The sequence below is a fragment of the Streptomyces sp. NPDC005863 genome, from assembly GCF_042871345.1.
In the GTDB taxonomy this organism is placed as follows: Bacteria; Actinomycetota; Actinomycetes; order Streptomycetales; family Streptomycetaceae; genus Streptomyces.
The window spans coordinates 115,344-172,747 of record NZ_JBIAII010000002.1; the positions used below are offsets into that span (position 1 = coordinate 115,344).

The 57,404-nt window shown below is 72.8% G+C and carries 46 protein-coding genes (2 of these 46 cut by a window edge); 21 read left to right on the top strand and 25 right to left on the bottom strand.

Annotated elements, in window-relative coordinates; genetic code table 11:
• The 4 genes from ACFYO9_RS06840 to ACFYO9_RS06855 form a co-directional block, all read right to left on the bottom strand.
• Positions 1–1,038 carry the 5' portion of a chitinase gene (locus ACFYO9_RS06840; RefSeq protein WP_358774445.1) on the bottom strand. 486 nt of this gene lie to the left of the window's left edge, so the window shows 1,038 of its 1,524 coding nt (coding positions 1–1,038); its start codon is at positions 1,036–1,038; its stop codon lies beyond the left edge, outside the window.
• A gap of 372 nt (positions 1,039–1,410) precedes the next feature.
• Entirely contained in the window at positions 1,411–2,886 is a 1,476-nt protein-coding gene (locus tag ACFYO9_RS06845) for a beta-propeller fold lactonase family protein (protein ID WP_358774443.1), read from the bottom strand.
• A gap of 226 nt (positions 2,887–3,112) precedes the next feature.
• On the bottom strand, positions 3,113–4,924 hold the full coding sequence (locus ACFYO9_RS06850) for an RICIN domain-containing protein (protein ID WP_358774442.1): 1,812 nt from the start codon (positions 4,922–4,924) through the stop codon (positions 3,113–3,115).
• A 138-nt stretch (positions 4,925–5,062) separates the two neighbouring features.
• Positions 5,063–7,231 (bottom strand): hypothetical protein, encoded by a 2,169-nt coding sequence (locus tag ACFYO9_RS06855; protein WP_358774440.1) that lies wholly within the window; start codon positions 7,229–7,231, stop codon positions 5,063–5,065.
• Positions 7,232–7,544: 313 nt separating this feature from the next.
• Here ACFYO9_RS06855 and ACFYO9_RS06860 point away from each other — a divergent pair, with 313 nt between their 5' ends.
• Positions 7,545–8,813, top strand: coding sequence for an ROK family protein (locus ACFYO9_RS06860; RefSeq protein ID WP_358774438.1), 1,269 nt, complete (start codon positions 7,545–7,547; stop codon positions 8,811–8,813).
• 73 nt (positions 8,814–8,886) lie between these two features.
• Here ACFYO9_RS06860 and xdhC read toward each other — a convergent pair whose 3' ends face one another.
• Genes xdhC through ACFYO9_RS06875 form a run of 3 tightly spaced genes read right to left on the bottom strand, consistent with a single transcriptional unit; the run spans position 8,887 to position 13,677 of the window.
• Entirely contained in the window at positions 8,887–9,696 is an 810-nt protein-coding gene (gene xdhC / locus ACFYO9_RS06865) for a xanthine dehydrogenase accessory protein XdhC (protein WP_355809824.1), read from the bottom strand.
• A 1-nt stretch (position 9,697) separates the two neighbouring features.
• Positions 9,698–12,148, bottom strand: coding sequence for a xanthine dehydrogenase molybdopterin binding subunit (gene xdhB, locus ACFYO9_RS06870; RefSeq protein WP_358774436.1), 2,451 nt, complete (start codon positions 12,146–12,148; stop codon positions 9,698–9,700).
• Entirely contained in the window at positions 12,145–13,677 is a 1,533-nt protein-coding gene (locus ACFYO9_RS06875) for an FAD binding domain-containing protein (RefSeq protein WP_358774435.1), read from the bottom strand. Before ACFYO9_RS06875 ends, xdhB begins: the two co-directional genes overlap by 4 nt.
• Positions 13,678–14,272: 595 nt before the next feature.
• Here ACFYO9_RS06875 and ACFYO9_RS06880 point away from each other — a divergent pair.
• A complete protein-coding gene (locus tag ACFYO9_RS06880) occupies positions 14,273–14,752 on the top strand; it encodes a hypothetical protein (RefSeq protein WP_358774433.1) in 480 nt (159 codons plus the stop codon).
• 1 nt (position 14,753) lies between these two features.
• Here the strand turns inward: ACFYO9_RS06880 and ACFYO9_RS06885 are convergent, their stop codons facing one another.
• From ACFYO9_RS06885 to ACFYO9_RS06905, 5 genes are all read right to left on the bottom strand, one after another.
• Positions 14,754–15,890 (bottom strand): endonuclease/exonuclease/phosphatase family protein, encoded by a 1,137-nt coding sequence (locus ACFYO9_RS06885; RefSeq protein ID WP_358774430.1) that lies wholly within the window; start codon positions 15,888–15,890, stop codon positions 14,754–14,756.
• An 89-nt stretch (positions 15,891–15,979) separates the two neighbouring features.
• Complete coding sequence (locus tag ACFYO9_RS06890; protein ID WP_358774551.1) at positions 15,980–16,576, bottom strand: M15 family metallopeptidase; 597 nt, start codon at positions 16,574–16,576, stop codon at positions 15,980–15,982.
• A gap of 344 nt (positions 16,577–16,920) precedes the next feature.
• Complete coding sequence (locus ACFYO9_RS06895; RefSeq protein ID WP_358708423.1) at positions 16,921–17,868, bottom strand: endo-beta-N-acetylglucosaminidase H; 948 nt, start codon at positions 17,866–17,868, stop codon at positions 16,921–16,923.
• A 171-nt stretch (positions 17,869–18,039) separates the two neighbouring features.
• Positions 18,040–18,492 (bottom strand): hypothetical protein, encoded by a 453-nt coding sequence (locus ACFYO9_RS06900; protein WP_358774429.1) that lies wholly within the window; start codon positions 18,490–18,492, stop codon positions 18,040–18,042.
• A 169-nt stretch (positions 18,493–18,661) separates the two neighbouring features.
• Positions 18,662–20,155 (bottom strand): hypothetical protein, encoded by a 1,494-nt coding sequence (locus ACFYO9_RS06905; protein ID WP_358774427.1) that lies wholly within the window; start codon positions 20,153–20,155, stop codon positions 18,662–18,664.
• A 314-nt stretch (positions 20,156–20,469) separates the two neighbouring features.
• Between ACFYO9_RS06905 and ACFYO9_RS06910 the strand changes: the two genes are divergently transcribed.
• Positions 20,470–21,072 carry a hypothetical protein gene (locus ACFYO9_RS06910; RefSeq protein ID WP_358774426.1) on the top strand — a complete coding sequence of 201 codons (603 nt, stop codon included), beginning with the start codon at positions 20,470–20,472 and terminating at the stop codon, positions 21,070–21,072.
• 81 nt (positions 21,073–21,153) lie between these two features.
• Here ACFYO9_RS06910 and ACFYO9_RS06915 read toward each other — a convergent pair whose 3' ends face one another.
• Both ACFYO9_RS06915 and eno read right to left on the bottom strand, forming a co-directional pair.
• Positions 21,154–23,139, bottom strand: a complete 1,986-nt coding sequence (locus tag ACFYO9_RS06915; protein ID WP_358774424.1) for an acyl-CoA dehydrogenase — start codon at positions 23,137–23,139, stop codon at positions 21,154–21,156.
• A 122-nt stretch (positions 23,140–23,261) separates the two neighbouring features.
• Entirely contained in the window at positions 23,262–24,599 is a 1,338-nt protein-coding gene (gene eno, locus ACFYO9_RS06920) for a phosphopyruvate hydratase (RefSeq protein WP_358774422.1), read from the bottom strand.
• Positions 24,600–24,810: 211 nt separating this feature from the next.
• On the opposite strand from eno, the gene ACFYO9_RS06925 reads away from it, so the two are divergent.
• From ACFYO9_RS06925 to ACFYO9_RS06935, 3 genes are all read left to right on the top strand, one after another.
• On the top strand, positions 24,811–25,233 hold the full coding sequence (locus ACFYO9_RS06925; protein WP_358774421.1) for a MarR family transcriptional regulator: 423 nt from the start codon (positions 24,811–24,813) through the stop codon (positions 25,231–25,233).
• A 62-nt stretch (positions 25,234–25,295) separates the two neighbouring features.
• The gene (locus ACFYO9_RS06930) at positions 25,296–25,643 is read left to right on the top strand and encodes a tetratricopeptide repeat protein (RefSeq protein WP_355809827.1); all 348 of its coding nucleotides are present in this window, start codon (positions 25,296–25,298) and stop codon (positions 25,641–25,643) included.
• 146 nt (positions 25,644–25,789) lie between these two features.
• Positions 25,790–26,353, top strand: a complete 564-nt coding sequence (locus ACFYO9_RS06935; protein ID WP_358774549.1) for a dihydrofolate reductase family protein — start codon at positions 25,790–25,792, stop codon at positions 26,351–26,353.
• Positions 26,354–26,405: 52 nt separating this feature from the next.
• Here the strand turns inward: ACFYO9_RS06935 and crcB (ACFYO9_RS06940) are convergent, their stop codons facing one another.
• The 4 genes from crcB (ACFYO9_RS06940) to ACFYO9_RS06955 all read right to left on the bottom strand — a co-directional run bounded on the left by crcB (ACFYO9_RS06940) (position 26,406) and on the right by ACFYO9_RS06955 (position 29,158).
• Complete coding sequence (gene crcB, locus ACFYO9_RS06940) at positions 26,406–26,780, bottom strand: fluoride efflux transporter CrcB (protein WP_358774419.1); 375 nt, start codon at positions 26,778–26,780, stop codon at positions 26,406–26,408.
• Positions 26,777–27,262, bottom strand: coding sequence for a fluoride efflux transporter CrcB (crcB, locus tag ACFYO9_RS06945; protein ID WP_358774417.1), 486 nt, complete (start codon positions 27,260–27,262; stop codon positions 26,777–26,779). Before crcB (ACFYO9_RS06945) ends, crcB (ACFYO9_RS06940) begins: the two co-directional genes overlap by 4 nt.
• A gap of 9 nt (positions 27,263–27,271) precedes the next feature.
• Positions 27,272–28,366, bottom strand: coding sequence for a M20 family metallopeptidase (locus ACFYO9_RS06950; RefSeq protein WP_355807204.1), 1,095 nt, complete (start codon positions 28,364–28,366; stop codon positions 27,272–27,274).
• Between the two features lie 63 nt (positions 28,367–28,429).
• Positions 28,430–29,158, bottom strand: coding sequence for a PAS domain-containing protein (locus tag ACFYO9_RS06955; RefSeq protein WP_355806712.1), 729 nt, complete (start codon positions 29,156–29,158; stop codon positions 28,430–28,432).
• 226 nt (positions 29,159–29,384) lie between these two features.
• Between ACFYO9_RS06955 and ACFYO9_RS06960 the strand changes: the two genes are divergently transcribed.
• On the top strand, positions 29,385–32,618 hold the full coding sequence (locus ACFYO9_RS06960; RefSeq protein WP_358774415.1) for a cytochrome P450: 3,234 nt from the start codon (positions 29,385–29,387) through the stop codon (positions 32,616–32,618).
• Positions 32,619–32,636: 18 nt separating this feature from the next.
• Here the strand turns inward: ACFYO9_RS06960 and ACFYO9_RS06965 are convergent, their stop codons facing one another.
• Entirely contained in the window at positions 32,637–34,061 is a 1,425-nt protein-coding gene (locus tag ACFYO9_RS06965; protein ID WP_358774413.1) for an NAD(P)/FAD-dependent oxidoreductase, read from the bottom strand.
• A gap of 165 nt (positions 34,062–34,226) precedes the next feature.
• On the opposite strand from ACFYO9_RS06965, the gene trxA reads away from it, so the two are divergent.
• Positions 34,227–34,625 carry a thioredoxin gene (gene trxA / locus ACFYO9_RS06970; RefSeq protein WP_355806706.1) on the top strand — a complete coding sequence of 133 codons (399 nt, stop codon included), beginning with the start codon at positions 34,227–34,229 and terminating at the stop codon, positions 34,623–34,625.
• A gap of 22 nt (positions 34,626–34,647) precedes the next feature.
• On the opposite strand, the gene ACFYO9_RS06975 is transcribed toward trxA, so the two are convergent.
• Positions 34,648–35,682 (bottom strand): LacI family DNA-binding transcriptional regulator, encoded by a 1,035-nt coding sequence (locus ACFYO9_RS06975; RefSeq protein ID WP_358774412.1) that lies wholly within the window; start codon positions 35,680–35,682, stop codon positions 34,648–34,650.
• Between the two features lie 136 nt (positions 35,683–35,818).
• Here ACFYO9_RS06975 and ACFYO9_RS06980 point away from each other — a divergent pair, with 136 nt between their 5' ends.
• Positions 35,819–37,249 (top strand): amidase, encoded by a 1,431-nt coding sequence (locus ACFYO9_RS06980; RefSeq protein ID WP_358774410.1) that lies wholly within the window; start codon positions 35,819–35,821, stop codon positions 37,247–37,249.
• Between the two features lie 52 nt (positions 37,250–37,301).
• Here ACFYO9_RS06980 and ACFYO9_RS06985 read toward each other — a convergent pair whose 3' ends face one another.
• Positions 37,302–38,384, bottom strand: coding sequence for a glycosyl hydrolase family 18 protein (locus ACFYO9_RS06985; RefSeq protein WP_358774408.1), 1,083 nt, complete (start codon positions 38,382–38,384; stop codon positions 37,302–37,304).
• 71 nt (positions 38,385–38,455) lie between these two features.
• On the opposite strand from ACFYO9_RS06985, the gene ACFYO9_RS06990 reads away from it, so the two are divergent.
• The 5 genes from ACFYO9_RS06990 (at position 38,456) to egtD (ending at position 43,478) form a co-directional block, all read left to right on the top strand.
• Positions 38,456–38,914: a type II toxin-antitoxin system PemK/MazF family toxin gene (locus ACFYO9_RS06990; protein ID WP_355806699.1), complete on the top strand. Its 459-nt coding sequence runs from the start codon at positions 38,456–38,458 to the stop codon at positions 38,912–38,914.
• 133 nt (positions 38,915–39,047) lie between these two features.
• Entirely contained in the window at positions 39,048–40,424 is a 1,377-nt protein-coding gene (gene egtA, locus ACFYO9_RS06995) for an ergothioneine biosynthesis glutamate--cysteine ligase EgtA (protein WP_358774406.1), read from the top strand.
• Entirely contained in the window at positions 40,421–41,764 is a 1,344-nt protein-coding gene (egtB, locus tag ACFYO9_RS07000; RefSeq protein WP_358774405.1) for an ergothioneine biosynthesis protein EgtB, read from the top strand. The genes egtA and egtB overlap by 4 nt, the downstream gene beginning before the upstream one ends.
• Entirely contained in the window at positions 41,764–42,519 is a 756-nt protein-coding gene (gene egtC, locus ACFYO9_RS07005; protein ID WP_358774403.1) for an ergothioneine biosynthesis protein EgtC, read from the top strand. The genes egtB and egtC overlap by 1 nt, the downstream gene beginning before the upstream one ends.
• Entirely contained in the window at positions 42,516–43,478 is a 963-nt protein-coding gene (gene egtD, locus ACFYO9_RS07010; protein ID WP_358774401.1) for an L-histidine N(alpha)-methyltransferase, read from the top strand. The genes egtC and egtD overlap by 4 nt, the downstream gene beginning before the upstream one ends.
• A gap of 99 nt (positions 43,479–43,577) precedes the next feature.
• On the opposite strand, the gene ACFYO9_RS07015 is transcribed toward egtD, so the two are convergent.
• Positions 43,578–44,858 (bottom strand): extracellular solute-binding protein, encoded by a 1,281-nt coding sequence (locus ACFYO9_RS07015; protein ID WP_388666056.1) that lies wholly within the window; start codon positions 44,856–44,858, stop codon positions 43,578–43,580.
• Positions 44,859–45,121: 263 nt separating this feature from the next.
• Between ACFYO9_RS07015 and ACFYO9_RS07020 the strand changes: the two genes are divergently transcribed.
• The gene (locus ACFYO9_RS07020) at positions 45,122–45,340 is read left to right on the top strand and encodes a dodecin (RefSeq protein ID WP_358774399.1); all 219 of its coding nucleotides are present in this window, start codon (positions 45,122–45,124) and stop codon (positions 45,338–45,340) included.
• Between the two features lie 28 nt (positions 45,341–45,368).
• Here ACFYO9_RS07020 and ACFYO9_RS07025 read toward each other — a convergent pair whose 3' ends face one another.
• Positions 45,369–45,857 carry a hypothetical protein gene (locus ACFYO9_RS07025; protein WP_355806689.1) on the bottom strand — a complete coding sequence of 163 codons (489 nt, stop codon included), beginning with the start codon at positions 45,855–45,857 and terminating at the stop codon, positions 45,369–45,371.
• Positions 45,858–45,899: 42 nt separating this feature from the next.
• Here ACFYO9_RS07025 and ACFYO9_RS07030 point away from each other — a divergent pair, with 42 nt between their 5' ends.
• Positions 45,900–46,925, top strand: coding sequence for an LLM class flavin-dependent oxidoreductase (locus tag ACFYO9_RS07030; RefSeq protein WP_355806688.1), 1,026 nt, complete (start codon positions 45,900–45,902; stop codon positions 46,923–46,925).
• A 37-nt stretch (positions 46,926–46,962) separates the two neighbouring features.
• Here the strand turns inward: ACFYO9_RS07030 and ACFYO9_RS07035 are convergent, their stop codons facing one another.
• On the bottom strand, positions 46,963–47,280 hold the full coding sequence (locus ACFYO9_RS07035; RefSeq protein ID WP_355806687.1) for a hypothetical protein: 318 nt from the start codon (positions 47,278–47,280) through the stop codon (positions 46,963–46,965).
• Between the two features lie 266 nt (positions 47,281–47,546).
• On the opposite strand from ACFYO9_RS07035, the gene ACFYO9_RS07040 reads away from it, so the two are divergent.
• Entirely contained in the window at positions 47,547–49,904 is a 2,358-nt protein-coding gene (locus ACFYO9_RS07040) for an excinuclease ABC subunit UvrA (protein WP_358774397.1), read from the top strand.
• 72 nt (positions 49,905–49,976) lie between these two features.
• Here the strand turns inward: ACFYO9_RS07040 and ACFYO9_RS07045 are convergent, their stop codons facing one another.
• Entirely contained in the window at positions 49,977–53,747 is a 3,771-nt protein-coding gene (locus ACFYO9_RS07045; RefSeq protein ID WP_388666059.1) for a BTAD domain-containing putative transcriptional regulator, read from the bottom strand.
• Positions 53,748–53,927: 180 nt separating this feature from the next.
• Here ACFYO9_RS07045 and ACFYO9_RS07050 point away from each other — a divergent pair, with 180 nt between their 5' ends.
• The 4 genes from ACFYO9_RS07050 to ACFYO9_RS07065 form a co-directional block, all read left to right on the top strand.
• Positions 53,928–54,302 carry a hypothetical protein gene (locus ACFYO9_RS07050; RefSeq protein WP_358774394.1) on the top strand — a complete coding sequence of 125 codons (375 nt, stop codon included), beginning with the start codon at positions 53,928–53,930 and terminating at the stop codon, positions 54,300–54,302.
• 227 nt (positions 54,303–54,529) lie between these two features.
• Positions 54,530–55,498, top strand: a complete 969-nt coding sequence (locus tag ACFYO9_RS07055) for a sugar ABC transporter substrate-binding protein (RefSeq protein WP_358774392.1) — start codon at positions 54,530–54,532, stop codon at positions 55,496–55,498.
• An 8-nt stretch (positions 55,499–55,506) separates the two neighbouring features.
• Entirely contained in the window at positions 55,507–57,066 is a 1,560-nt protein-coding gene (locus ACFYO9_RS07060) for a sugar ABC transporter ATP-binding protein (protein WP_358774390.1), read from the top strand.
• Positions 57,063–57,404, top strand: partial view of an ABC transporter permease gene (locus ACFYO9_RS07065; protein ID WP_358774388.1) — the 5' portion only. It continues 675 nt past the right edge of the window; the window shows 342 of its 1,017 coding nt (coding positions 1–342); it begins with the start codon at positions 57,063–57,065; its stop codon lies beyond the right edge, outside the window. Before ACFYO9_RS07060 ends, ACFYO9_RS07065 begins: the two co-directional genes overlap by 4 nt.

A 57,404-nucleotide genomic window follows, 5' to 3' on the forward strand; every position in this document is an offset into this window, starting at 1 on the left:
GCCGCTGGTGAACGGCGCGAAGATGCGGGAGAAGTCCCAGGTGTTCTGCTCGATGCCGGAGCAGTTGTCCGCCGCGGCGCCGCCGGGGCAGCCGCCGTTGTCGCGCTGGAGCGCCCAGAAGGAGATCATGTTGATCCCCTTCGCACCCGCCCAGTCGTACACCTCGCGGGCGTCGGCGAGCGTGAACGTCTCGGCCGGGCCGAAGTCGTCGACGCCGGGCATCTCGGTGACGCCGATCATGCCCCACAGCTGGGCCGCGCTCTTGCCCGGGTAGAGCTTGGCGAGCTGGTCGTAGAGGCCCTGGGCGGCGGTCTTGGTGTCCTCGGCCATGTCGTGCGAGGCGTTGTCGTAGTAGTCGAACGTCATGAGGTTGACGACGTCGATCCGCGCGCCGTTGGCCACCGCGTTCTTGAGCACGGCGAGACCGCTGGCCGCCGGGCCGCGGGTCGTCGTCGGCAGGGTGTACGAGACCTCCAGCTTGCGGCCGCTCGCGGCGGCCCAGTCCTGGACCTTCTTGATGGCCTTGTTCCGCCGGTCGATGCCGGCCGCGTTGTCCAGGGCGTCGACCTCGATGTCCATGTCGAGCCGCGGGATGTCGTAGGTCGTGACGACCTTCTCGTAGACGGCCGCGATCTGGTCGACGTCCGTACAGCTGTCGGCGATCTCGGTTCCCGTGGTGTCCGCCGTGTAGCCGCCGAAGGACGGGATGACGTCCCCGCCGCGCCCCTGGATCGTCTTGATGTCGGCGCCGAAGGACGCGGGGGCGACGGGCAGCGAGGTGTCGCCGTTCCAGTAGGCGGTGCAGGAGCCCTTCGTCGCGGTCTGGAGGAACGCCATCGTCAGGTGCTTGGCCCCGGACTGGGCGCTGAGGGCGGCGGGGCTCTCGCCCGTCCACGACTCGAAGTACGGGGCGAAGACGTGGGCGGGGAGCGGGGTCGCGGCCTGGGCGGGGGCGCCGGAGACCGCGGTGAGACCGAGAGCGGCCACTGCGGTGGCCACCGCAGTGAGAGTGGCACGGAGGGAGCGCATACGTCTCATGGCCATCCAAGAGGTGAGGCGGCGTCAACTCAGCTGTGACGCACGGGAGGTGCTTACGGAATAGCCCTGTGATCAGATGCATGTCAATGGTCTGAATCAAGTAAGGACTAGACCAATTCGAGGCGCTCTCCCGGTCCCGGACAGCGGTGCGTCGCGGTCCCTGCCGTGGGGGTGCTGGTCAGCCCGGCATCCCGGACCCCGGCACCGTTCGGGGTGGTCGGGGCGCGTCGGCGTACCACCTGACCACGATTTCACGCACTCAGGCCCGGCCGGGGGCTGCCCCAGCCGGGCCTGTGGTGCGGTCAGTCGGGCGGATTCACCGCCTGGACGGACGAGACGGACGAGACGGAAGTGACGGACGAGGCTGACGGGTCAGGGGCAGGTGACGAGGATGATGGAGACGGCCGTGCAGGTCACGGACGCAGAGTCGTTGGCGGTGCTGGGGTCCGTCGGGGCGGAGGCGGTGCGCTGGCCGGTGACCTTGACCGGGCCGAGGGTCAGCAGCGACAGCGGGACGCGGAACGTCTTGTTGGCGCTCGCGTTGTCGGCGATCGCTCCGTAGGTGCACGTCACCGTCGAGCCGGACACAGTGCACCCGGAGGCGAGGTTGGTGGCGGTGGCGCCCCGCGGGAGCTTCGCGGTGAGGGTGGCCGAACTGACCGCGGCAGGGCCGGTGTTGTGGGCCGTGAGGGTGTAGGACACGTACGGCACCAGGAGGCTGAGGTGCGGCTGGGCGGTGAGGTTGACGTCGATGTCCGCCTTCACCACCGGGGACGGCGTGCCGGTGAAGGCGACGCCGTATGGGCCGGTGAACCCGTCGATCGTGGCCGTGACGGCGTTGGTCCCGGCGTCGATCACCGAGACGGTGCCGCTGCCCACGTTGGACGCGTAGACGGCGGTGCCGGACGGGTCGACCCGGACTCCCGCCGGACCGTCGCCGACGGGAACGGTCGCCGTCACCGCGTTGGTCGCCGTGTTGATCACCTTGACGTCGTCGCTGCCCGTGTCGGCCACGTAGGCCCGGGCACCGGCGGGGTCGAACGTGACGGCGTTCGGCGCGGTACCGACCGGGATGGTGGCGTTGACCGCCTTCGTCGCCGTGTCGAGGACCGACACCGTGGTGCCGCCGTTGTTGGTGACGTAGGCGAAGGCCCCGGAGGGGCTGACCGCCACACCGGAGGGGGCCAACCCCACCGGGACGGTGTCGGTCACCGTGTTCGTCGCGGTGTCGATCACCGAGACCGTGTTCTCGTTGTTGTTGGTCACGTACGCGGTGGCGCCCGACGGGGCCATGGCCACGCCGTTCGGGCCGTTGCCCACCGGGATGCTGGCGCTGACCGTGTTCGTCGCCGTGTCGATCACCGACACCGTGGTCCCGCCGCTGTTGGCGACGTACGCGCGGCCGCCGGACGGGGTGAACGCGACGTTGAGGGGGTTGCTGCCGACCGGGATGGTCGCGGTGACGGCGTTGGTGTCCGTGTCGATCGCCGAGACGGTGGCCTCGTCGAAGTTGGTGACGTAGGCGCGCGCGCCGGCCGGATCGACCGCCACGCCGACGGGGCTGTTGCCGACGGTGATGCTGCCGGTGACGGTGTTCGTGCTCGGGTCGACCACCGAGACGGTGTCACCGTTGAAGTTGGCCACGTACGCGGAGGGGCCGGAGGCGGCCTGCGCGGGTGCGGGGAGCGCCACCACGCCGGCCAGCGCCAGGGCGCCACCGGCGGCCAGGGAGATCAGCCGCCGCCTCCGTACGGCACGGGACGATCCACCGGTTCCGGAGTGGCCGGAGGGTACGGAGGGTACGGAGGGTACGGAGGGTACGGAGGGTCTGGAGAGTGCACGGATCAAAGGACTTCCCCCTTCAGCGGTTCCGCACCCTGACGGCGGTCCCGACAGACCGGACCCGAGAACCGGCAGGTGTGCGGTGGTGCGGGCCCCGCCCGATGACCGGCGGCGCCGACGCCCGGCGGCGTCCTCGGCATCATCCCGCTCGCTCCACGACTCAGGTGCCGAACGGCCGTTGTTGTCCGGATACGGCCAACAGGTGGCCGTCCGGCACCTTGACACAGCCCGGTCAGTTCACGGGTCCCAGGCGCAGGGTCTGCTCGGCCGCCGTCCTGCCTCCGCCGACGTTTCCGCCGGACGTGTCGGTCCAGGCCCGGGTCGGCGTGGTCTCGGCGGCCCTGCCCTCGACGCCGGAGAGGCCCATGACCAGTCCGCTGTACCGGTTGACCAGGCGCACGGTGCCCGTGGCCCGTCCGTCGGCGTTCCGGCCGGGGACGACGAACCACTGCTGGCCGACGGTGGGGCCGGACTTGGGCGCCGCGGTCACGGTCGGCTCGGCGCCCCAGGCGCGGCCCGCGTCGGTGGTGGAGTCGACGCCCAGGAGCCGTCCGGTGGCAGCGTTGGTGATCCGGTACGAGCCGTCGGCGTTGGAGGCGAAGACCCAGCGCCCCCGGGCGGAGTTCCCGCCGGCCGGCCGTGAGGTGGTGCCGTTGCCGCGGGCGGACTGGACGAGGGCGCGGCCCGTACCGTTGCTGATGGTGTAGGCGGTGCCCGTGGTGACGGGCGCGGCCGGGACGCTGGTGTCGACGGTGGTCTCGTAGTACTCGCCGTCAGCGCCGCCCGAGCAGGAGAACGAGCAGTAGCTGCGGAACTTCCGTCCGACGATGGTGGATCCGGTCTTGTTCACCGAGTCGAGCATCCACCGGTACCAGGATCCCGAGCGGTACGCGCCGGTGTCGCTCATCAGCTTCCACTTCTGGGTGGCGAGGTCGTCGGTGACGTAGAAGCGCTGCGGTTCGGAGCTGTCCTGAACGATCGCCTCGGGCTGGCCGATGTACTTGCCGAGGTGGGCGTCGTACGCGATGTTCATGGTCAACAGGTCGGACTTGGCCGGGAGTTCACCGGCAGCCTGCTGTTCCTGTACGGAGCCGTCGTTGGCCGGGTCGTAGTCGTGCTCCACGGGGGTGTAGCCGGTGGGGTGGCCGGCGTCGACCGGTTCCATGTTGCTCTCCAGGCCGCCGATCCCTGGCTGCGACCAGGCGCCGTCGTACCACTTCTTCCAGGAGCCGGGTGCCAGCTTGGCGGACATCGGGGCGCGGGCCACGTGGGCCCGGCTGCCGTCCGTCCATCCGCCCGGGACGCCGCCCTTGGGGATGACACGGGAGTTGTAGTAGACGTAGAAGTAGCCCGACGCGGTGTCCACGAACAGCCGCGGGTCGCCGTTGCCGTAGTGGTAAGTGTCGTGCGGGAACGCCTTGTTGTCGCCCCGCTCGGTGCTGTAGGGCGAGGTCAGGACGTGGTCCTTGATCTTCCAGGTCTTGCCCCGGTCCTGGGAGACGGCGTAGTCGATCGCGTCGTAGTGCAGGCCGTCACCGAAGGGCTGCGGGGTGAACTCGTTGTGGACCAGGCCGTACCAGTGGCCGGTGTCCGGGTCGACCCAGACGCCCATGAGGTCGCAGTAGTTCTTCCGCGCGTAGTGCGAGGTGTCGGCGGCCGCGGTGGCCTCGCGCCCGGTGGGGCTGTTGTCGCACCGCCAGGTGGTGTCGTTGTTGCGGTCGGCGGAGTTCGCGGGGTCGACCGCGTCACTGAGCGCGCCGTCCCTGGTGGCGGTGTCGAAGTCCTTGCCGGAGTAGAACGTCCACTTGCGGGGGTCCTGCGCGCCGTACAGGGCGTGGGCGGACTGGTAGTGGAACGACCCGTCCCGGTCGATGAAGGTGGCGGCGGGCGTGTCGTCGGGGTGGGTCCACGGTCCCTTCTGCCCGACGGTGATCTTGTACGTGGGGTCGTCGGACGCGGCGGGCGCGGGGGCCGCCACAGCGAACAGGACGGCGGCGCCCGCCGCGACGGCGGCGAGCGTTCTTGCTCGGGAACGGAGTGACACGGGTACTCCTCTCGGTCCGGACGTCGCGGCGGACGGAGGTGTCCGCGCGACGGTGGTTCGCTCCGCGCCTGCGCGTCGCGACGTCACGGCGTCACGACGTCACGGCGCGAAGTCGTTGCGCGGGGTCGTTGCGCGCAGTCACCACGCGAAGACCGCCCAACCGCGGTGCGGCAGCGGGGCGTTGAGCTCCGACACGGCTGCGGTGGTTTCGGCGGGGGCCTCGCTTGTCGTCGTTTCGACCTCGGCCGGCTCGGCGAGCGGAGCGAGCAGCGTGGCCCGTACGTGTACGTGGTGACCTTCCCCGGCCCCGTGAGGCGGACGAGTCGGGCCAGGGAGGTGGATGCGGGGGCGCGCCGGGTCGGCGCTGCCGTTGGCCACCGCGAGCCGGTGACCGCCGTCCGCGGCCCCCGTCACGTACGGGATCAGGTGCGGGGCCCCGCTCACCAGCGGGAGTTGGGGCCGCTCGCCCTCCAGGAAACGGATCGTCGCGTGCAGCAGCCGTCGGCTCTCGTCGCCGCGCGCCAGGTCGGCCGGTGCCGTCGCGGGCAGGGTCGCGACGCGGCCGCCCAGCGCGTTGACGAAGTGGCAGCGCCCCGCGCCCCACGTACGACCGTCGGGCGTCCGGATCCGGGTGAGGACGCGGGCACCGGCCAGGGGCACGACGCGGGCCAGCGCCGGCTGGACGTCCACGCTCAGGAACGCGCCCCCGCCGCCCGCTTCATCGTCACCACCGCCCTCCCCCTCCGCGCCCTCCGCGCCCTCCGCGCCATCCGCGCCGAGAATCTGTTCCATCGCGTACGGGCCCGGGAGCGCCGGATCGTCACGGCCGAGCACCTCGGTCACCCGTACGCCCATCAGGTCTGCGAAGCCGCGCCGGGTCAGGGCGTGCACGGCCACGCCGTCCAACAACAGCCCGCCGCGCAGGAATGCGCGTATCTCGTCGTCGTCGAAGGCGTGGACCTGACGCCCGAACACGGCCTGTACGGGAGCCGGCCGCTCGGTGACCGGCACACCGTGACCGAGAAGGAAGTCCGCGGTCCGCGCGGGGTCGGCCACCAGGCCGTCCAGGCCGCCCAGCCCGTCCGCCTCCGCGGGCAGCCGGGCCGCCGTGTCCTGCCGCCAGGGCAGACCCACCCCGAGCGGGGCCGCGTCGTCCGCGACGTGGCGTGCGGCCGGGCACTCCCGGGCCAGCCAGTCCAGGGCCGGCCTGGACCGGCGCAGCAGCTGGTCGATGTCCGGGAAGTTCTCGGCGTGCTCGGCGTGCGTGGGGTGGAGGTTGAGCAACAGCGCGCCCGCGCCGACGAGTTGCGCGGTGACCATCTCCGACCAGGTCTGGGTGTCCGACTTCGACCAGGAGGTGTGCGGCCAGTTCTCGATCTCCGGCTCGCAGGCCACGTGGCCGGGGCGGAGCGCGCGCTGCGCCTGGAGGGACCAGAGCCCGGAGGCGAGGGTGCGGGCGGGCGTGTCGGAGTACGGGGCGAAGTGCGGGCGGTGGGTGACCTCGCCCCCGATGGACAGCGCGCCGAACAGCCCCTCCCAGTCGCGCCCCTCCACGGAGTGCCGGGCGGGCAGGGAACTCATGAGACCCAGCCGCGAGCGGCCGCCCGAGCGCTCCCGCACCACGTCGGCCAGGCCCTCGGCGACTTCGAGTTGGGCCGTGTGCCACACCTGTTGCAGTTGGGCGCGCCACGGGTGGGGCGGGCCGGGTGCGGTGACCGCCGCGACCACCTGGTCCCGGGTGACCGGCTCGCCGACGCGTGACGCGAGGCGCCGCAGCATGAGCGGCTCGAAGCCGCCGCCCCAGTCGAGCGGGGCGTGGTTGTGGAAGCGGAAGTCGTCCTCGACCCACAGCACGCGGAAGCCGAGTTCGGCGAAGAATCCGTAGTGCGCGAAGAGCCAGCGGCGCCACACGGGGCAGGCGAAGGACGCCTGGGCGGCGGCGCGTTGACCGGTGGGCGAGACCATCGGCGCGAAGCCGAGGGTGCCGATGCGGCCCCGGTCGGCGTGGCCGACGGTGACCCAGGGGTTGAGGCTGACCCGCAGGCTCGCGGCGGCGAGTATGTCGCGGGCCTCGGCGGCGGCCGCGAACCACCGGGCCTCCTCCGCGCCGGCGAGGTGCCCGGTGTGCCACTGTTCGGCGCCGAGCAGGAGCACCACCTCGTCGACGCCGTTCTCCCCGCACACCTTGGCCAGCGAACGGGCGCGGTCGGCGAGGTCGGCGCCGGGCCGCAGCTGGAAGCGCAGGTGATAGCGCGCCCGCCGGACGGGTCGGGCCTCCGCCGGGTCCCACTCCGTACCGGTGTCCATCCGCGGTCCCCTCGCCGAGCTCGTCCTGTGAGGTACCTGGTGAAGTACCTGGTCAATTGCCTGGCCGCGCTTGCCGGTTGGGACTCCGTGGTGTCAGCAGGTGCCGGTGTCCGGTGCGGCAGCAATTAGTTCGGCTAGGATCCAAAATAAAGGGAGGCCCGTCAACAGGTTCACGACAACTCCACAGGTCCACGACAGCGCATCAGGTTCACGACAGCGCCTCGCCGACCCGACCCGCCCCTCCCCCACCCCGCGCCCCCGCATAATTTGGACGGCACCCGCGCTATACGACCCTCGGCAAGGAGCGGCCCCGGTGAAGGCAGACCTACGCGGCGCAGGCATACGCGACCTGGGCAGGTCGAGGGTGCCGCGCGCCGGCGACCGTGCTTCCCTGCGCCGGGCCAACCTCAGCCTGGTGCTGCGTCTCCTGCGTGACGCCGGCCCCCGGCCCCGCGCCCAGATCGCGGCCGACACCGGACTGCCGAAGGCCACCATCACCCACCTGGTCGCGGAACTCATGGAGTGCGGTCTGATACGGGAGGGTGCGGCCGAGCGGCACGGTTCGGTCGGCCGGCCCGGCCGTACGGTGGAGATCGACGGCCGCACCGTCTGCGGCATCGGCGTCGAGATCAACGTCGCCTATCTGAGCCTGATCGCCGTCGACCTGCGCGGCGAGGTCACGGCTCGGCACCGCGCCCCGCTGGACGCCCGCGGCAGCGAACCGGCCGACATACTCGACCGGATGGCCGAGGCCATCGGGGAGGCGTGCACGAGTCTGCGTGAGCGGGGCGTCGACCCGGTGGCGGTGACCGTCGCGGCCCCCGGCGTGATCAAGACCGGTTCCGGAGTGGTCTCGTACGCCCCCAACATCGGCTGGCAGGACGTCGCCGTCGTCGACGGACTGCGCGAGCGGCTCGGCCCCGGCGCGCCGCCGATCGGGCTGGAGAACGACGCGAAACTGGGGGCCGTCGCCGAGTATCTCGTCGCCGCGTCGGCCGACATCCACGACCTGATCTACATCACCGGTGAGACGGGCGTCGGCGGCGGCATCATCTCCGACGGCCGGCTGCTGCAGGGGGCGGCCGGTTTCGCCGGGGAGATCGGCCACATGCCGCTGGCGCCGGACGGCACGCCCTGCGTCTGCGGCCGGGTCGGCTGCTGGGAGACCATGGTCGGTCTGACGGCCCTGCTCCATCGGGCCGCACCGCCGCACGACCCGGTCCGCGACCCTGCCGTCGACCTGGAGGAACGGCTGACGGTGCTGCGCCGCCGCGCCGACGCGGGTGACGCCGCCACCCTCGCCGCCCTCGGCCGGATCGCCGACGGGCTCGCCTTGGGTGTGGCGCTGCTTGCCGATGTGCTCAATCCCCGGGCCGTCGTCCTCGGCGGTTACTTCACCCACTTCGGCGACCACTTGACCGACCGGGTGCGCGCCGGGTTCGCCGCCCGGGTCATGGCTCCCGATGCGGGCGGCTGCGAGATCATGCTGTCGTCCCTGGGCTTCAGCGCCGCGGCGCGCGGCGGCGCCCATCTGGCCCTGGACAGGGTTTTCCAGGACCCGATCGGAACGGTCACTCCCTGAGCGGGACGGTCACGCCTGATCTGGACCGTGACACCCTGATCGGCACGCCATTCCCCACCCGCGGGCAAACCGGTCAGCACACCTCCGACTCGAAGGTCCGCAGCAGGTCCGCGGCGACGCTCACGGCGATCGTCGCGGGCTCCTTCCCGGTCACGTCCGTCAGCCCGATCGGGGTCTTGATCCGGTCGATGGTGGCGTCGTCGTGACCGCCCTCCGTGGCAAGCCGTTTGCGGAACCGCACCCACTTCGCCGCCGACCCGATCAGGCCGATGGAGCCGAGATGGCTCGTGCGCAGGGCGGCGTCGCACAGCGCGGCGTCCTCGGCGTGGTCGTGCGTCATGATCAGGACGTGGGTGCCGGGCGGCAGCTCCTCCAGGACCTCCTCGGGCAGCAGCGGCGTGTGGTGCACGTGCACCTGCGCCACCGCGTCGGCCAGCGGCGCGAGCCGCTGCTCGGCGAGCAACTCCGCGCGGGTGTCGACCAGATGCAGGTCGATGTCCTGACGCGCCAGGATGCGCGCGAGTTCGAGCCCGACGTGCCCGACGCCGAAGACCGCGACGGCCCGTACCACCGGCAGCGGTTCGAGCAGCACTGATACCGTGCCGCCGCAGCACTGCACACCGTGCTGGTTGGTCACCTTGTCGTTCAGGGCGAAGTCCAGCAACTCCGGCTCCGGCTTGGCCACTTGGATCATCTCCCTGGCCCGGTCGATCGCGACGGCCTCCACGTTGCCGCCGCCGATCGACCCCCACGTCCGCGTCCGCCCGACGACGAGCTTCGCGCCGGCGTCGCGCGGCGCGTGGCCGCGCACGGTCGCGACGGTCACCAGTACGCCGGACTCCCGGCGTGCCCGCAACCGCGCGACCGCGGCGATCCATGTCATGTCAGGCACCGTTCAACGCTGTCGCGTCGGTACGGAGCGTGCCGTCGGCGGCCCGCCCGGCTCCCGTGCCCGTGCCCATGCCCGCGCCCGCGCCACCGTCGACGGCCACGCCCGCGTGGGCGGCGCCGTCCTCTCGTACCGCCTCGATCGCCCAGAAGACCGCCTCCGGTGTCGCGGGCGAGGCCAGTTCGACGCTCACCCCGGCCGGACCGAACGCGCCGGCCGCCTGCCGCAGCGCTTCGCGTACCGAGAACGCCAGCATCAGCGGGGGCTCGCCGACCGCCTTGGAGCCGTAGACCGCGCCCTCCTCGGTGGCGTCCTCCAGGAGCGTCACGTTCAGCTCCTCGGGCATCTCCGAGAAGCTCGGCAGCTTGTAGGTGCTGGCGGCCTGGGTCAGGAGGCGGCCGCGGTTCGGTCCCTCGCCGGTGTCCCAGCGCAGGTCCTCCAGGGTCAGCCAGCCGGCGCCCTGCACGAACCCGCCCTCGACCTGACCGACGTCGATCATCGGCGACAGGCTGTCGCCGACGTCGTGCACGATGTCCACGCGCCGGATGCGGTACGCGCCGGTGAAGCCGTCCACCTCGACCTCGGCCGCGGCCGCGCCGTGGGAGAAGTACTTGAACGGCGAGCCCCGGAACGTCTTCGCGTCCCAGTGCAAGCCCTCGGTCCGGTAGAAACCGGCGGCCGACAGCTGGACCCGCTGGAAGTACGCGGTCCGCACCAGGTCGTCCCAGGCCACCTCCGCGTCGCTGCCCAGGGCGCGCGCGACGCCCTCGACGATGCGGACGTCCGCCGCGCTCGACCCGAGCCGGGTCGCGGCCACCTGCAGCAGCCGCTCGCGCAGCTGCTCGCAGGCGTTCTTGACCGCGGCGCCGTTGAGGTCGGCGCCCGCGCTCGCCGCGGTGGCCGAGGTGTTGGGGACCTTGTCGGTACGGGTCGGGGCCAGGCGCACCTTGTGCAGCGGGATGCCCAGGGTGGTCGCGGCCACCTGCAGCATCTTGGTGTGCAGGCCCTGGCCCATCTCGGTGCCGCCGTGGTTGATCAGGACCGAGCCGTCCTTGTAGATCAGCACCAGCGCGCCGCCCTGGTTGAAGGCGGTGAGGTTGAACGAGATGCCGAACTTGATGCCGGTGACCGCCAGCGCCCGCTTGGTGTGCGGGTGCGCGGCGTTGAACGCGGCGATCTCGCGCCTGCGGTCGGCGATGCCGGCGTTCTCCTGGACCTTCTCCCAGACGGCGGCGATCCTCCGGTGCTGGCGGACCGGCTGCCCGTACGGCGTCACCTGGCCCTCCCCGTAGAAGTTGCGCTCGCGCAGTTCCATGGAGTCGAGGCCGAGGAGCGGGGCGCAGCGGCCCATGATGTCCTCGATCACGAGCATGCCCTGCGGTCCGCCGAAGCCGCGGAAGGCGGTGTTGGAGACCTTGTTGGTCTTGGCGATGCGGCCGGCGACGCGGGCGTTGGGGATCCAGTACGTGTTGTCGATGTGGCACAGCGCGCGGGCCACCACCGGCTCGGACAGGTCAAGGCTCCAGCCGCCGTCCGCGGTGAGCGTGGCCTCCAGGGCCCGGATGCGGCCGTCGGCGTCGAAGCCGATCTTCCAGTCGGCGTGGAAGCCGTGCCGCTTGCCGGACATGGTCAGGTCCTGGGTGCGGTTGAGCCGCAGCCGGACCGGCCGTCCCGTCAGCTTGGCGCCGAGCGCGGCGACGGCCGCGAAGCCGTGCGGCTGCATCTCCTTGCCGCCGAAGCCGCCGCCCATCCGCAGACACTGCACGGTCACCTCGTGACTGTGCAGGCCGAGCACGTGCGCGACGATCTCCTGGGTCTCCGAGGGGTGCTGGGTGCTGCTCTGCACGAAGACCTGCTCGGCCTCGTCGATGTGCGCGAGCGCCGCGTGCGTCTCCAGGTAGAAGTGCTCCTGGTCGGAGAAGTGCAGCTCGCCGGTGAACACGTGCGCGGAGTCGGCGAACCCGGAGTCGACGTCGCCGGTCACCATCACGGGCCGTGCGCCGTGGAAGCTGTTCGCGGCGATGGCCTCCTGCAGCGTGACCACGGAGGGCAGTTCGTCGAGCTCCACCTCGACGGCCGCGGCGCCGAGCCGTGCCGCCTCCAGGGTCTCGCCGAGCACCCAGGCGACGGCGTGGCCGTGGAACATGACCACGTCGGGGAAGAGCGGTTCGTCGTGCTTCATCCCTGCGTCGTTGACGCCGGGCACGTCGGCGCCGGTCAGCACCCGGACGACGCCGGGCACGGCCAGCGCGGGCGCGGTGCGCAGCGCGGTGATCCGGCCGTGGGCCTTCATGACCTGCACCGGGTACGCGTGCAGCACGTCCTTGGTGCGGTGCACCAGGTCGTCGGTGTAGAGCGCGGTGCCGGTGACGTGCTGGACCGCGCTCTCGTGCGGCATCGGGAGACCGACGACGGACTTCTCGGGACGCTCGGACAACTGGCTCATGACGGCACCGCCTCAGTGGTTTGCGCGTACAGCTTGAGCAGGCTCTGGCCCAGCATCGCGGAGCGATATCCGGCGCTGGCGCGATGGTCGTTCATCGGTGTGCCCTGGGCCCGCAGCACCTGGGCCGCGGCTTCGGCGGTCCGGGCCGTCCACGCCTCGCCCTCCAGGGCGGCCTCGGCCGCGAGGGCGCGGATCGGGGTGGCGGCGACGCCGCCGAGGCCGATGCGCGCCTTGCGTACGGTGCCGTCCTCGATGTCGAGCGCGAAGGCCACCGCCACGCTGGAGATGTCGTCGAAGCGCCGCTTGGCGATCTTGTGGAAGGCCGTGACCTTCGACAGCGGCAGCGGGACGCGCACCGCGCGGATCAGCTCGCCGGGGCGGCGCACGCTCTGCCGGTAGCCGGTGAAGTACTCCGCGAGCGGGACCTCTCGCTCCCCGTCGGCGTCGGCGAGCACCACCGACGCCTCCAGCGCGAGCAGCACCGGCGGGCTGTCACCGATGGGTGAGCCGGTGCCGAGGTTGCCGCCGAGGGTCGCGCCGTTGCGGATCAGCCGGGACGCGAACTGCGGGAAGAGCTCGGCGAGCAGCGGTACGTCGCCGTCGAGCCGGCGCTCGATCTCGGTGAGCGTCAGCGCGGCGCCGATCTCGATGTGGTCCGACGCGACGCGCAGCTCCCGCAGTTCGGGCAGCCGGTCGACGGCGATCACGCAATCCGCCCTGCGGGAGCGGATGTTGACCTCGACGCCGTAGTCGGTGGAGCCGGCGACGATCACCGCGTCGGGCCGCTCGCGCAGCAGGTGGAGGGTCTCGGCGAGGGTGTTCGTGCGCAGGAACACCCCGTCGTCCCCGGCGTACTCGGTGGCGACCGGGGCGGGCGGTGCCTGTTCGCGGCGGAGCGCCAGCGGGTCGTCATCGGCGGGCGTCCCGACGGCGAACGCGGCGTCACGGATGGGGCGGTAGCCGGTGCAGCGGCACAGGTTGCCGCTGAGGGCGTGCAGGTCGAAGCCGTTGGGCCCGTGTTCGGCGTCCGCCTGCTCCGGGTGCTGAGCGTTCTCCGTGAACTCAGAGAGCTCCGTGTGCTCCGTCTGCTCAGCGTTCTGCGTCTGGTCCGTACCGGCGTGGGCGCAGCGCGTGGGGCGGTAGTACTCGGCCGCCATGCTGCAGATGAACCCCGGTGTGCAGTAGCCGCATTGGGAACCGCCGCGGACCGCCATCTCCTCCTGCACCGGGTGCAGGGCGGGCGGCGTGCCGGCTTCGCCGCCGGTGGCGAGGCCCTCGGAGGTGACGATCTCCTGGCCGTCGAGCGCGGCGGCCGGGACCAGGCAGGCATTGACCGCCACCCAGTCGGTGGGCTTGTGCACACCGGGCCGGGCCACCAGGACCGAACAGGCGCCGCACTCCCCCTCGGCGCAGCCCTCCTTGGTGCCGGTGAGGCCGCGCTCGCGCAGGAAGTCCAGTGCCGTGGTGTGGGGCGTGGCGGGGAAGAGGGGGGTCTCTTTCCCGTTGACGGTGATCCGCGCTTCTGTCATGACGGGCCTTCGATGCGGTGCGTGATCGGTCGTTTCATGTTGTTCACCAAGGTCGGAGACTTTCTGTGTCCGGACGCGCCGCGGGGCAGGGAGCGGCGCGGAACGGCACGCGAGGGCGGCGTGCCGATGGGTGGGAGCGGCCCCCGAAGGAACCGGGACCTAGGAGCGCCGGGTGGCCCGGCTGGGAACTGCTGGAGCCCGGAGAACCCGGCGGGACCTGGGGTGTGCAGCGGAGGTGACCGGCGGAACGGCTCGCTCAGCGACAGTCGGGTACGGCGCGGTCAGCAGCCGTGCGGGGCACGGGGCCGTGCAACAGCCGTGCGCGGCAGGGCCCGTTCAGCAGCCGTGCGCGATCCGGCCCGGGACCCAGGCGGTGCACTGGGCGAGGCGACCGAGGTCAGAGCTGGTGTACATCCGCTGGTCGCCTCCTTCCGGGCGTCGGTGGTCCGTGGCTACCGCAAGCTAGTGCGCCGGGGACGGCCAGGTCAAGGGGTCCGCTCCTGCCCACCGGGACGACGGGGGCGCCGTCCGCCACGGGAACTTCGACCTATACGATCTTCCGTCGGAGTCAACGAAATCACGGGGAAGCACCGTCATGACCGAAGTCCTGTCCGTCCAACAGCAGTCCGCCCTCAGCCAGTTGGCGCCGGGCGAGCAGCTCCTCGCGTACGGCATCGTCGTCCCGGTGAAGGGCGCCGAGGGTGTCAAGATCAAGTACGGCAAGCACGGCAAGGTCGGCGGCATGCTCGGTGACCATCTGATGCACCGGTACGGAGCCGAGGCCGGCGGCGCGCAGAGCATCGCCGCGGCCATGCCGCCCACGTCCGGCGCGCTGCTGATGCGGGTGACGGACCAGCGGGTCGGCCTCGTGGGGGTGCACGACGGCGCTCCCGTGTGGGAGGTCCCCCGCACCTGGGTCGCCCGGGTGGAGCGCCGTCGGCGCCTGCAGCTCATGGCCCGCTTCCGGGTGCACTACGCGGACGGCAGCTGGCTCGCCTTCTTCACCGCGCGCCGCCGCACGATCGAGGCGTTCGGCGCCGTACTGAACGGCGACGGCGGCACCGGGCCCAGCTGAGTCACCAGTCGAGGCCGGCCGCCACCGGCAAGTGGTCGCTGCCGGTGGCGGGCAGCACCCACGAGCTCGCCGGCTCCACTCCCCTGACCAGGATCTGGTCGATCCGCGCCATCGGGAACTTCGCCGGCCAGCTGAAGCCGAAGCCGTCCCCGGCCTTCTCCTGGGCCGAGTCCAGCTGCGCGGTGACCCCGTCGAAGGCGCGGTCGTCCATCGTGCCGTTCAGGTCGCCGAGCAGCACCACCCGCTCGTTCCGCTCGGCGGCCAGGGTCTTCGCCAGTGATCGCGCGCCGGCGTCCCGCTGCCCCGTCGCGAAGCCCGACCCGGGGTTCACGCGTACGGACCCCAGATGCGCCACGTACACCGCGAGCCGCCCCCGGTCCGTGGCCACCGTGGCCCGCAGCGCCCGGGGCGTGGCCTTCCTCTCCTCGGCCGTCAGGTGCTCCGCCAGCGGCCCTGCCATGCCCTGCATCGCGACGTCGACCGTGCGGATCTCCGACAGCGGCCGCTTGCTCCACAGCCCGACCGTGCCTTGCACCGTGTGGTGCGGGTACGCCGTCGCCAACTCCTTCTCGTACGTGCCCCGGGCCTGCGAGCTGATCTCCTCCAGGGCCAGCACGTCCGCCCCCGAGGCTGCCAGGTCACGGGCGGTGCCGGCCGGGTCGGGGTTCTCGGCGCCGACGTTGTGGCTGACCACGGTGAGGTCACCGGCCTGGTGGGACTTGTCGCCGAGCAGCCCGCCGAAGAGGCTCAGCCACGTCACGGCCGGCACCAGCAGCGCGATCACCGCGGAGGCCGAGCGGCGCCACAACGCGGCGGCGAGCAGCACCGGGACGAAAAGACCGAACCACGGCAGGAACGTCTCCACCAGACTGCCGATGCCGCGGCGGTCCGTGATCTGCGCGTGAAGGATCATGAGCAGGCCGAGGACGAGCGCGAGCGCCGCGAGCACCAGGCCGCGTCTCCACGGGCCCGGCCGGGAGAGGGCGGTGAGCGCCGCCCATCGCTTGGAGCGGGGCCTGTCGGCTCCGGTGCCTGGCGCTCCGGGGTCGGTCGCGCCCGTGTCGGTCGTACCCGTGTGGGTCGCACCCGTGTCCACCGCGCCGTTCTGTCCGGCCTCCGCCGTCTCCACCTGCGTCATCGTTCGTCCTCGTTCACTGTCACTCGCTGTCGATTGCTGGCGTTCGCTGTCGATTGGGTTCGTCACGGGCATCTCGGCGGCCGCCGCGCTCAGTGCCGCATCCTCGGGTCGTGTGTCGCGTCGGCGTACCTGCGCGGGCAACCGCCCTCGGTCGAGACCTCGTCCGTACGCACCTCGTAGTGCCAGGGCTCGTTGTCGTAGATCTGGCACAGCCCGTACGCGGCACCGTGCCGCGACAGCCAGCCCGTGGCCTCGGAGCGCCCGATGTCGACCGCATCGCCCGACACGTGCGGAGAGGTCTCCGGGGTGGCCACCCATCGGGCGGCCTCCTCTTTGGACCCGTACTTCGCGACCGCCTCGCGGAGCAGCTGGTTCTGGTACGCCGGGGAGCGCCAGCCACTGTTGACGTGGAAGTCGACCCCGTCGTCCTTCGCGGCCGTCGCGGCGCGGCGGAGCGCCGTGAGCAGCTCCGGATCGAGCCGGGCCACGGCCGGGGTCCCCTCGTCGAAGACGGTCACGTCGCCGGATACGGCGCCGTCGGCCGCGCCGAGCCGACCGCCGCCGAGCTGCCCGCGCGGCGCATTGGGGAGCGACGCGTCCGAGGCGGACGACGAGGCGCCCGAGGACGACGTCGGCGGCCAGGCGTTCCATAGCCGGGGGCCGATGACCGCGGTGATCGCCGCCATGACGACCACCAGGCCGACGATCACCAGGCCGACGGCCGTCGCCCCCTGAACCCGGCGAACCCTGCGAACCTGGCGAACCTCGCTGGTCCCCGTCCGTACCGAAGGTGGTGTTCGAGTCATACCGCCAGTCAAGGCAGCCCGGTGTTGCCGCCCCGTATGCGGATTTGGATACGCCGACGATAGGTCCCGACTCGTAGCCTCGGACCGAGCTGCGGGGCGTCAACGCCCGGGCGCCCGGCCGCAGATGGACACACACCAGCAGACGGCCGCGCCCCCGACATCGTTGTCAGAAGCGCGGCCTGCACCTTCCGTATTGCTACCGCACGCCGCCGCGTGCGCTCGCCCTACCGGGTGTAGACGGCGTCACTGCCGTACAACTCCCTGGTGAACGCGGAGACATCGGCGCTGCGATCGGTGCCGTCGAGGTTGTACGTCAGGTAGACGCCGTAGCCCTCGTCGACGGTGCGGCGGGCGAGGTCGGCGACGGTGCCCTGTGACGTCCCGCCGATCTCGACGGCCGCGGGCGACAGTTTCGACTTGGGCAGCGAGATGCCGGGGACCTGCCAGGAGCCGTAGTACGGATTCCAGGCGTAGTCGAACTTGGATGAGACGTCGACGCCGCCGTAGGAGAGGCGGGACGCGGCCGGGCCGATGTTGTAGAGGCTGATGATCTTGCCCGGCATGTTCGCGCGCAGCGCCGTCACCAGATGCACGAACGAACTGGCGTTGGGCTGGCCGGTGCCGTTGTTGCCGTACTCGGCGTACTCGTCGTCGAAGTCGATGCCGTCGAGCTTGTACTTGGAGACGGTGTCCGACAGTTGCTTCGCGAAGGTCGAAGCGGCCTGCTTGGACGGGAAGTTGGCGAAGCCGGCGCCCTGGTGGTTGCCGAGCACCGAGAGGACGACCTTGATGCCCTTCTGCTGCAACGGCCGTATCTCCGTGGCGGCGTTGTCGAGCACGCGCTGCACGTTCTCGTTGAAGTGCAGGTATGCCGCCTTCTTGCCGGTGTCGTAGTTGATGTTCGCCGCGAAGATCACGGCGACGTCGAAGACCTTGTCGCCGCCGTTGGCGAGCGTGTACTTGCCGACGTTCAGCATGCTGTTGTTGTTCACCTCGACGTACGCCACCGAGGTCGGCCCCTGCTTCGCGGAAACGGGGGCGGGAGCGGGGTTGGGAGCGGGGGCAGGGGCCGCTGCCGCGCCGGTTGTTGCGGTCGTGCCGAAGGCGAGGGCCGCGACGGCCGAGAGCGCGAGCGCGGCGGTCCGCGCTCTGCTCCGTACCAGAGTGAACATCGTTGATCGGTCTCCCATCGCATGGGTCGGCGCCCGACCTGTTCGAAAGCGCCGAGTGAGCCCTCCGAGTTTTGCGCTCCTGTGACCGAACCCCGATATTCGTACGCGAATTCTTCACGATGTCCACGCACCTCGCGCCCCGGGCGTCGCTCCGGTCGTCGCCCGGCGGGACTACAGGTCTCGGCAGATCCCGCGGGCCTCGGCCAAGTCCCGCTTCGCCGTCGCGTCGAAGCGGAAGACCTTGGCGTGCCGCTCCTGCGAGCGGCGTATGGCCTGGGCCAGGGGCTTGTACCGCGCGTCGCCCGCCGCGGCCGACGCGGAGAAGGCGCCCGCCGCGTTGTAGCGGCCCACGGCGATCTCGCCGGCCGGCCCCTTGGCCGTGTACTTCGCCTCGTCGAAGCCGTCGAGCGCCTGGCAGGCGGCGCGTGCGTCCCCGGCGGCGGTGCCGCCCTCCGGTGACACGTCGTCGTCACTGAGCGCCCACGCCGCTCCGACCGCGCCCGCCCCGACGACGAGTCCCGCGGCGAGCCACACGGCCACCGTCGTGGTGCGGGGGCGCGGTCGCGGGGTCGAGGGCGCGGGCGCCGGGTGGGGCGGGGGCGTGTGGTCCTGCTGTGGCTGCATCAGGACAAGATAATGCGGGCCGTTTTGGGGGCGACGCCGGGCTGCTCACACGTGTACGTCAGAGCTGCTCACACGTGTACGTCCGGGTCGCGCACCCCCCGAAGGTCCGGACCGTCCGCCCCCGTGAACGTCGGGGCCGCCCACCCCCGCGGCGAGGAGGCCGCGAACCCTACGGGATCACCGTTCCCGGCCCGTTGTCCCCGCTCAGGTTCTCGCCGAACAGCGCCTTCGCCGCCGGTGCCCCGATGTCCTTCGGGTTCCGCGCCGTCGACTTCGTGGCCGTCAGGCCGCCCGCGGCGCCCCGCAGCAGCCACACCGCGCCGCCGTTCACGACGGAGTCCAGGTTCTCGCCCGGCGCGCCCGCGACGAGGTCCGCCTTGGCGTCGCCGGTCGTGTCGAGCAGCCGTACCGACGCGCCGAACACGTCGCCGGACTCCGCGACACCCGGCACGCCCGCCGTGTCCTGGTGGAACGCCTGCGCGCCCCTGCCGGTCAGACCGCTCCCGCCGCCCTTGAGCAGGACGACCGCGCCGGCCTTCTTCTTCGTGCCGATCGCCTCGCCGGGGACGCCGACGGCCAGGTCGGGGTAGCCGTCGCCGTTCGCGTCGCCCGCGCTCAGCCGGCCGCCGAACTGGTCGCCCTTCTCGTTCACGCCGGGCACGCCCGCGGTGTTCTGCGTGATCGTCTGCGTACGGGTCTGGCTGGGGCCGGACGCCGAGCCGTAGTAGATCTTGACGGTGCCGAAGTCCTCCTCGGTGCCCTCGGTGTCGCCGCCCGGGAAGATCCGCGTGGCGAGGTCGGCGTAACCGTCCCGGTCGAAGTCGGCGACGGCGGTGCTCGACGCGGAGTTCAGCCGCTGCGGGACCGTGGAGAGACCGGTCCTGGTGCCGAGCCACAATTTGCCGCCCTCGGCGTGGTTCTCGTAGACATAGAAGGTCGCGAGGTCCTCGATGCCGTCGCCGTTGAAGTCGCCCGCGGCCGTCGAGTTGATGGAATTGTCGGTGCTGTACACCTGCACCTGCTGCTCGCGCGCGGGGGCGCCGCTCCGGGTGAAGGGGCCGTAGAGCACGTCGTGGTAGTCGTAGTCCTCGCCGTTGCGCAGGAACAGGTCCTGGTGCCCGTCGTCGTCGAAGTCGCCCGCGGTGAGGTCGTCGCCGACCTCGGCGTTCGCCGGCGCCGCGACGCGGACGGCGCCCTCGCCGGAGATGCCGGTCGTGCGGCCCCACAGGACGATCACCGATCCGCTGACGTTGTTGTCGGGGCGGTAGCCGCGGGCGACCGCCGCCAGGTCGGTCAGGCCGTCGCCGTCGAGGTCGCGGGCGACCAGCGTGTAGCCGAAGACCTGGTTGTCGCCCGAGTCGCCGGGCACGCCCGGGGTGTCCTGGGTGATGACCGTGGTGCGGGCCGGGTCGAGGCCCTGGGCCGAGCCGTAGCTGACCGTGATGTAGCCGGCCCACACGTGGCCGCCGACCGTCGCGCCGGGCGCGGCGACGGCGACGTCCTGGTGGCCGTCGCCGTCGAAGTCCTCGCGCACGGTGACGGCGCCGGCCTTGGCGGACGTGCCGGACGTGCCGGCTGCGGCGGACGCGGCGGCCGGTACGCCGAGCGTGCCGATCAGGGCGGCGGCCACGGCGGTCGAGAGAGCGGGTCGGCGGATGCCCACGGTTCCTCCTTGGGCGCGAGCGATCGCGAGCGATGTCGGGACGCGTGCGCGCGGGTGACGTTCACCTGCGAGACACGCGGAGGCCACCGATGGTTGTACACGCGCTGAACGGCCGTCGCAGGGGGAACCTGCCGTCCGCCGAAAGGGAGGCCCTGTAGGCCCGCGCACTCTCGGGACCTTCTACCGGCAAGGACGGGACCTGCAGTGACAAGAGGAGCGAGATGTCCGTGTTGTTCTTGTTGCAGAGGCGCTCAGCGACGCGCGCTTCCCCCCTCCCCGTCCTCATCCCCCGTCCTCATGGAAGGTCCGCTCGGATGTCCTCCTCACGCACCCGGCGCACGGCCGGCGCCCTCACGGCTCTCGTCGCCGCCGGAGCCGCCCTCGCCGTCGCCTCGGCCGCCCCGGCCTCCGCCGCCCCGGCCTCCCCCGCTCCCGCCGCCCCGAAGCCGCCCGCCCCCTCCTCCGGATACGACGGCCACTACGGCGATGCCTGGATCGGCGGGCACTGGAACCAGGACTACTACCAGTACCCCCGGCCGAAGGCCGGCGCCGACCTCAAGGTCACCGCGACGGGCCCGCAGCACATCGACCACAACCAGGAGCGCGTCTGGCAGGTCGTGGTCACCAACGTCGGCAAGAGCACGGCGAACAAGGTCAATTTGACCACCACGCTCCCCAACGGCATCACGCACGTCGCCGACCGGGTCAGCCAGGGCTCCGCCACCTACACCCCCGGCGGCTCCCTGATCGCCGACCTGGGCGACCTCAAGCCCGGCGCGGCCGTCCGCCTGGACATCGCGGGCAAGGGCCCCTCCTACGGCGGAGGCACGGTCCACCTGCGCAGCGAGGCGGGCACCACCAGCCGCGAGACCAACACGGGCAACAACACCGCCTCGGTCGCCACGCGCATCAGCTGACCCGCTCCGAGCGGCCGACCGTCGGGACGTCAGGGAGTCGACGTCACGGAGTCAGTGAGTCGGCGAGTCGGGGGAAGCGCCTCAGCCCACCAGGTCGGGCGCGCGCAGCATCTCCCGCGGGATGCCCCAGGCGTCGACGAGTTCGGCCGCGATGGGCCGGACCTTGGCGCAGAGGTCGTTCACCTCGCGGCGGATCGCCTTGGAACGCTGCACGGTCAGCCGGCCGTGCTCCATGAACCAGGCGCGGTCCGCCTCGATGGTGGAGAGGGCGAACAGGTCGCACAGCAACCCGAGGGCGACCTTGTGGTCACCGTCGGGCAGCCCCTGCACCTTCGCCACGAAGGCCTCTAGGACCAGCCGTTCGACGTGCGCGTGGGCCACCGCGATGACGTGGTCCTGCACCTGCGAGAAGACGACGCCGGGGTGGCCCTTCTGGTCCATCCCGCGCTTGAGCCGCCGCGCCGCGCCGGCCAGCATGTGCTCCTCGCGGAAGCGGAGCATGGCGAGGTGGTACTCCGAGTCGAGGAGGCCCGCCTCCTGGTCCCACTCGTCGCCGCCGGGCAGCAAGTCCCGTACCCGTTCAAGGAGTTTGTGGGCCGAGGACTTCTCGATGACCGTCTCGACGGCGAGGTTCGTGACGTAGCGGACCATGCCGAGCTGGTCCATGCTCTCGAACTCGCTCGCGTGGTGCGTGAGCAGGCCCTTGGCCACCAGTTGCAGCAGCACGTGGTTGTCGCCCTCGAACGTCGCGAAGACGTCGCTGTCGGCCTTCAGCGCGGCGAACCGGTTGACGGCGAGATACCCGGCGCCGCCGCACGCCTCGCGGCACTCCTGGATCGTCCGCGTCGCGTGCCAGGTGCCGAGCGCCTTGATGCCGGCGGCCCGCGCCTCCAGCTCCCGCCGCGCCTGCTCGTCGTCCGCGATCCCCGAGAAGACCTCGTGCAGCTGGGTACGCGTGATGTCCTGCGCGAAGTGCAGCGCATAGGTGCGGGCGATGAGCGGGAGCAGCCTGCGCCGGTGCATGCCGTAGTCGAGGAGCACCTGCTCGTCGGCGTCCGAGGCCGCTTCGAACTGCCGTCGCCGGAGCGCGTACTTGGTAGCGATCGCGAGGGCGACCTTGGCGGCGTTGACGGCGCCGCCCGCGACGCTGACCCGGCCCTGCACGAGGGTGCCGAGCATGGTGAAGAAGCGGCGGTTCGGGTTGTCGATCGGGCTCCGGTAGACGCCCTCCGCGGTGACGTCGGCGAACCGGTTGAGCAGTGCCTCGCGCGGCACGCGCACGCCGTCGAACCAGATCCGGCCGTTGTCCACGCCGTTGAGGCCCATCTTGCGGCCGTCGTCCTCGATCCGTACGCCGGGGGCCGGCTGCCCGCCGACGCGGATCGGTACGACGAAGGCGTGCACCCCCCGGCGTTCCCCGCCCACCTCCAGCTGGGCGAAGACGACCGCCACCTCGGCGTGCCGGGCCGCGTTGCCGATGTAGTCCTTGCGCGCCTGGTCGTCGCCGGTGGTGATGACGAACTCCTGGGTCCCGGCGTCGTACCGGGCCACCGTGCCGAGCGCCTGGACGTTGGAGCCGTGGCCGGTCTCGGTCATCGCGAAGCAGCCCATCAGCTTCCCGGTCACCACGTCCGGCAGATAGGTCTTGTGGTGGTGCTCGGTGCCGAGCTGCAGGATCGCGCCGCCGAAGAGCCCGAACTGCACGCCGACCTTGACCAGGACCGACAGATCGCCGAAGGCGAGCGTCTCGAACGCGGCGATCGACGCGCCGACGTCGCCGCCACCGCCGTACTCCTTGGGGAACCCCATGCCGGTCTGGCCGGTGGCCGCCATCTCGACGACGATCTCGCGCACGCGCTCGCGGAACGCGTCGAAGCCGAGCTGCTCCGCCTCCTCCAGGACGTCGGCGTACGCCACCAGGTTGGTGCGGACGAGGCGGCGGACCTCGGCGTACTCGCCGTCGAGCAGCTCGGCGAGGGCCTGGGTGTCGATGACGGGCTGCACGTAGCCGCTCGGGGAGTCGGCGCTGTCGCCCTTGTCGGCGTTGTCGGCGTTGTCGGTGACCATGTCGGACGGCTACCCGGTCGCGGGAAGATCAAAGCGGGGCTTGCCCGTACGGACGCGTACGACGTGTACGGGCGCGCACGACCGTGTACGGACGCGTACGGACCGTACGGGCGCCCGCGAGGTCAGGCCTGCCGCAGCGCCGCGCGGCCCGCGAAACGTGCCGAGTCGCCCAACTCCTCCTCGATCCGGATCAGTTGGTTGTACTTGGCGGTGCGGTCGGAGCGGGAGAGCGAACCCGTCTTGATCTGACCGCAGCCGGTCGCCACCGCCAGGTCCGCGATGGTGGTGTCCTCCGTCTCGCCCGAGCGGTGCGACATGACGGCCGTCCAGCCCGCCTCGTGTGCCGTGGCGACGGCGGCGAGCGCCTCGGTCAGGGTCCCGATCTGGTTGACCTTGACCAGGACCGAGTTGCCGACGCCGGTACGGATGCCCTCGCGCAGCAGCGTCTCGTTGGTGCAGAAGACGTCGTCGCCGGTGAGCTGGCAGCGGGCGCCGACGCGGGCGGTCAGCTCCCGCCAGCCGTCCAGGTCGTTCTCGGCCATCGGGTCCTCGATGGAGACGACCGGGTAGGCGTCGATGAGCTTCGCCAGGTAGTCGGCCTGCTCGGAGGGCGTGCGGCGCACCCCCTCCCCCACGTACTCGTACACGCCGTCGCGGAAGAACTCCGAGGACGCCGGGTCCATGACGAGGCCGATGTCGGCGCCGGGACGGTAGCCGGAGCGCTCGATGGCGGACATCACGAAGTCGAGGGCCTCCTCGGCGGTGCGCAGCGCGGGCGCGAAGCCGCCCTCGTCGCCGACGCCCGTGGCGTGCCCGGCGCGCAACAGGTCCCGGCGCAGCGTGTGGAAGACCTCGCTGCCCATCCGGACGGCTTCGGCGAAGGTGTCGGCGCCCACGGGCGCGATCATGAACTCCTGGAAGTCCAGCGGATTGTCGGCGTGGGCACCGCCGTTGACGATGTTCATCATCGGCAGCGGCAGGAGGTGGGCGTCGGCGCCGCCGAGGTGGCGGTAGAGGGGCCGGCGGTGGGCCGCAGCGGCGGCCTTGGCGGCGGCGAGGGAGACGCCGAGGATCGCGTTGGCGCCGAGCCGGGACTTCGCGGGGGTGCCGTCGAGGTCGATCAGTACGGCGTCGAGACCCGCCTGGTCCGTCGCGTCCCGTCCGCGTACGGACGCCGCGATCTCCTCGTTGACGTGGGCCACCGCGCGGTCGACGCCCTTACCGTGCCAGCGCGCGGGGTCCCCGTCGCGCAGCTCCACGGCTTCCCGGGCGCCGGTGGAGGCCCCGGAGGGGACGGCGGCGCGCCCCAGGGATCCGTCGGTGAGGACGACGTCGACCTCGACCGTGGGGTTGCCCCGGCTGTCGATGATGCGGCGGGCGAGGACGGTGTCGATGGCGGTGTGGATGGCGGTGCCGACGGAACCGGCTCGTTCGGCGGACAGGGGTGAGGCGGGTGACATGGGAGTCCTTCCCGTTGTCGTGGTGCCGGGCCCCGGCTGCGACGACGCTGGCGCTGGGTCCGACGATCCTGAACCCTACAGCAATGCTGTTCAGTTTTGCTGCACAGCATTGCTGACCATCGGGGGTACGGGACCGCGCCGGAGGAAGCCGCGCAGGTCAGCCGTGCAGGTCAGCCGCACGGCGGCGCCGGGCGACGGGCTAAAGTGCCGTATGCCCACCTCGGAAGCCGCCGCCATCGCCGCCGAACTGCGCACGGCGATGGGCAAGCTCACCCGACGCGTCAAGCACGAGGACCGCATCCCCCTGGGCCAGGTCGCGGTGCTCGGCGCGCTCGACCGCGACGGCGCCATGACCACCAGCGACCTCGCGGCCGACCAGCGCGTGCGCCCCCAGTCGATGGCCAGGGCGGTGGGGCTGCTCATGGAACAGGACCTGGTCACGCGCCGGGCGCACCCCACGGACGGCCGCAAGTCCCTGGTCGAGCTGTCGGACGCGGGGCGGGCGGCGCTCGACGCGGAGCGCGGCCGCAGGGTCGGCTGGCTCGCGCAGGCCATCGACGCCGAACTCGACGACGAGGAGCGGGAGCTGCTCGCGCGGAGTGCGACGCTGCTGGAGCGACTCGCCACGCACTAGTGGAATTTTCAACCACACGGCTCTGTTGCAGGCCTCGAAGGAGGCAGACAGTGGAGCGAACAGTGGACACGACGTACTACGGCCACGGCACGCCGGCGGAGCGCTGGGAGCGGGCGCGGCTGTTCTTCGAGGCCAAGGAGTACGCGACGGCGGCGCGCGTCCTGGTCACCCTGGCCGACGAGGTGCCGGAGCAGGTGGCCCCGCGTCTGCTGCTGGCCCGCGCCTACTACCACTCGGCCCAACTGGGGCGCGCCGAGGCCGCGTTGCGCGAGGTCCTCGAACTCGACCCGGTGGAGAGCTACGCCCGGCTCATGCTGGGGCGCACGTTGCAGCGGCAGGGCCGCCCGGACGACGCGCGGCCGCACCTGCGGATGGCGGCCGCACTGACCGGGGACACCGGCCAACCGTGAGTCCGTGACGGGCGGACGGCCGTGCGTCCGTGACGGGAAGGGCGGCCGTGCGTCCGTGACGGGCACGTGGGACCCGCACCCTCTACCGTCATCCGTACGACCCGCCACTGCGGCAGCGGCGGGCACGGATGACGGTGAGGACCGCGATGGGCAAGATCATCTGGATGATGTCCGTGTCCCTGGACGGCTTCATGGAGGGGCCGGAACGCGACCTCGACTGGAGCCTGGTCGACGACGAACTGCACCGCCACTTCAACGAGAAGGCGGCCCGCATGGGCGCGTTCTTCGAGGGGCGCGTCACCTGGGAGCTGATGGCCTCGGTCTGGCCGACCGCGGACGACGAGCCGGGGTTCACCGAGGCGATGCGGGAGTTCGCCCCCATCTGGCGCACCATGCCCAAGTACGTGTTCTCCCGGACGCTGGAACGGGCCGACTGGAACACCACGATCGTGCGCGAGGTGGTCCCCGAAGAGATCCGGGCGCTGTGCGAGAAGGCGAACGGGGACGTGGTGGTGGGAGGGGCGGACCTCGCCTCGACGTTCCTGCGCGAGGGACTGGTCGACGAGATCCACGTCTACGTCCACCCGGTGCTGATCGGCCGAGGCAAGCCGATGTTCCGGCCGGCGGACCTCAAGACGGACCTGCGTCTCGCCGGAACCCACACCTTCGGCAACGGCGTCGTCCTGCTCCGCTACGAACTCGGCGGCTGAGCACACCGGCGGACACAGCGCTTTCCCCCGGCCGCCGCAACACCCGTCCACCTCACCGCCAGATGGCCTCCGCCACCGCGACCCCCGCGAAGGCCGCGCCCAGGCCCACCACCACACTGCCCAGGGCGTTGGCCGTTGCCTTGACGCCCGCGCCGCGCTCGGCCAGGCGCAGGGTCTCGTACGAGAACGTCGAGTACGTCGTCAGCGCCCCGCACAGGCCCGTGCCGAGGAACAAGTGCGTCTGAGCCGTCGCGGCGCCCGCCGTGACCGCCCCGGTGAGCAGGCCGAGGACCAGACAGCCCGCCGCGTTGACCGTGAACGTGCCCCAGGGGAAGTCCGTTCTGTGCCGCTTCTGCACGGCGCGGTCCGTGAGGTAGCGCAGGGGGGCGCCGATCATGCCGCCGACGATGACGAGCAGCCAGTTCATGTCCGCCTCCACGCCACCGCGCGGCGCGTCGTCCACGCCGCGCACCGGACCGCCGCGAGGGCCGCCAGCAGGGTCAGGACCAGATAGGCGATTCCGGTGCGGGGGTGGCCCTCGCGGATCAGGCGCTCGATGTCCACCGCGTACGTCGAGAACGTGGTGAAACCGCCGAGGACGCCGGTGCCGAGGAACGGCCGCACCAGGCGGTGTGCCGTCCGCGCCTCCGTGACCAGCACCATGAGCACGCCGATCGCCGCGCATCCCGCGGCGTTCACCAGGAGGGTCGTCCAGGGGAACGTGAGGGAGGCGGTCGGCCAGATCTCGGACGCCGCGTAGCGGGCGGCCGCGCCCAGGCCGCCGCCGAGGGAGACCACCGCGATGATCTGCCCCTGGCCGTGCGTCAGTTCGCGGCGCTGCGCGGCCACGGACAGATCGATGTCCGGGTCGGTGGGTTCGTCCGCCGACCCGGGCCGTTCAGCTCGCATGGGTCCACGCTATCCGGCGGCCCGGCCGGACACCGCGCCGCCGGGCCGGTCCTGGAGGGCGCGTACGAGGCCGGTGACGAGCTCCGCGCGCTCCGCCATGGCCGACACCACCAGGTACTCGTGGTCGGCGTGGGCCCCTCCCCCGACGGCGCCGAGACCGTCCAGCGTCGGCACCCCGAGCGCGGCCGTGAAGTTGCCGTCGCTCCCGCCGCCGACCGACCGGCCTTCCACGCCGGGCATCAGTCGCCGCGCCACGGCGAAGAGTTCGGCCGCCGCGGACTCGGGCATCGGAGGGCGTCCGACGGAGCCGCGGACGGTGAGGTGCGCGCCGTCGAGGTGCGGCGTCAGGGCCGCGAACGCGGACTCGACGCGCTCCTTCTCCGCGCCCGTCGCGACGCGGACGTCGACGACGATCGCCGCCTCGGCGGGGACCACGTTGTCCAGCGTGCCAGCAGAGGCGACGGTCGGCGTGACGGTGGTGCCGATGTCGGGGCGCCCGAGCGCCGCGATGTCGAGGACCTGGTGTGCCGCCTCGACGAGGGCGTTGACGCCCGCCTCGGGTTCGAGTCCGGCATGCGCGGCGCGGCCGGTGACGGTCACCTCGAACGTCCCGCACCCCTTGCGCCCTGTCTTGAGTCCGCCGCCCTCGGCCGCGCCCTCGAAGACCAGGGCGGCGCCGCAGGCGAGGGCGCGTTCCTCGATGAGGGCGCGGGAGGTGCGGGAGCCGACCTCCTCGTCGGCGGTCACCAGGATCTCGACGCCGGTCAGGTCGTCGAGCGCCGCGAGTCCGTGGACGGCCTGCACGAGACCGCCCAGCATGTCGAAGACCCCGGGTCCTGTCGCGTGCCCGTCCTCGACCCTGAAGGGGCGGCGCGCGAGGGTGCCGAGCGGAAACACCGTGTCGTGGTGGCCGAGGACGAGTACCCGGGGGTCACCCCCGCCCGACCAGTGCACGTGCGGCCCGGCCTCGCTGTCCACGAGCACGGCCCGTCCGCCGAGCCGCTTCTCGACGACCGCGGCGACGGCGTGCGCCGAGGCGGTCAGGGCGTCGACGTCGCGGGAGGGCGACTCCACCTCGACCAGCGTCCTGAGGTCATCGATCATCGCGTCGACGTGCACGTCGGCTGCCTTGTGGTGCGTCACGCCGCAAGAATACGCGGCGGTTGATCACGGCCCGCGGCGTGCGACGGGCGCCGCCACCTTCGGCGGCCAGGCCGCGGGGTCCAGGAGCCCCAGTACGTACGCCCGCGCCACCAGCGCCGTACGGTTCGGGGCCTGGAGGCGCCGGCAGAGCCGCGTGAGGTGGTAGTTGACGCCGTCGACGCCGATCCCGACCGTGCGCGCCACGACCGATGTCGTGGCGCCGCCGGCCACCAGGCGCAGGACGCGGGCCTCCTGCGCGCTCAGGGCGGGGTGGGCGAGCTCCGCCCCCGCGCTGTCCGCGCCGGCCGTGGTGCCGTCGCCCGGCGGCTCCGCCCGCTCCTCGGCCACGCGCAACGTCACCAGCAGGGGCGGGGTCTCCTCCAGCGGGTCGGTGACCGGTTCGACGGTCACCTGGCCGTGCCGGGCCGCGCCCCGCACCCGCCACGTCGCCTCGACGGGGTAACGGGATCTGCGCCCGGAGCGCATGGCCTCGTCGAGCTTGCGGAGCTGCCGTTCGTTGGTGGGCGTGAGCAGTTCGAGCAGCAGCCGGTTCGCGACGCGGCCCGGCTGGAGGCCCAGGGCCGCGGCGAACGCCGGGTTGGCGACGGAGACGAGACCGTCGGCGCCCGCGATGGCGGTCGGGGTGGGGGAACGGTCGAGCAGGCTGAGGAAGCGGCCCCGCCAGACGGCCGCGTCGGCGACCTTCTCCGCCCCGTCGCCGGGGCCGTCGCACGCTTCGCCCGTGTCACTCACATGCATCACTTCCCGCACACATCGCGCACCTCCCGCACACCAGGACCGGCCCACACCGCCACCCGCACAGTTCCGCACTCCACGCGCAAGCGCCGGGACGGAAAAGACCCCTACAAGATTATGTAGTTCTCGGGCCGGATCGCGCGCCGGGGCGGGCCACGGTAGGAGCGGCGCCCCACTTCCGGGCGCTCAACTCCCCTGCGTCCACGGGAAGAGGCACTGGCCGATGAGCGAAGAACACACCGTCGAGATCTGCGGTCTGCGGGACCACCCCGACCTCGTACTGCCCACCGTCGACGTGACGGCGGCCGGGCCCACAGCCACCCCGATCCAGCAGTCCGTGGACCTCGCGCGGCGGCACGGCCCGTTCTACGTCCGCCGCTACCACGGGCGCGAGACCGTCTGGGTCAGCTCGCTGGAGCTGGTCGAGGAGCTCGCCGACGAGACCCGGTTCGCCAAGGGCATCGGGCCTGCGCTGGAGAACGTGCGCGGCATCGCCGGTGACGGCCTCTTCACGGCGTACGACGACGAGCCCAACTGGGCCAAGGCGCACGACATCCTGCTCCCCGCCTTCGCCATGAACTCGATGCGGACGTACCACCCGCACATGCTGCGCGTGGCCCGGCGCCTCATCGCCTCCTGGGACGGCCGGTTCGCGCCCGGCGCCGCCGTGTCGGGGCCGGTGGAGGTCTCGGAGGACATGACCAGGATGACGCTGGACACCATCGGCCTGGCCGGTTTCGGCTACGACTTCGAGTCGTTCGGGCGCGCCGATCCGCACCCCTTCGTGCAGGCGCTCGTACGGGGCCTGGCGCACAGTCAGGCGAAGCTGGCGCGCAACCCCGCCGGGGAGTACGGGCAGGAGGACGCGGCGTTCGAGGCCGACGCGGCCTTCCTCGCCCAGGTCGTCGACGAGGTGATCGAGACCCGCAAGGCGTCCGGCGACACCTCCACCGACGACCTGCTCGGCCTGATGCTGAACTCGCCGCATCCCGAGAGCGGCGAGGTCCTGGACGAGGCGAACATCCGCAACCAGGTCATCACGTTCCTCATCGCCGGCCACGAGACGACCTCGGGCACCCTCGCCTTCGCCCTGCACCACCTGGTCAAGAACCCCGCCGTGCTGCACCTCGCGCAGGCCGAGGTGGACGCGGTGTGGGGCGCCGACCCCGACCCCGAGCCGACGTACGAGGACGTGGGCAGGCTGCGCTATGTGCGCCAGGTGCTCAACGAGGCGCTGCGGCTGTGGCCCACCGCCCCCGCGTTCCAGCGCCGGGCCCGCGTCGACACGACCCTCGGCGGACGCCACCCGGTCAGGGCGGGCCAGAGCGTCGTGGTGCTCACGCCGATGCTGCACCGCGACCCGGTCTGGGGCGACAACGTGGAGGAGTTCGACCCGGACCGCTTCGCGCCAGAGGCCGAGGCGGCCCGCTCCCCGCACGCGTACAAGCCGTTCGGCACGGGTGAACGCGCCTGCATCGGGCGGCAGTTCGCGCTGCACGAGGCCACCATGCTGCTCGGCATGCTGGTGCACCGCTACCGGTTCCTCGACCACGCCGACTACCGCCTGAAGGTCAAGGAGACCCTCACCCTCAAGCCCGACGGCTTCACCATGACCCTCGCGGCGCGCACCCCGCAGGACCGCGCGCGGAGCCTCACCGGCGGTGCGGGCGCGGAGTCGCAGGCCGCGGCGCCGGACGACGGTCTGCCGACACGGGTTCTTCCCGGCACCGCCCTGACGCTGCTGCACGGTTCCAACTTCGGGACGTGCCGCGGTTACGCCGAGCAGCTCGGTGAACTCGCCGCCGACCTGGGCTTCGACGTGCGCGTCGCGCCGCTCGACGAGGCCGCGGGCGCGTGGGACGCCGATTCCCCCGTGGTGATCGTCGCCGCCTCCTACAACGGCAGGCCCACCGACGACGCGGGCGCGTTCGTGTCCTGGCTGGAGGGGGCCGCGCCGGACGCCGCCGCCGGTGTGCCGTACGCGGTCCTCGGCGTCGGGGACCGCAACTGGTCCGCGACCTACCAGCGGGTGCCGACCCTCATCGACGACCGGCTCGCGGCGGCGGGCGCCACCCGTCTCCTGGAGCGCGCCGAGGCCGACGCCTCCGGGGACCTCGCCGGGTCGGTGGACCGCTTCACCGCGGCGCTCCGTGCCACGCTGCTGCGGCGGTACGGGGACCCGGAGAGCGTCGGGGCCGCCGGCGCCACTGCCCCGGCCAGGACGTACGACGTCGTGGAGGTGTGCGGCGGTCCGCTGGACGCGCTGGACGCCCGGCACGGCACCCTGCCCATGACGGTCACGGAGAGCGCCGACCTCGTCGACCTCGCCCATCCGCTGGCCCGCGCGAAGCGGTTCCTGCGGGTGGCGCTGCCCGACGGGACGGCCTACCGCACCGCCGACCACCTCGCCGTCCTGCCCGTCAACGACCCCGCGACGGTCGAGCGCGCCGCGGCCGCCTTCGGGGTCGGCCTGGACGCGGTCCTCAACATCCGGGCGCACCGGCCCGGCCGCACCACCCTGCCGCTCGACCGCCCGGTCGCCGTCCGTGAACTCCTCGGCCGGTACGTGGAGTTGCGGGACGCCCCGAGCGCCGCGCAGGTGGCGCTGCTCGCCGAGCACAACCCGTGCCCGCCCGAGCAGACAGCGTTGCGGCAACTGGCGGGCGACGCCGGAGCGTTGGCAGCGCGGCGGGGCAACCTGCTCGATCTGGTCGAGGACCACCCGGCGCTGCGCGGGCAGTTGGCGTGGCCGGTGGTGCTCGACCTGTTGCCGCCGATCCGGCCGCGCCACTACTCGATCTCGTCGTCGCCCGCCGTCGCGCCGGGCCACGCCGAGCTGATGGTCTCGCTGCTCTCGGCGCCGGACCGCGCCGGGCACGGCACGTTCCGCGGCACCGGCTCCTCGTACCTGCACGGTCTGCGGCCCGGCGACATCCTGCACGCGCGCGTGCAGCCCTGCCGGGACGACTTCCGGATCGCGGCCGACGCACCGGCTCCGCTCATCATGGTGGGCGCGGGCACGGGGCTCGCGCCGTTCCGCGGCGTCATCGCCGACCGGGTGGAGCGGCTGCGCGGCGGTGGCCAACTCGCGCCCGCGCTCTTCTACTTCGGCTGCGACCACCCCGACGTGGACTATCTGCACCGCGCGGAGCTGACGGAGGCGGAGCGCAAGGGCGCGGTGTCGATGCGCCCCGCGTTCTCCCGTGCGCCCGAGAACGACCTGCTCTTCGTCCAGCACCGGATCGCGGCCGAGGCCGACGAGGTCTGGGAGCTGCTCGAGTCGGGCGGCCGGGTGTACGTGTGCGGTGACGGGGCGCGGATGGCGCCGGGGGTCCGCGAGGCGTTCAAGGGGCTGCACACGAAGTTCACCGGCGGTGACGCGGGCGCGGCCGAGGCGTGGTGGCGGGAGCTGGTCGCGAAGGGGCGCTACGTCGAGGACGTCTACGCCGGCGGCTGACCGCTCCCGCCGGTGCCGTCAGCCCCGGTAGGTCTCCAGGAGCCGCAGCCACACCTCGCTGATCGTGGGGTAGGCGGGGACCGCGTGCCACAGGCGGTCCAGCGGAATCTCGCCGGCGACGGCCATCGTCGCCGAGTGGATGAGTTCGCCGACACCGGGGCCGACGAAGGTGACGCCGAGCAGGATCTCGCGGTCCAGGTCGACGACCATGCGGGCGCGGCCCCGGTAGCCGTCGGCGTACAGGCCCGCGCCCGCGACGCCGGACATGTCGTAGTCCACAGCCCGGACGCGGTGACCTGCGGCCTCCGCCTCGGCGAGGGTGAGGCCCGCGGAGGCCGCCTCGGGGTCGGTGAAGACGACCTGTGGGACGGCCGCGTGGTCGGCCGTCGCGGAGTGGGCGCCCCAGCGGTCGGTCTCCAGGAGCGGGACGCCCTGGGCGCGGGCGGCGATGGCGGCGCCCGCGATACGGGCCTGGTACTTGCCCTGGTGGGTGAGGAGCGCGCGGTGGTTCGCGTCGCCGACCGCGTACAGCCAGTCGCTGCCCTCGACGCGCAGGCTCTCGTCGACCGGCAGCCAGGAGCCCGGCTCGAGGCCGACGGTCTCCAGGCCGATGTCCTCGGTGCGCGGGGCGCGGCCGGTGGCGAAGAGGATCTCGTCGGCCTGGAGCGTCGAGCCGTCGTCGAGGGTGGCGGTGATGGTGCCGTTCTCGCGGGTGAGCGCGGTGACGGACACGCCGGAGCGGACCTCAGCGCCCGCCTCGGTGAGCGCCTCCTGCACCAGCTCGCCCGCGAAGGGCTCCATGCGGGGCAGCAGGCCGCCGCCGCGCACCAGCACGGTCACCCGCGCGCCCAGGGCCTGCCAGGCGGTGGCCATCTCCACCGCGACGACGCCGCCGCCGACCACCAGGAGCCGGCCGGGCACCCGGTCGGCGCTGGTGGCCTCGCGGCTGGTCCACGGCTTGACGTCGGCGAGCCCGGGCAGGTCGGGCAGGGCGGCGCGGGTGCCGGTGCAGACGGCCACCGCGTGCCGGGCCCGGAGCGTGCGCTCCGTGCCGTCCTTGCCGGTGACGGTGACCGTGCGGGGGCCCGCGAGGCGGCCGTGGCCCCGGTGCAGGTCGACGCCGACGCCCTCCAGCCAGCCGACCTGCCCGTCGTCCTTCCAGTGCGAGGTGTACGCGTCACGGTGCGCGAGGACCGCGGGGGCGTCGAGGGGGCCCTGCACGGACTGGCGCAGGCCGGGCACGCGGCGGGCGTCCGCGCGGGCGATGACGGGGCGCAGCAGGGCCTTGCTGGGCATGCACGCCCAGTAGGAGCACTCGCCGCCGACGAGCTCGCTCTCCACGATGGCGGCGCTCAGCCCGGCGGCGCGGGCCCGGTCCGCCACGTTCTCGCCCACGGGACCTGCTCCGATGACTACTACGTCGTATGTGATGGCATCCGTCATGAGGACAGTCTGTCGGCAGGTGTGCGCCGTGGCCACATGGGTACGCGCGCCGAATGCGCCGGTGCACATGCGGCACCTTCCGCGCGTACGACAGGCGGAATACGTCCGCATCATCGGCCGTTGTGCACAGCGGCTACGCCCGACAGCAGGAAGTAGGGAAACACCATGAGCAACGCGACCGTGGAGCTCACCAAGGAGAACTTCGACCAGACGGTCACGGACAACGGATTCGTCCTGATCGACTTCTGGGCCGAGTGGTGCGGGCCGTGCAAGCAGTTCGCCCCCGTGTACGAGAAGGCCGCCGAGGCCAACCCCGACCTGGTCTTCGCCAAGGTCGACACGGAGGCGCAGCCCGAGCTCGCCCAGGCCTTCAACATCCAGTCCATCCCGACGCTGATGATCGTCCGCGACCAGGTGGCGGTGTTCGCCCAGCCGGGCGCGCTGCCCGAGGCCGCGCTCACGGACGTCATCGGCCAGGCCAGGAACCTGGACATGGACGACGTGCGCCGTCAGGTCGCCGAGGAGCAGGCCCAGCAGGCCCAGCAGGGCCAGCCGGAGCAGTAGGCCGCCGAACGGGTCGCAGCCGTCAGCTGGACTCGCGGTGCACGACGTCCGCTCCGAGCACGTCGTGCACCTCGGGTTCGGCGCCCGGGTCGCGCACCACGCGGTCGACGAGCTCGGCGAGGCCGCGGCCGGACGGCAGCTCGATCCGGACGGTGCTGAGCCGGGGCCTGAGGAGCCGTCCCAGCATCAGGTCGTCCGAGCCGATCACGGCCGTCTCCTGCGGTATGGCGACGCCCTCGTCCTGCAGGGCGCGCATCAGGAGCATCGCGTACTCGTCGTTGTACGCGAAGACGGCGTCGACGCCGAGAGCGGGCCAGCGCGCCGCGAGCCGGGCCGCGGACCCCTCGTCGTAGGCGAGCGGCAGCTCGGTGACCGAGGCGCCGGTGGTCCCCGTCTTGCGCACCGCCTGGCGCACCCCTTCGAGGCGGGGGCCCGAGAAGTGTTCCAGGCCCGGTTCCTCGGGGACTATGACGCCTATGCTGCGGCGTCCGCGGGCCAGGAAGTGCAGGGCGGCGGCCTCGCCGACCCGGCGGCCGTCCATGAGCAGGGCGTGCGCGCCCTCCACGCGGTGCGGTCCGAGGGTGAAGACGGCGCGGGCGCCGGACCGCTTCAGGACGCTCACGCCGCGCGGGCCGACCGCGGAGGCGTCGGGGGCCAGGACGGCCACGGGCCGCAGCTCGGCCCAGGCGCGGGCCGCGTCCTCGCCGGTCAGGCCGAGGCTCGCGTACTGCACGACGGTGTAGTCGAGCCGGCCGAGCGCCCACTGCAGTTCGTTGAAAAAGGCGCTGAAGAGCGGGCCGACCGGGATCTCCGCGGTGGGCATCAGGACCATGCGGCTGTGTCCGGCGCGCAGGCTGCGGGCCGCGGCGTGCGGGACGTAGCCGAGTTCCCTGGCCGCCTCGTGGACGCGGCGGCGGGTGGGTTCGCTGATGCGGACGGCGCTGGTGTTGTTCAGGACGTACGAGACGGTGGCGCGGGAGACCCCCGCCAGGCGGGCGACGTCGGCGCTCGTCGGCACGGAGCGCTGCGCGGACTGCTGCTTCGGTATCTGCACCATGGCCCCGTCATCCTCGCAGACCCGGGCCGGGTGTCCACGGCCGGGCGGCGGTGCGAACTTCCCTGCGCGCGTTCCGCGTTGTGCTACTCGCCGGTTAACGTTCGGGCACCCGTCGTCGAGCGAAGGTGTCCCCCACATGACTGCCGACCGTGCCGAAGGCCTCGCGCGCACCGCCCGCGCGCTGGCCGAGGGAGAGGTGTCCGCGCGCGCCCTGACCGAGCGGACGCTGGCCAGGATCGAGGCGTCGCAGCCCGTGCTGAACGCCTTCAAACTGGTGCGGGCCGAAGCCGCGCTTGCCGAAGCGGACGCCGCAGACCGGGAGTTGGCCGGCGGGGGCGCCGGGCTGGGGCGGCCGCTGCTCGGCGTTCCGCTGGCCGTGAAGGACGACATGGACGTGGCGGGCGAGCCGACCGCGTTCGGCTGCAGGGGCGACTTCCCGCCGAAGACGGCGGACGCGGAGGCGGTGCGCAGGCTCCGGGCGGCCGGGGCGGTGATCGTCGGCAAGACCAACACGTGCGAGCTGGGGCAGTGGCCGTTCACGGAAGGGCCGGGCTTCGGCGACACCCGTAACCCGTGGAACACCGGTCACACGCCAGGCGGCTCGTCGGGCGGCTCGGCCGCGGCGGTCGCCGCGGGCCTCGTGCCGGCGGCGCTGGGCTCGGACGGCGCGGGCTCGGTGCGGATCCCGGCGGCCTGGACGCATCTGGTCGGGATCAAACCGCAGCGCGGCCGGATATCGACGTGGCCGTGGCCCGAGGCGTTCCAGGGCATCACCGTCAACGGCCCGCTCGCCAGGACCGTCGCGGACGCCGCGCTGCTCCTGGACGCGGCGAGCGGCAGCCACGCGGGCGATCTGCACCGGCCGCCCGCCGTGCGGGCCGCCGAGGCCGCGACGCGCGATCCGGGGCGGCTGCGCGTCGCCCTGTCGCTGCGGATGCCGTTCACGGCGACGGCCAAGCGGCTGCACCCGGTGGTGCGGGACCGGGTGGTGACGCTCGCTGACCGGCTCGCGGCGCTCGGGCACGACGTGACGGAGGCCGACCCGCGCTACGGCCAGGTCGGCCTGGCGTTCGTGCCGCGGGCCACGGCGGGCATCGCGGAGTGGTGCCGTCACGTGCCGGACGTCTCCCTGCTCGACCGGCGCACCCGGGAAGCGGCCCGGATGGGGCGGCTGTTGGGCGGCGCCCCGCTGCGGCTGGCACGCCGCTCCGAGGCCGCGCTGCACCGGCAGGTGGGCGCCGTCTTCTCGACGTACGACGTGGTGCTCGCGCCGACGACGGCCGCTCCCCCGCCGCGCGTCGGCACGCTCGCCGCGATGAACGGCTGGCGGACCGACCAGGCGATGATCGCCGCGTGCCCCTACGCGTGGCCGTGGAACGTGCTCGGCTGGCCGGGCGTCAACGTGCCCGCCGGGCGCACCCCGGGCGGCCTCCCGGTCGGCGCCCAGCTGCTGGGTCCGGCGGGCAGCGAGCCGCTTCTGGTCTCCCTGGCCGCGCAGTTGGAGGCGGACCAGCGGTGGTACGAACGGTGGCCCGCGCCGCTGCCGGACGCGGCGCAGACGCCGTAGCCGCCCTGGCCTCGTCACAGAGCGCCGTCACGGAGCGCCGTCGCGCCGGCCCTCACGGCTTCGCCAGTTCCGCCCACAGGGCCGGGTCCTCGAAGCCGAGGGCCCACAGCGCGGTGTTGCGCACGCCGTGCCTGCGCAGCACGGGCAGGTGGGCCGCGGTGCCGCGCGCGTCCTGGTACCAGACCGTGCGCTCGGTCCCGCCGTCCCGGTACGTGAAGTGCGGGGTGCTGGAGGCGGGGTCGATGCGGTAGGCCGCGCCCACCTTGGCGCGCAGGGCCTCCGCCTCCCGCGACGTCACGTGCCGAGCGCGCTCGCGCGAGCCGACGGCCCAGTCCCAGCCGTAGGCGGGCAGCCCCATCTCCAGCTTGTCGCGCGGCACTTCGGCGGTGGCGTTGCGCAGGATCTCGTCGTACCAGGCCGGGGTGGACAGCGGGCCCGGGGTGCCTTCGGCCGAGTGCAGGTTGTACGCCATCACGCGGAGCCGGTCGGCGGCGGCGCCGAGCCGCCGGTAGTCCCAGACGCGGCCGGTGCCCGCGGTCTTCGGCGAGACGGTGACGACGCAGCTCTTGCGCAGCTCGTGCAGGCGGCGGCACAGGTCGGTGACCAGCGTGGCGTAACCGTCCCTGACCTTCGCGTACTCCGCGTCCGAAGTGATCGCGATGGATTCGTAGTCGAGGTCGAGCCCGTCGTAGGCGTGCCCGCGCACGATGCCGAGCAGGGTCTCGATGTGGGTGGCGCGGTCGCGGGGGTCGGTGACCACGGCGGCAAGGGCGCCGCGCGGCAGGGTCTCCATGACGGTCGGCACCACCTTGATGCCGGCCCGGTGCAGCCCGTCGATGACCTTCTGGTCCTCCGCGCCGGAGTGCGGTTCGACCTTTCCCGCCGCCTTGGCCTGGTACCAGAAGGGGCTGACGGTGTGCAGCTGGGCGGCGTGGTCCAGGGCGCTCCGGTACGCGGCCTCCCGGTCCCAGTACGGCAGCCAGGCCGAGACGGTGCGCGGCGGTGCGGCCGCGCCGGGAACGGGGTCCGGGGCGGGGGCCGCGGGGTCGGACGCGGCGGGCAGCGGCGCGAGGACGCAGCCCGCGACGGCGAGGGCGGCGAGGAAGCGGGCGTTGCGGAGGGGGCGGAACACCATGGGGTGAGCCTGCGGCCCGTCCGCCTCTCCCGCGCTGCGGACTGGGCCGGACAGGTTCTACGGTGACCCGTGTGACTGCTTTCATCGATGACCCGCACCTGTCCGACCCGCCCGGCCGCTCCGGCCCCACCGCGACCACCGAGGCCGACCCGCGCGAGGTGGGCCGGGTGCACACGGAGTACGCGCCGGACCGCGACGGCGACCCCGACCCGGGCGAGGTCGTCTGGACGTGGGTGCCGTACGAGGAGAACGACGGGCGCGGCAAGGACCGGCCGGTGCTCGTGGTCGCCCGCGAGGCGTCGGGGACGCTGCTCGCCGTGCAGTTGTCGAGCAAGCGGCACGCCGGCGACCGGGACTGGGTGCCGATCGGCAGCGGGCCGTGGGACCGGGAGGGCCGGGATTCGTGGGTGGACGTCGACCGGGTGCTGCGGGTGCACGAGCGCGGGATGCGGCGTGAGGCGTGTGCGCTCGACCGCATGCGGTTCAACCTCGTCGTACTCCGTCTGAAGGAGCGCTACGGCTGGCGGTGAGGTCGGGTGAGCGGTCCGCGGCGGGCGGCGCGGGAGAAATTCCCGGTGTGAGAACGGCCTGAGGGGCACTCTTGTGCGAAGGCGCTCAAGGGTTTTGGGTGTGACGAGCTGCACCGGATGGAAGGATCCCCGCATGCCTGAGGGAGACTGTAGGAAACACCGCACCACGCGCCCCACAAGGGCGCGGGACACGGTGTCGGAGGCGGAGGTGGAGGCGCTGGTCCACGGCATCTGCTTCAAGACCGGCCCGCCCCGCGTCACCGGCGTCGAACTGGAATGGCTCGTCCACGAGCCGGACCTGCCCCACCTGCCCGTGTCCGTCGCCCGCCTCGAAGCGGCCTACGCCGCACTGCGGGCCCTGCCCCTGCACTCCGCCGTCACCGTCGAACCCGGCGGCCAGCTGGAGCTCAGCTCGCTTCCCGCCACCTCGTTGGCGGAGTGCATCTCGGCCATGCAGGCCGATCTCGGCGTCGTACGCGACGCCTTACGTCCCCATCGCCTCACCCTCAGCGGAGTCGGCGCCGACCCGTGGCGCCCGCCGGCACGGATCCTGCGCGAGCCCCGCTACGACGCGCTGGAGTCCTGTCTGGACCGCGGCGGTCCCGCCGGGCGCCGGATGATGTGCTCGACGGCGTCCGTACAGGTCTGTCTCGACGCCGGGTACGAGGAGCCTGGCCCGCTCGGTTACGCGCGGCGCTGGCGTCTCGCGCATCTGCTCGGCCCGGTCCTCGTCGCGGCGTTCGCCAACTCGCCGCTGCAGGACGGCCGCCCCACCGGCTGGCGCTCGACCCGGCAGGCCGTGTGGGCGGGCATCGAGCCCGGCAGGTCCGGCGCCCCGCCGCTCGACGGTGAGCCGCGCGAGGTCTGGACCCGGCACGCGCTCGACGCTCCGGTCATGTGCGTCAAGAGGGAGCCGGGCGAGGGCCCTTGGAGCGTGCCGGAGGGGCTGAGCTTCCGGGCGTGGGCCCGCAAGGGCGCCCCTCTCAGACCCACCCGCGAGGACCTCTTCTACCACCTGACCACGCTGTTCCCGCCGGTCCGGCCGCGCGGTCACCTGGAGCTGCGCATGGTGGACGCGCAGCCCGGCGACGACGGCTGGATCGTGCCGCTGGCCGTGACGAGCGCGCTGTTCGACGACGCGGAGGCGACCGAGACCGCCTACCGCGCCGTGAAGCCGCTGGCCGAGCGGTACGGGCCCGCGGAATCGCCCGCGGCGCCGCACAACCCGCTCTGGCTGGACGCGGCGCGGCACGGCATGGCCGACGCCGAACTGCGCGAGGCCGCCGTGACCTGTTTCGCCGCCGCCGTGGCCGCGCTGCCCCGGCTGGGCGCGCCGCCGTCCGTGCAGGGCGCCGTCGCGGCCTTCGCCGAGCAGTACGTCGCGCGGGGCCGCTGCCCGGCCGACGATCTGCTCGACGCCGTGCGCGACGGCCGCCACCCCCACGGCGCACCCGGGCTCCACGCGAGGCCCGGGCGCCCCGAGACACCTGGGAAGGACTCCCGCCGATGACAGGCTCCCTCACCGACCCGGAAGCCCTGCGGGAGCGTGCGCTCGCCGCGCTGCTCGCCGCCCGGGACCGCACGACCCTCCTCACCTCCTGCGTGGAGGAGTCCGAACTCACCGCTCAGCACTCCCCGTTGATGTCGCCGCTGGTCTGGGATCTCGCGCACATCGGCAACCAGGAGGAGCAGTGGCTGCTGCGCGCGGTCGCGGGCCGCGACGCGATGCGGCCCGAGATCGACCCGCTGTACGACGCCTTCGAGCATCCCCGCGCCGAGCGGCCGAGCCTGCCGCTGCTCGCGCCGAAGGAGGCGCGCGGCTACGCGGCCGAGGTGCGGGGCCGCGCGCTCGACGTGCTGGAGAAGACGCCGTTCCACGGCACGCCGCTCACCGACGCGGGGTTCGCGTTCGGCATGATCGCCCAGCACGAGCAGCAGCACGACGAGACGATGCTGATCACACATCAGCTGCGGACCGGGCCGACGGCACTGACCGCGCCCGATCCACCGGCCTGCGAACCGTTCGCCGGGCCCGCCGAAGTCCTCGTCCCCGGCGGCCCGTTCACGATGGGCACGTCCACCGAGCCGTGGGCCCTGGACAACGAGCGCCCCGCGCACCGGCGGCTCGTCCCGCCGTTCTTCATCGACACGACCCCGGTGACGAACGGGGCGTACCAGCAGTTCATCGAGGACGGCGGCTACGCCAGGATGCGCTGGTGGGACCCGGCCGGCTGGGCGATGGTCCGCGAGCACGGGCTGCGGGCGCCGCTGTTCTGGCACCAGGAGGGCGGCCGCTGGCTGCGGCGGCGGTTCGGCACGGTCGAACCGGTGCCGGCCGACGAGCCGGTCCTGCACGTCAGTTGGTACGAGGCCGACGCGTACGCGCGCTGGGCCGGCCGGCGCCTGCCGAGCGAGGAGGAGTGGGAGAAGGCCGCCCGGCACGACCCGGTGACCGACCGCTCCACGCGCTACCCGTGGGGCGACGCGGACCCCACGCCGGAGCGCGCCAACCTGGGGCAGCGCCATCTGCGGCCCGCCCCCGCGGGCAGCTACCCGGCGGGTGAATCGCCGCTAGGCGTACGGCAGTTGATCGGCGACGTGTGGGAGTGGACGTCCAGCGGATTCCTGCCCTACCCGGGCTTCTCCGCCTTCCCCTACCGGGAGTACTCGGACGTCTTCTTCGGCGGCGACTACAAGGTGCTGCGCGGCGGCGCCTTCTCCGTCGACGCGGTGGCCTGTCGCGGTACCTTCCGCAACTGGGACCATCCGGTGCGGCGGCAGATCTTCTCCGGGTTCCGCACGGCACGTGACGCGGGGCCGGCCGAGACCTCGGCTCCGGAGAGCGCCTGATGTGCCGTCACCTCGCCTTCCTCGGCCCGTCGCAACCGCTGGGAAGCCTTCTCGTGACGCCCGAGCACAGCCTGTTCCACCAGTCGTGGGCGCCCCGGATGCAGCGGCACGGCACCGTCAACGCCGACGGGTTCGGGGTGGGCTGGTACGCGGACGGGGACCCGGTGCCCGCCCGTTACCGGCGCACCGGGCCGATCTGGGGCGACCAGTCGTTCGCCGACCTCGCCCGGGTCGTGCGCGCCGGGGCCGTGCTCGCCGCCGTGCGGGACGCGACCGAGGCCGGGGCGGACGGGGAGGCCGCGGCGGCGCCGTTCGCCTCCGGGCCGTGGCTGTTCAGCCACAACGGCGCGGTCACCGGCTGGCCGGGATCCCTCGCCCCGCTCGTCCGTGACCTGCCGCCCGAGGAGCTGCTGACCATGGCGGCGCGCTGCGACTCCGCGCTCGTGTGGGCGCTCCTGCTGCACCGGCTGCGCCGCGGCGACGAGGCGGGACAGGCCCTCACGGACACGGTCCTGGAGGTCGCGCGGGCCGCGCCCGACTCGCGCCTCAATCTGCTGCTCACCGACGGCACCACGATCACCGCGACCGCCTGGGGCGACACCCTCTGGTATCTCGCGGAATCCGGCCGCCGCACCGTCGTGGCCTCCGAGCCCTACGACGACGACCCGCGCTGGCGCGAGGTGCCCGACCGCACCCTGCTCGCCGCCGACCGCACCGACGTGACTCTGACCCCGCTCAAGGAGCCTGCTGCGTGAGCCCGTTCCTGCTGACCCGCACCCTGCCCGAGGACGCCACCGAATCCGCGCTGCGCGAGGACGTCCTGCACGGCCTGACCCGCTCCCCGAAGACGCTGCCGCCCAAGTGGTTCTACGACGCGCGCGGCAGCGCCCTCTTCGAGGAGATCACCACCCTGCCCGAGTACTACCCCACCCGCGCCGAGCGGGAGATCCTGGTGGCCCGCTCCGCCCGCATCGCCGAGATCACGGGGGCGCGCACGCTCATCGAGCTGGGTTCCGGCTCCTCGGAGAAGACCCGCCACCTGATCGACGCCCTGCCCGCCCTGCACACCTACGTGCCGGTGGACGTGAGCGAGACCGCGCTGACCGGCGCGGCGAACGCCCTGGTCGCCCAGCGGCCCGCGCTCGACGTGCACGCCCTGATCGCCGACTTCACGCGCGGTCTCGCGCTGCCGGGGACGCCGGGTCCGCGCCTCGTGGCGTTCCTCGGCGGCACGGTCGGCAATCTGCATCCCGTCGAACGCGCCGCGTTCCTCTCCTCGGTCCGCGACCTCCTCGAACCGGGTGACGCGCTGTTGCTCGGCACCGACCTGGTCAAGGACGAGTCGGTGCTCGTCTCCGCGTACGACGACGCGTCAGGCGTGACGGCCGCGTTCAACAAGAACGTCCTGTCGGTGATCAACCGCGAGCTGGCGGGGGACTTCGACCCCGCCGCGTTCGAGCACGTCGCCGTCTGGGACCGCGAGCACGAGTGGATGGAGATGCGGCTGCGCTCCACCACCGCGCAGACCGTCAAGATCCACGCACTGGATCTGGCGGTCGACTTCGCCGCCGGCGAGGAGCTCCGCACGGAGATCTCGGCGAAGTTCCGCGAGGACGGCGTGCGCGCCGAACTGGCCGCGTCTGGCCTGGAATTGACGCACTGGTGGACGGACGACCGGGGCCGGTTCGCGCTGTCACTGAGCACGGTGGCGTAGCGGCACGTCCTGTCCGGGGCCATCTCCTGTCCGGTCCCGCAGGGTCCGGCTCCGCACACCGGTGTGCGGAGCCGGGCCCTGGGATGCGCGCGCCTCGCGTCACAGTCCGCCGAGGTTCAGCGCCCCCGTGATCCGGTCCGACGCCTCGCGGGCCTCGGCCGCCGGGTCGCCGCCCATGAGGACCTTCGTCATGTACCCCTTGATCGGGTTGTCCGCCTCGACGGCCGCCCAGCGGGGCGAGTTGGGGGTCGCCCGGCCGTTCGCCGCACCGACGGCCATCGCGGCGACGCCCTTCTCGTCGGCGACCGCGGAGGCCAGTTTCGCCTTGTTCGGGACGTAGTTCATGGTCCGCGCGAGGTCGGTCTGCCACTTCTTGCCCGCCAGCGCCTCGATCACCTCGACCGCGCCCTTGTGGTCGTCGCTGCGCTCGGGCACGACGAGGTCGGAGCCGCCGGTGAAGACCGCGCCGGGCTTTCCCGCCTTCTTGCCCGGTACGGGGAAGTAGCCGAGCTTCCCCTTCAGCTCGGGGTTCTTCTCCTCGATGGCGCGGGCCACGCCGGGGACCGCGACGAGCTGGGCGACGTCACCGGCCGCGAACACCTTCGCCTGCGAGGGGTGTTCCTCGTCGGAGTCGCGCGGTCCGTCGCCGAGCGCCTGCAGCCGCTGGTAGAACTCCATGCCGCGCAGGGCCGCAGGCGTGTGCAGGGAGCCGCGCCAGTCGCCGGACGACTCCTTCGTCTCCTTGGCGAGGTCGCCGCCCTCGTCCCAGATGAATCCGGCGAGCGTGTACCAGTCCTGCCCCGCGAGGTAAATGCCCTGGTTGCCGCCGGAGTTGAGCTTCTCCGTGGCCGTGATCCACTCCTCGCGGGTCCGCGGCGGACGCGTGATGCCCGCCCGGGCGAACAGGTCCTTGTTGTAGATGACGACACGGTTGGCGGCGTACCAGGGGATGCCGTATTGGGCGCCTCGGTAGCGCCCCGGCTCGGCGAGGCCCGGCAGCCAGTCGTCCATGCCGAGGTCGCGGGCGGACTCCAGGGTCAGGTCGTACAGGCCGCCCTCGTCGACGTACTGGGCGACCTGGGTGTTGCCGACCTCGATGACGTCGGGGCCGTCCCCGTCCTCGCCCTTGAGCGCCTTCTTCACCTTGCCGCCGATGCCGGTCCACTCCTGGACGCGGATGTCCAGGTCGATGTCGCCGTGCTCCTTCTCGAAGTCCGCCGTGAAGCGCTCGACGAACTCGGGCGACGCGCTGCCCCGCATCAGCCAGACCGTGACGGTCCTGGTGTCGTCGCCGCCTGGGAGCACCCCGCATCCGGCGAGCAGAACGGTCGAGGAGAGCGCGAGGGCCAGGGACACGGCGGCGCGGCGGTGCGGGTTCACGTGGGTCACTTTCTACCTGTGGACAGGGAAGGTCGGCCCGACGCGGGGGGATGAGCTCTCGGCTCGAACGGGTTACTGGCTGGATTTTGGTATGTACCAATGATCCGGTCAAGGGGTAGACCGTCGATCCGGTCAAGAGGTACGCCGTCTCGCGCGTGCGGGCGCGCTGGTGCACCGTGGAGTGACGGCACTCCACGGAGTCGTGTGTCCTGGCGTACGCGCGGGCGTACGGCTCCACCCGACGGGCCCGGAGGAACACCAACATGTCCAACCACACGTACCGCGTCACCGAGATCGTCGGCACGTCCCACGAGGGGATCGACCAGGCGATCCGCAACGGCGTCGAGCGGGCCTCGCAGACGCTCCGTTCACTGGACTGGTTCGAGGTCACGCAGGTGCGCGGCCATATCGAGGACGGTCGGATCCGGCACTACCAGGTGGGTCTCAAGGTGGGGTTCCGCCTGGAGGACGGCGACGTGTAGCGCTCCGTGGGGCGGGTGTTCGCGGCGGTCAGGTTCTGCCTTCCTGTTCCTGGGCCTTCTTCAGTTCCCGTGACGTCGTCGCCCAGTGGGCGCGGATCACGTCGAAGCCCGCGCGCCGCGCCTCCGCGCAGACCAGTTCGTCGTCGTCCACCAGGACGGCGACCTGCCGCTCGCGGGCCAGGTCGCGAAGGATCTCCAGCTTGGTGACGCGGGCGGGCCGGCGGTCGCCGTCGGGCCGCATCCAGACCCGGCCGTCCGGCAGGCCCTGGCGGGACAGCCACTCCACCGTGTCCGCCCGGCACCGCTCCGGGCGGCCCGTGAGGTACACGACCTCGCACTCCTCGGTGGAGGCGAGGGCCAGCTCGACGCCGGGCGCCAGCGGCGGGTCCTGGGGCGCCGCCGCGAAGAACGCGTTCCAGTCGCGCGGCCTGCCCTCCAGGTACCGCTGCCGGTGCGCGGTGTCCGCGAGGGTGCCGTCCAGGTCGAACACGGCCAGAGGTCTGCTGTCGTCCGTCACACCGACAGGGAATCATGACGGCGCGGCGGTGTTGAAGTCCGTGTGAGCTCAGTGATCGCACAAACCCGGTTCTCCGTCCTCGACCGGTCGCGCACCCGTGAGGGGCACGACGGGCCCGAGGCGCTGCGCGACACCGTGCGGCTGGCGCGGGACGTCGAGGCGCTCGGCTACCACCGCTTCTGGGTCTCGGAGCATCACGGCGTCCCCGGGGTCGCGGGGTCGGCGCCCACGGTCCTCGCGGCGGCCGTGGCGGCGGCCACCCGCACCATCCGGGTGGGCACCGGCGGCGTGATGCTGCCGAACCATCAGTCGCTGGTCGTGGCGGAGCAGTTCGGGGTGCTCGAATCGCTGTTCCCCGGCCGGATCGACATGGGCCTCGGCCGTTCCGTCGGCTTCACGGACGGGGTGCGCAAGGCGCTGGGCCGCGACAAGCACGACGCCGAGGACTTCGCGGCCCGGCTCGCCGACCTGCTCGCCTGGTTCCGCGGCACGTCGGGCACGGGCGTGCGGGCCCGGCCCGCCGAGGGCCTGACCGTGCCGCCGTACGTGCTCGCCATGGGTGAGGGCGCGACGATCGCGGCCGAGGCGGGCCTGCCCATGGTCATCGGCGACCTGCGGTCCCGCGAGAAGATGTTGCACGGCATCGACCAGTACCGCGCGGCCTTCCGCCCCTCCCCCTGGCTGGCCGAGCCGTACGTCGTGATCTCGGGCAACGTGGCGGTGGCCGGGACGGAGGAGGCGGCCCGGCGGCTGCTCCTGCCGGAGGCCTGGTCGATGGCGTACTCCCGCACGCGCGGGACGTTCCCCCCGCTCGCGCCGGCCGAGCGCGTGGCGTCGCTGACCATGACGGAGAAGGAGCGCGGTTTCTACGAGGCGGGGCTGCGGGGCCAGCTGTACGGCACGGAGGAGCGGGTCGCCGACGAGCTTGAGGCGGTGCTGAAGGAGAGCGGCGCGCAGGAGGTCCTGGTCACGACCAGCACGTACGACCGCGCCGGCCTGCTGGACTCGTTCCGCCGCCTGGCGCGGTTGGCGGGGCTGACGCCGGGTGGGGGGCCTGACAGGAGCTGATGGACCGCATCGCGGTGGAACCGCGGCCGCGGGCAGGTCACGCCGGTGTCGACGCCTCGGTCGGCGGGCGGCGGCCGACCGCCGACGCTATGGCGCGGACCACCCCGGACGGGCCCGTCACCGGCGTGCTGACGCGCAGGTCGTCGCAGGCGGCACGCCAGATCCGGGAGGGCGGCGCGATGATCGAGTTCGTCTCCTTGACGGCACGGATGATCCAGACGCGGCCCTCGGGGTCCTGCGCCGCGTACTCCAGCGTCGGCCGCTGCTGCACGGTGTAGAGCACGCCGTGCTCCTTCAGCTCGGTCTCCAGCGCGGCGGCCTGGTCGGGGCTGGGGTGGGTCGGGTGCACGGTCATGCGCTGTGGGGCCTTTCGGAAGGGGACGGTGGGGCGGGCCCGAAGGTGACGCCGCTCACGCCTGTTCCTTCAACGTAAGAGCCGCGCCGAGCGGCGGGTAGGGGGCAAAAGACCCCTACCCGCGGGTAAGCGGTCTCAGCCGCAGGTCCCCGGCCGGCTCCTGCGGGGGCCGTGCGTCCCGTACCGGGAAAGCGCAGGTGAGAGCCGTGGGCGAAGGGCGGGGGCGTTGTATCGTGGGTGTCCCCGAGCCGCGTACGGAGCCCTCCATGCACAGCCCCCACGATCCGTTCGTACGTGTCCGGGGCGCCCGGGAGCACAATCTCCAAGGCGTCGACGTGGACATCCCGCGCGACGTGCTCGCCGTCTTCACCGGTGTCTCCGGTTCGGGAAAGTCCTCGCTCGCCTTCGGGACCATCTACGCCGAGGCGCAACGCCGCTACTTCGAGTCCGTCGCGCCGTACGCCCGGCGGCTGATCCACCAGGTGGGCGCGCCGAAGGTCGGCGAGATCACCGGCCTGCCGCCCGCCGTCTCGCTCCAGCAGCGCCGCTCGGCGCCGACCTCCCGCTCCTCCGTCGGCACCGTCACCACGCTCTCCAACTCCCTGCGGATGCTCTTCTCCCGCGCGGGCAGCTACCCGGCCGGTGCGGAACGGCTCGATTCGGACGCCTTCTCGTCGAACACGGCGGTCGGCGCCTGCCCCGAGTGCCACGGCCTGGGCCGGGTCCACCGCACGACGGAAGAGCTCCTCGTGCCCGACCCTTCCCTCTCCATCCGCGACGGCGCCATCGCCGCCTGGCCCGGCGCCTGGCAGGGCAAGAACCTGCGCGACGTCCTGGACGCCCTCGGGTACGACGTGGACCGGCCGTGGCGCGAACTGGCGCAGCGGGACCGGGACTGGATCCTGTTCACGGACGAGCAGCCGGTGGTGACCGTGCACCCGGTGCGCGAGGCCGGCCGGATCCACCGCCCCTACCAGGGCACCTACATGAGCGCCCGCCGCTATGTGATGAAGACCTTCGCGGACTCCAAGAGCCAGACGCTGCGCGCCAAGGCCGAGCGGTTCCTGGCGAGTGAGCCGTGCCCGGCGTGCGGCGGGAGCAGGCTGCGTCCGGAGGCGATGGCGGTCACGTTCGCCGGCCGTACGATCGCCGAGCTCGCCTCGCTGCCGCTGTCCGACCTCGCCGACGCCCTCGCGAGCGCCGCGGACACCTCGGAGACGGCCCGCGTGCTGACCGAGGACCTGCTCGCCCGCATCGCGACCGTCACCGAGCTCGGCCTCGGCTACCTCAGCCCGGACCGCGCGACGCCCACCCTGTCGGCGGGCGAACTGCAGCGGCTGCGCCTCGCGACCCAGCTGCGCTCGGGGCTCTTCGGGGTGGTGTACGTCCTGGACGAGCCGTCCGCGGGGCTCCACCCGGCCGACACGGAAGCCCTGTTGACGGTCCTCGACCGGCTCAAGGCAAGCGGCAACTCCGTCTTCGTCGTGGAACACCACCTCGACGTCATGCGCCACGCGGACTGGCTCGTCGACGTCGGCCCGCAGGCCGGCGAGCACGGCGGACGGGTGCTGCACAGCGGCCCGGTGGCGGAGGTCGAGGGCGTCCGCGATTCGGAGACGGCTCGTTTCCTGTTCGGCCGGAACGCCTCACCAGTACGTGAAGTGCGTGCCCCCAAGGGGTGGTTGAAGGTCGGCCCGGTCACCCGGCACAACCTGCGCGCGGTAACGGCGGAGATCCCGCTCGGCGCCTTCACCGCCGTCACGGGCGTCTCCGGCTCGGGGAAGTCCACGCTCGTCGGCGAGATCACCGAGGAACTCGCGGGCGTGGACCGGCTGGTCTGCGTCGACCAGAAGCCGATCGGCCGCACCCCGCGCTCCAACCTGGCCACCTACACCGGCCTCTTCGACGTCGTGCGCAAGGTGTTCGCCGCCACGGACACGGCCAAGGAGCGCGGCTACGGCGTGGGCCGCTTCTCCTTCAACGTGTCGGGCGGTCGCTGCGAGACCTGCCAGGGCGAGGGCTTCGTCAGCGTCGAGCTGCTCTTCCTGCCCAGCACCTACGCGCCCTGCCCGGACTGCGCGGGCGCCCGCTACAACCCCGAGACGCTCGAAGTGACGTACCGGGGGCGGAACATCGCGGAGGTGCTCGACCTGACCGTCGAGGCGGCCGCGGAGTTCTTCGCCGACACCCCGCCGGTCGTACGCAGCCTGCGCACGCTCCTCGACGTCGGCCTCGGCTATCTGCGGCTCGGCCAGCCGGCCACCGAGCTGTCGGGTGGTGAGGCCCAACGCATCAAGCTGGCCAGTGAGTTGCAGCGGGTCAGGCGGGGACACACGCTCTATCTGCTCGACGAGCCGACGACCGGCCTGCACCCGGCCGACGTCGAGGTGCTCACCGGGCGCCTGCACGAACTGGTCGACGGCGGCAACTCCGTGGTCGTCGTCGAGCACGACATGGCGGTGGTGGCGGGCGCGGACTGGGTCGTCGACCTGGGCCCGGGCGGCGGCGACCGCGGCGGCCGGGTCGTGGCGGCCGGCACCCCGGCCGACGTGGCACACGCCGAGGGCAGCCGCACCGCACCGTATCTGGCCCGCGCACGGGGCGAGGCGGACAGCCGGGGCTGAGCGGCGCCCTCGCGGATGCTGAGCGGTGCCCTCCCGGGGACGCGACCGGCCGACGTGCTCTGGGGCGGCTCGTCACCGAGGTTCCGGGCCACGCCCCGCGAGGAGGGGAAGCGGTGGCGCGACGGTGCCCGGCGGGAGGATCCGCGCATAGATCGACCGCGCACGCTCCGCCTCGTCGCGGGCCTCCTCCGGGCGCTGTACGGCGTCCAGCAGGGCCGCCAGATCGGTGCGGGTCTCGGCCTCGCCGTGCCGGTCCCGGACGCGCAGCCGCAGCCCGAGCGCGGCGCGCAGGTGCCGTTCGGCCTCCTCGTGGCGGGCCAGGTGGGTGAATCCGTGGCCGATGCCGTTGAGGGCCATGGACTCGGTGTGGGGTTCGCCGAGCCGGTGGGCGAGGTCGGCCGCCCTGCGGTGCCACTCGGTGCCTTCCTGATGGGCTCCCGCATAGCAGTGCGCGAGTCCGAGCGCGATCATCGCCCACGCCTGACCGTGCGGATTGCCGATCTCCTGGGCCAGCGCGAGGGTCTGCCGTGCCGTCTCGTCGCAGGCGGTCAGCGCGCCCGTCTCCAGCTGCACCAGGGCGATGCCGAGCAGCGCGCTCGACTCCACGTGGCGGTCCCCGAGCCCCCTGGCGAGGCCCAGCGCCTCACGGAGCAGGCCTTCGGCGTCACGGTGGCGCCGCAGTCTCTGGCAGAGGAAGCCCAGTGAAGTGAGCGCCCAGGCCTCGGTGTTGCGGTTCTCGGTGCGCGCGCACAGGTCGAGCGAGCGGCGCAGCTCCCGCTCGCCCTCCTCGTAGCGGCCCGCCATCCAGTGGATGTACCCGAGGCGCTGCACCGTCAGGGCCTCGCCGCGCCGGTCGCTGAGGTCGCGGAAGACGGAGAGCGCGAACCGGTGGTGCCCGAGGGCTCCTTCCAGGTCCCCCAGGTGCCAGGCGGCGAGGCCGAGTCCGTGGTGGGCGCAGGCCTGGCCCCGTCGGTCCTGGTCCTCCTCGAACAGGGTGAGCGCGCGGCGGTGCCGGCGGGCGCACTCGGCGTACTCGCCGTAGAACCAGTGCGCCAGGCCCACGTTGACCAGTTCGCGCGCGAACGTGCGTCTGTCGCCGGTCTCTTGGAGCAGTGCGAGTGCCTGCCGGTGGTGGGCCGCCGACTCGTCGTGGCCGCGCACGAACCAGTCGGCCATGCCGAGGCCCGCCGTCGCCCGCGCCTCGCCGTACCGGTCGCCCGCCTCCCGGAATCTGACCAGGGCCATGCCGTGCCACCGCCGGCTCTCCCGGTAGCGGCCGCGCGCCCCGGAGCTGTGCCCGAGGCCGTTCAGCGCCTCCGCCGCCCCGCGCACGTCGCCGAGCTCCTCGAAGTGCCCGAGCGCCCGGCTGTGCTGCACCTCCGCCTCGCGGTGCCGGCCGACCGCGTCGTACACGTGCCCGAGGTCGCACATGAGGTGGCCCTGTTGGGCGCGGTCACCGGCGTGCCGGGCCGCCGCGAGCCCCAGCCGCAGACCGGCGAGGCTGTCCGAACCGAAGGAGTGCAGCCCCAGGAAGGAGTGGGCGGCCGCGGCGAGCCGCCAGGTGTCCTCGTGCCAGCCGTGCTCGGCGGCCGCCCGGCTGACGGCCAGGAGGTTGGCGCGCTCGCCCTCCAGCCACCGCAGCTCCGTGCCGGGGTCCGCGGGGGCCTGCCCGGTTCCCCGGGGCATGTGCCGCGCGGCGCCGCGGCCCGTGTTCGCCGCGGCGCGCCGCAGTCGGTGCCGGTGGCCGGGTTCCAGCGTGAGCCGGGCGGCCTCCGCGCGGTCGCGGTACCAGTGGACGAGGCGCAGCACGGCCGCCGTGCGCTGCTCGTCGGCGTCCTCGGCGCGGGTCCGCTCAAGGGCGTAGAGCCGCAGCAGGGCGTGGTGGCGGTAGCGGTCACGGCTGCGCTGTTCCAGCAGGTGCTCGTCGAGCAGCGCCTCCAGGGCGTCCTCGGCCGTGTCGGGGTCGGTGTCGAGCAGTGCGGCGGCGGACGCCGGTGTGCAGTCCTCACCGGGGTGCAGGGCGAGGAGCCGGAAGGCGCGCCGGAGGTCGTCGGGCAGTTGCCGGTAGGAGAGGCCGAAGGCGGCGGCCACGGCCTCCTGCCCGCCGGCGAGCCGGTGCAGCCTGCCCGCCCCGTCCGCGAGCCGGTCGGCCAGGTCGGCCGCGGACCAGGAGGGCCGGGCGCGCAGACGGCGGCCGGCCAGCGCCACCGCGAGCGGGAGGTGCCCGCACAGCGCGGCCACCCTTCCGGGCGCCGGGCCGGCCCCGGCGCGGTCCGGGCCCGCGGCGTGCCGGAACAGCGCGACGGCCTCGTCCGGCGGGAGCGGGCCCAGCCGGACGGTGTGCGCGGCGTCCACCGCCGTGAGCGCGCGCCGACTCGTGACCAGCACCAGGGCGGACGAGGAGCCCGGCAGCAGATGCCGCACCTGCTCAGCGTCGGCCGCGTCGTCGAGCACCAGCAGCACACGGCGGCCCGCGAGCCGGTCGCGGTAGAGCGCCGCCCGTGCCTCCGTCCGCTCCGGGACGAGGTGGGCCGGGACGCCGAGCAGCCGCAGGAAGTCCTCCAGCACGTCCGCCGGTTCGGCCGGTCCGCGATCGGACGAGAGCCCCAGCAGATCGGCCCACAGCTGTACGTCCGTGAAGTGGCCCGCGGCCACCAGGCGGTGGGCGGCGTGCAGGGCGAGGCGCGTCTTGCCGGCTCCCGCCATGCCCTCGATGACGGCTATGAGTACGCCCGCGTCGCCGGGGTCGGCGGCCGTCCCCCGGTCGCCCACCAGCTCCCGCAGCGCGCGCAAAGGGTCCGTCCGGCCGACGAAGTGGGGTATGTCCATGGGGAGTTGCCGGCACTCGCGGATGCGGCGACCGGGCGCCGGCTCTTGGTCCACGTGGGCGGTGCCGGTCACGGCTGCGGTGCCGGTCACGGCTGCGGTGCCGGTCACCTCTGCGGTGCCGGTCACCTCTGCGGTCTCGGTTACGTCTGCCGTGTCGGTCCCCGCTGTCGTGTCGGTCACCACTGTCGCGTCCGCCGCGCACGCGGTGGTGGGCCCGGTCGACCGCAGGAACGGCACCGAGCCGACCTCGCCCGCCAGGATGCGTGCCTGCAGGTCCCGTACCTCCCCACCGGGGTCCGCGCCGATCTCCTCCCGCAGGTCGCGCCTGAGCCGCTGGTAGGCGTTCAGGGCGTCATCGGGGCGGCCGGACCGGTGCAGGGCGAGCATCAGCAGGGCGGCGAGGCGCTCCCGGAGCGGGAAGTCGGCTGTCAGACGCGTCAGTTCGGGTACCACCCGCCGGTGGCGGCCCAGATCGAGGTCGGCCCCGATCCGCTCCTCCAGAACGGCCGCCCGCACCTCCTCCAGCCGCGCACGCTCCGCGTCCAGATCGCCGCTCGACACGTTGGCGAGCACCGGACCCTGCCAGAGGTCGAGGGCCGCGGCGAACTCCGCGGCGGCCCGCTCCGTATCGCCTCCGGAGCGCGCGGCCCGGCCCCCGGCCACGGCGCGCTCGAAGGCGGCGAGGTCGGTGGCCTCAGGCCCTACGTCCAACACGTACCCGGAATCGGACCAGTTGAGGATTCCGGCGGGCGCCCTGGCCGCCCGTTCGGGCTCCAGCACGCGGCGCAGCGCGGAGACGTACTTCTGAAGCTGGTTGACGCAGTACCGCGGCGCGGGCTCGCCCCACACCGCCCGGACCAGCTGCCCCCGGGGGACGGCCCGGCCCGCCCGCAGCAGCAGAACGGCGAGAACGGACCGCTGTCTCGGACCCCCCAAACGCAGCTCCCGCTCTCCGCGCCAGGCCCGGACGGACCCCAACAGGGCGAAGCGCAGAGGTTCCTCACTGCCCGTCATGTGGGCACCTCCCCCTTCGCAGTCGATCTTCCAGTGCTTCTCCCAGCGGAACGTCCAACCGATCTGATCACACTGGTGAGCCACGGGGCAGAGGTGTGCCGGACAAGAACGGCGCACCGGTACCGAGCCCGACGGGAACTGGTCCAGAAGGGACGTCATATGAGGTACGGGGGAAGCACGGTGCGCTGCGTCGCCGCGGGTGCGCTCACGATCGGGATGCTCACGCTGTCGACCGGCAACGCGCTGGCGGATCGCAACCAGACGGCACAAACGGAGCGCAACCAGACGACGCTACCGGAGCGCAACCAAACGGTGCTCCCGGAGCGGGCTGCCGACGCGGCCGGTTTCCGCTGTGACTACGTCGGAACGCACTACACGCACACCAAGCGCAAGGCACCCATACGCAAGGGAATGTCGAAGCACGCGGCCATCAGGGCGATGGTCTCGAAGGGCAAGGCCGTCCGCTACAACTACACCTGCGTCAGCTCCAAGGGCACCTACTGGGTCAAGACGATTTATCCCGCGAAGGGCTACCTGTACCGGGCTCACATCTAGACCACCGCGAGGGGCAGGGAAAGGGCCGGCCATCGCAAGGGGGGGGGCGGCCGGCCCGCGCCCGGCACCGCCCACGGGGCGCGGGGACTCCGTGGGCGGTGCTCCGACCCGCCGACCCGAACCCGAAACTCGGGGGGGGCGCCGCACCCCCGCACCGAACGGCTTCGGCAACTGGCCGCCCCCCACCCCCGGAAACCGCGGCCATCTCCACCCTGGAAGGCACTGACGTGACGAAGCAGCGCACCATCCTCCTCCCCGTCGTCGGGGTCCTCACCGCGGCGGCCGTTCTCACCGGCTGCGGCCAGGAAGGCGACGACGCGGCGTCCGACGCGGCCGACGGCGGCCGCCCCACCGTGTGCCTGGTCATGAAGTCCATGGGCAACGAGTACTTCCAGACCATGGAGAGGGGCGCGAAGGCGCATGCGAGGGAGCGCGGTGACCTCGACCTGAAGTCCAGCGGAATCCAGAACGAGACGGACATCGACGGCCAGGTCGCGGCGATCAACCGCTGCGTCACCGAATCCGCGGACGCCCTCGTCATCGCCCCCACCGACTCACGCGCCTTGGTGGCGCCCCTCAAACGCGCAGAGAAGCGCGGTCTTAAGGTCATCAACATCGATGTGCGGCTCGACGCGGGCGCGTTGCAGGCCTCCGGCATGAAGGTCCCCTTCGTGGGCCCAGACAACGAGCGCGGCGCCCGGCTCTCCGGGGAGGCCCTCGCCGAAAAGCTCGGCAAGGGGGCCGAGGTCGCACTCCTGGAGGGCAGTCCCGGCGCCGACAACGCACGGCAGCGCGCGGCCGGGTTCCGCGCGGCGGCCGAGGCCGGCGGCCTGAAGGTGGTCTCCGCCAAGACCGCGCACTGGGAGACCGACGAGGCGTACAACGTGCTCGGCAACATGCTCACCGCGCACCCGGACATCAAGGGGGTGCTCGCCTCCAACGACTCGATGGCGCTGGGCGCCCTCAAGGCCGTCGAAGCGAAGAAGAAGACGTCGGTGAAGATCGCGTCGTTCGACAACATCGAGGCCATCCGTCCGTACGTGAAGAAGGGCCGCGTCGTCGCGACGGTCGACCAGTACGCGGCGAAGCAGGCCGCCGACGGCATCGACCAGGCGATGAAGGCCATCGCGGGCGACGAGCCCGCGGGCTGGGTGAAGACCGACGTGAAGGTCGTCACCGCCGACGACCTCCGGTGACGGGCGCGGTGACGGACGGGCCGGCGCGGCAGCCGGGTGCCGGGCCCGTCCTGGAGGTCGCGGACGTCTCGAAGGCGTTCCCCGGCGTGGTCGCCCTCCATCGCGTCCGGCTGGATCTGGTCCCCGGTGAGGTGCACGCCCTCGTCGGCGAGAACGGCGCGGGCAAGTCGACCCTGGTGAAGATCCTCGCGGGGACGCAGCAATCGGACGGGGGCACGATGCGGCTGGGCGGCGCCCCCTACGCGCCCGGCGACGTGGCGTCGGCCATGCGGGCGGGCGTACAGGTCGTGCACCAGGAGTTCCACCTGGTGCCGCAGCTGTCCGTCGCCGAGAACCTCTTCCTGCGGCGACTCCCGCGCCGGCACGGCTTCGTGGACCGGCGCGCCCTGCACCGCGACGCCCGCGAGCTGCTCGCCGAAGTCGGCCTGGACGTACGGCCGCAGACCAAGGTGGAACGTCTCGGCATCGCGCAGATGCAGCTCCTGGAGATCGCCCGCACGCTGCACCAGGAGTGCCGGGTGCTGGTCATGGACGAGCCGACGGCGACGCTCACCCCGAGGGAGACCGAGCGCCTCTTCACGCTCCTGCGCTCCCTCACGGCACGCGGCACCGCCGTCCTGTACATCTCCCACCACCTGGAGGAGATCTTCGAACTCGCCGACCGCATGACGGTGTTCCGCAACGGCCGGCACGTGGTGACCCAGGACGTCGCCGGCACCGCCGCCGCCGAGGTGATCCGCCTGATGGTCGGCCGCGACATGGAGCGCGAGTATCCGCCGTACGTGCCGCGCACGCCGGGGCCCGAGCTGCTGCGCGCCCAGGATCTGACGCCGCGCGGCGGCTCGCCGGTCTCCTTCGCGCTGCACGCCGGCGAAGTGATGGGCGTGGCGGGCCTGGTGGGCTCGGGGCGCACGGAGATGGTGCGGGCGCTGTTCGGCGCCGACCGTGCGGTGGGCGGGCGGATCCTGGTCAAGGGCAGGCCGGTGCGGATCCGCGGCCCGCGCGACGCCGTGCGCCACGGGATCAGCCTGCTGACGGAGGACCGCAAGGGTCAGGGGCTCGTCCTGGACCTGCCCGTGTCGGCGAACCTCACGCTCGCCGCGACCGGCCGGGTCTCGCGCGGCGGACTGCTCCGGCGCCGCGTGGAGGACCGGGTCGCACGAGAGGTGGTCGAGCGGCTGCGGGTGCGGGCTCCCGGGGTGCGCACGGTCGTCCGTACGCTGTCGGGCGGCAATCAGCAGAAGGTCGTGCTCGGCCGGTGGCTGCTCGCGGGCACCGACGTCCTGGTGGTGGACGAACCGACGCGCGGCATCGACGTCGGCGCACGCTACGAGATCCACCAGCGGCTCGTCGACCTCGCGGCGGACGGCAAGGCCCTCCTGGTCGTCTCCTCCGACCTGCCGGAGCTGCTCGGCATCTGCGACCGGCTCCTCGTCTTCTCCCGCGGCCGGGTGGCGGGCGAGGTGGCCCGCGCCGGCTTCGACAGCTCGTACGTCCTGGAGTTGGCGTACTCCGGATACACGAACGGGACACGGAGCATCGGCACGACGAAGGGTGCCCGCTCATGACCTCCGCTCCCCCACGCCCCCCGCGCCCCCTCGAAGACCGCTCCACGGTCGGCTCCCTCACCCGTCAGGCGATGGGCGAGGCCGGCACCGGCGTGGCGCTGCTCGCCCTCGTGGCCGTCTTCGCGCTGGCGGCGCCGAAGTTCGCCACCACGGGCAACTTCACGAACATCGCCACCGAGATCACCCTGAACACGATGCTCGCGGTGGGCCTGACGTTCGTCATCCTGGTCGGCGGGATCGATCTGTCGGTCGGCTCGGTCATGGCGCTCTCTGCGGTGGTGGCGGGCGACGTCCTCACGGACAAGGGCCTCTCGACGGGCGCCGCGGTGACCCTCGCC

Excerpts from the sequence above, each read along its gene's own strand:
- ACFYO9_RS06965 (WP_358774413.1), bottom strand. The coding sequence starts at position 34,061 with ATGACGGATGCCATCACATACGACGTAGTAGTCATCGGAGCAGGTCCC.
- xdhB (WP_358774436.1), bottom strand. The coding sequence starts at position 12,148 with ATGAGCCAGTTGTCCGAGCGTCCCGAGAAGTCCGTCGTCGGTCTCCCG.
- ACFYO9_RS07035 (WP_355806687.1), bottom strand. The coding sequence starts at position 47,280 with ATGACCGTGCACCCGACCCACCCCAGCCCCGACCAGGCCGCCGCGCTG.
- crcB (WP_358774419.1), bottom strand. The coding sequence starts at position 26,780 with ATGAACTGGCTGCTCGTCATCGTCGGCGGCATGATCGGCGCCCCCCTG.
- egtB (WP_358774405.1), top strand. The coding sequence starts at position 40,421 with ATGACAGGCTCCCTCACCGACCCGGAAGCCCTGCGGGAGCGTGCGCTC.
- ACFYO9_RS06985 (WP_358774408.1), bottom strand. The coding sequence starts at position 38,384 with ATGGTGTTCCGCCCCCTCCGCAACGCCCGCTTCCTCGCCGCCCTCGCC.
- xdhC (WP_355809824.1), bottom strand. The coding sequence starts at position 9,696 with ATGACATGGATCGCCGCGGTCGCGCGGTTGCGGGCACGCCGGGAGTCC.
- ACFYO9_RS07045 (WP_388666059.1), bottom strand. The coding sequence starts at position 53,747 with ATGACGGGCAGTGAGGAACCTCTGCGCTTCGCCCTGTTGGGGTCCGTC.
- egtA (WP_358774406.1), top strand. The coding sequence starts at position 39,048 with ATGCCTGAGGGAGACTGTAGGAAACACCGCACCACGCGCCCCACAAGG.
- ACFYO9_RS06895 (WP_358708423.1), bottom strand. The coding sequence starts at position 17,868 with ATGTTCACTCTGGTACGGAGCAGAGCGCGGACCGCCGCGCTCGCGCTC.
- ACFYO9_RS06890 (WP_358774551.1), bottom strand. The coding sequence starts at position 16,576 with ATGGCGGCGATCACCGCGGTCATCGGCCCCCGGCTATGGAACGCCTGG.
- trxA (WP_355806706.1), top strand. The coding sequence starts at position 34,227 with ATGAGCAACGCGACCGTGGAGCTCACCAAGGAGAACTTCGACCAGACG.
- ACFYO9_RS06875 (WP_358774435.1), bottom strand. The coding sequence starts at position 13,677 with ATGACAGAAGCGCGGATCACCGTCAACGGGAAAGAGACCCCCCTCTTC.
- egtC (WP_358774403.1), top strand. The coding sequence starts at position 41,764 with ATGTGCCGTCACCTCGCCTTCCTCGGCCCGTCGCAACCGCTGGGAAGC.
- ACFYO9_RS06980 (WP_358774410.1), top strand. The coding sequence starts at position 35,819 with ATGACTGCCGACCGTGCCGAAGGCCTCGCGCGCACCGCCCGCGCGCTG.
- ACFYO9_RS06880 (WP_358774433.1), top strand. The coding sequence starts at position 14,273 with ATGACCGAAGTCCTGTCCGTCCAACAGCAGTCCGCCCTCAGCCAGTTG.
- ACFYO9_RS06885 (WP_358774430.1), bottom strand. The coding sequence starts at position 15,890 with ATGACGCAGGTGGAGACGGCGGAGGCCGGACAGAACGGCGCGGTGGAC.
- ACFYO9_RS06975 (WP_358774412.1), bottom strand. The coding sequence starts at position 35,682 with ATGGTGCAGATACCGAAGCAGCAGTCCGCGCAGCGCTCCGTGCCGACG.
- crcB (WP_358774417.1), bottom strand. The coding sequence starts at position 27,262 with ATGCGAGCTGAACGGCCCGGGTCGGCGGACGAACCCACCGACCCGGAC.
- ACFYO9_RS06915 (WP_358774424.1), bottom strand. The coding sequence starts at position 23,139 with ATGGTCACCGACAACGCCGACAACGCCGACAAGGGCGACAGCGCCGAC.
- ACFYO9_RS06960 (WP_358774415.1), top strand. The coding sequence starts at position 29,385 with ATGAGCGAAGAACACACCGTCGAGATCTGCGGTCTGCGGGACCACCCC.
- ACFYO9_RS06910 (WP_358774426.1), top strand. The coding sequence starts at position 20,470 with ATGTCCTCCTCACGCACCCGGCGCACGGCCGGCGCCCTCACGGCTCTC.
- ACFYO9_RS06950 (WP_355807204.1), bottom strand. The coding sequence starts at position 28,366 with ATGATCGATGACCTCAGGACGCTGGTCGAGGTGGAGTCGCCCTCCCGC.
- eno (WP_358774422.1), bottom strand. The coding sequence starts at position 24,599 with ATGTCACCCGCCTCACCCCTGTCCGCCGAACGAGCCGGTTCCGTCGGC.
- ACFYO9_RS06900 (WP_358774429.1), bottom strand. The coding sequence starts at position 18,492 with ATGCAGCCACAGCAGGACCACACGCCCCCGCCCCACCCGGCGCCCGCG.
- ACFYO9_RS07040 (WP_358774397.1), top strand. The coding sequence starts at position 47,547 with ATGCACAGCCCCCACGATCCGTTCGTACGTGTCCGGGGCGCCCGGGAG.
- ACFYO9_RS06855 (WP_358774440.1), bottom strand. The coding sequence starts at position 7,231 with ATGGACACCGGTACGGAGTGGGACCCGGCGGAGGCCCGACCCGTCCGG.
- ACFYO9_RS07020 (WP_358774399.1), top strand. The coding sequence starts at position 45,122 with ATGTCCAACCACACGTACCGCGTCACCGAGATCGTCGGCACGTCCCAC.
- ACFYO9_RS06925 (WP_358774421.1), top strand. The coding sequence starts at position 24,811 with ATGCCCACCTCGGAAGCCGCCGCCATCGCCGCCGAACTGCGCACGGCG.
- ACFYO9_RS06935 (WP_358774549.1), top strand. The coding sequence starts at position 25,790 with ATGGGCAAGATCATCTGGATGATGTCCGTGTCCCTGGACGGCTTCATG.